Genomic DNA, 56,550 nt, shown 5'->3' with positions numbered 1-56,550 from the left:
CTCGGCAACGCTGTCGGTTAACGAGCAGATGGGCCACTTTACCGAGCGTCTGGGGTTGAATAAGGCCAAAACGCTGCTGCTGGCCAGCCCATTCGATTACGCCAAACAGGCCTTGCTGTGCGTACCGCGCTTTTTACCCTCACCAAACCAGCCTGGCGGCGCGCGGCAATTGGCACGCATGCTTCGGCCGCTGATTGAAGCCAATAACGGCCGCTGCTTCTTCCTTTGTACTTCGCACCAGATGATGCGGGAATTGGCGGAAGAGTTCCGTGCCACCATGACCTTGCCGGTGTTGTTGCAGGGGGAAACCAGCAAGGGGCAGTTGCTGGCTCAGTTTGTCGAGGCCGGCAATGCCCTGTTGGTGGCGACCAGCAGCTTCTGGGAGGGGGTAGATGTACGCGGCGATGCATTGTCGTGCGTGATTATCGACAAACTGCCGTTTACCTCACCCGATGATCCGTTGTTGAAAGCACGGATTGAGGACTGCCGATTACGTGGTGGCGATCCGTTTAACGATGTGCAGCTTCCGGACGCGGTCATTACCCTGAAACAGGGGGTTGGACGCCTGATCCGCGATACCGACGATCGCGGCGTGCTGGTGATTTGCGACAATCGGTTGGTGATGCGCCCCTATGGTGAAGTTTTCCTCAATAGCCTGCCGCCGACGCCGCGTACCCGCGATATCGCCCAGGCGATTGCCTTCCTGCAGGCAGATCGCTAGCGGATAGGCGTGACCCCAGGGCTGTGCTACAATGCGCGCCCTGTATGAAAAACCCTGTTTTTTTCCCGCCTGAGGTTGGCATGTCCACGCGAATTTTAGCGATCGATACAGCGACGGAAGCCTGTTCCGTTGCTATCTGGAATCAAGGCGAAATCCACGCCCTGTTTGAGCTGTGCCCACGTGAGCATACGCAACGTATTTTACCTATGGTGCAGCAGGTGCTGGCGGAATCCGGGGTCACCCTTGGCCAGCTCGATGCGCTGGCTTTTGGCCGCGGGCCGGGCAGCTTTACCGGCGTGCGTATCGGCATTGGTATTGCTCAGGGCTTGGCGCTGGGCGCCGACTTGCCCTTGCTGGGCGTTTCCACGCTGCAAACCATGGCGCAGGGCGCCTGGCGACTCACCGGGGCTGACCGTGTGCTGTCGGCGATAGATGCGCGTATGGGCGAAGTCTACTGGGGTCAGTTTGAACGTCAGCAGGACGGTAACTGGCTTGAAAGTGAAGGTGAAGCGGTACTTACCCCGGCGCAGGCGCTGGTGCGCGCGCAAGGTCTGCAAGGCCACTGGGCGCATGTCGGCACCGGCTGGCAAACCTATCCGGATTTGGTTGCCGGTTCCACGTTAACCCTGAGCGATGGGCAAATGTTGTTACCGCAGGCGGAAGATATGCTGCCGTTGGCGCTGCATGCCTGGCAACAGGGTTTGGCGGTCGCGGTAGAAAATGCCGAGCCGACCTATTTGCGTAATGAAGTCACCTGGAAAAAATTGCCGGGGCGCGAATAGCCGCAACCTATTGTGCTTTGGCGGCAATAGGGATAGGAATGATCTGCAACTTGCTCCGTGAATTGATGTCAAAGTTACAGCCATTTCAGGAGATTGCGACGATGTTAACCCGCACTGTTTGTAAAAAAATGTCGCTGCTGGCTATTGCCGGCAGCGTGCTGGCGCTGTCAGGTTGCGTAACCGTGCCTGATGCGATTAAAGGCAGCACGGCAACGCCGGTGCAGCAGCTGTCTTCGGTACAGAATGCGCCGAACCTGTTTGTCGGCGCTGAAGCTCGCTTTGGCGGTACCGTTGTGAACGTTGCCAATGAGCAGGGGCGCACGTTACTGGAAATTGCGGCCGTGCCGCTCGATTCCGGCGCCCGGCCGATATTGGGTGAGCCGTCACGGGGTCGTCTGATAGCCTCGGTTAATGGCTTCCTGGAACCGGTTGATTTTAAGGGCCAGTTAGTGACGGTAGTTGGGCCAATCACCGGCGTGAAAGACGGCAAGATCGGCATGACACCGTACAAGTTTGTTACCATGAATGCCACTGGCTACAAACGCTGGCATCTGTCTCAGCAGGTGATGATGCCACCGGCGCCGATGGGCCCCTGGGGCTGGCGTAGCGGTACCTGGGGCCCCGGTTGGGGCGTGGGGTATGGCTGGTACAACCCTGGCCCAGTGCAGGTGCAAACCATCGTTACCGAGTAATGCTTGCTTGTTGTTAAATTTTAATAGGGCGGCTCCGGCCGCCTTATTCTTTTGGCGTAGGGAATGACCGCCAATTAGTGACGTACATCGCAACCTGAATATTGTTTAAAACTCAAACTGGTCTGCTGAGTTAAAATATTGTTATGGTTTGGCTGCATATTTGAGGGCTGCGATGATGATAATGAATAATAATTTCAGGAGTAATACCTTGGATAAGGTCTGGTTAAAACGTTACCCGGCGGATGTTCCGGCAGAGATCGACGCCGATCGTTATTCATCTTTGGTCGAAATGTTTGAAAATGCGGTTCAGCGCTACGCAGATCAACCGGCTTTCATTAACATGGGTGAGGTGATGACCTACCGCAAGCTGGAAGAACGTAGTCGGGCTTTCGCGGCTTACCTGCAAAATGAGCTGGGGCTGCAGAAAGGCGACCGCGTTGCTCTGATGATGCCGAACCTGTTGCAGTATCCCATCGCGCTGTTTGGTATCTTACGTGCGGGTATGGTGGTGGTGAACGTTAACCCGCTGTATACGCCACGTGAATTGGAACATCAACTGAACGACAGTGGCGCAAGTGCCATCGTGATCGTCTCCAACTTTGCTCACACGCTGGAAAAAGTGGTGTTCAACACCCAGGTCAAGCATGTGATCCTGACGCGTATGGGCGATCAGCTCTCCGCCGCCAAAGGCACGCTGGTTAACTTCGTCGTCAAATACATCAAGCGGCTGGTGCCGAAATATCATCTACCGGCTGCCGTTTCTTTTCGCAGTGCGCTCCAGCGCGGGCGTCGCCAACAGTATGTTAAACCCGATATTATCAACACCGATCTGGCGTTCCTGCAGTATACCGGTGGGACTACCGGCGTGGCCAAAGGCGCGATGCTGACACACCGTAATATGCAGGCCAACCTGGAGCAGGCCAAAGCTGCCTATTTGCCGCTGTTTCGTGAAGGGCAGGAGTTGGTGGTAACGGCGCTGCCGCTGTATCACATTTTCGCGCTGACGGTGAACTGCCTGCTGTTTATCGATTTGGGTGGGCGCAATTTGCTGATCACCAACCCACGCGACATTCCAGGGCTGGTGAAAGAGCTGGGCAAATATCCGTTCACCGCCATGAGTGGGGTGAACACCCTGTTCAATGCGCTATTGAACAACGAGGACTTCCACAAGCTGGATTTCTCCACCCTGCGTTTTTCCGTCGGCGGCGGCATGTCAGTACAGAAATCGGTGGCGGACAAGTGGGAGAAAACCACCGGTAAGCACTTGCTGGAAGGATACGGCCTGACGGAGTGCGCGCCGCTGGTCTCCGGTAACCCTTACGATCTGAAACACTACAGCGGCAGTATCGGTTTGCCTGTACCCTCGACGGATATTCGACTGGTGGACGATAACGGTCAGGACGTGCCGGTTGGTGAGCCGGGTGAACTGTGGGTCAAAGGACCGCAAGTTATGTTAGGCTACTGGCAGCGGCCGGATGCCACCGATGAAGTATTGAAAGATGGCTGGCTCGCGACCGGTGATATCGTTACAGTGGACGATATGGGCTTTGTCCGCGTCGTCGACCGGAAGAAGGACATGATCCTGGTTTCCGGGTTTAACGTATACCCGAACGAGATTGAAGACGTGGTCAGTCAGCATCCGAAAGTATTGGAGTGCGCGGCGATTGGCGTGCCGAATGAGGTAACCGGTGAGACGGTTAAAATTTGCGTGGTGAAGAAAGACGCTTCGCTGACCAAAGAAGAACTGTTGACCCATTGTCGTCGGCAGCTTACCGGGTATAAAGTGCCTAAAATTGTTGAGTTCCGTGACGAGTTGCCGAAGTCTAACGTCGGTAAAATTTTGCGGCGAGAACTGCGTGATGAGCAGAAAAAACCTGCAGCGGCCGATGCCGCCTAGGTTATCATCCACGCCTTACAGATCAACAACGCCGGTGAATGCCGGCGTTGTTGTGTTTGAATCATGAAAGCGACCAAGAGAATGACGTTTTGAACTATCAGTTGATCACTACCGATGCCGGATTGCAGCAGGTCTGCGAGCAGGCGAAAAAGCATGCCCAGATAGCGCTGGACACCGAATTTGTCAGAACGCGCACCTATTATCCGCAGTTAGGCCTGATTCAGTTATACGACGGTGAACAACTCTCCCTGATTGACCCCCTGCCAATCAAGCAATGGCAGCCGTTTATCGAGCTGCTGAGTAATACTCAGATTGTGAAGTTCCTGCACGCCGGCAGTGAGGATCTGGAAGTGTTCCTCAACGCGTTCAAAACGCTGCCGACTCCGATGGTGGACACCCAAATTCTGGCGGCCTTCACCGGTCGACCGCTGTCTTGCGGTTTTGCGACCCTGGTGGCGGAGTATATGCAGGTGGAGTTGGATAAAAGCGAAGCCCGCACCGACTGGCTGGCGCGTCCGCTGACGGAAAAACAGTGCGTCTATGCGGCGGCTGACGTGTTCTATCTGCTGCCGATGGCCAAACGCCTGGTTCAGGAAACTGAAGAGGCCGGTTGGACGGCTGCCGCTAATAATGAATGCCTGTTGCTATGCCAACGCCGTAGCGAGACGCTGGCGCCAGAATTGGCCTACCGTGAAATCACCAATGCCTGGCAACTGCGTCCGCGTCAGTTGGGCTGCTTGCAGAAGCTGGCTGAATGGCGCCTGCGTCAGGCGCGTGAGCGCGATCTGGCGGTAAACTTCGTGGTACGTGAGGAAAACCTTTGGCAGGTGGCGCGACATATGCCGACATCGCTGGGGGAATTGGACTCTCTGGGCCTGAGCGGTCCGGAAATTCGTTATCACGGTAAAACGCTGTTGGCGCTGGTGGCAGAGGCTAATGAGCTGGATGAGGCTGCACTGCCGGCACCGCTGTCGAACCTGATCGATCAGCCGGGCTACAAGAAAGTGTTCAAGGATATCAAGGCGGCGATCGTCATTGTCAGTGAGCAAAGCGGGTTGAGCAGTGAATTACTGGCATCGCGCCGACAGATTAACCAACTGCTGAATTGGCATTGGAAATTGAAGGGTGCTGACAGCCTGCCAGAATTAATCAGCGGTTGGCGCGGTGATTTATTGGCGGCGCCGCTGCAGGCTATTTTGAAGGATTATTAATCGAGTGGTAAAACTTGGGGCAGGGTAAGGAAACGCTGCTCCGATTATTTATTAGAAATAACCATAACAACACTTACCGACAGCATTTACTTTAAACAACAGTGACGCAAGATTAATTGAGATTAATCCCAAAGGCTAAAAACGATTATTAGGCGATTTTTATCTCAATAACTGGTTATGCATACAGTTACCCCCTGCAAGAAAATATACAGGGGGTAATTAGTGCGTCACACTCATTTAGTTACTTCTTCCGATTCCGGTAATGTCACGTTGAGTTCAAGTACCGAAATATCATCCCCTTTCTGCTCAAACTGCACGTGCAGCATTTCAGGGTCGATTTGAATATATTTGCAAATTACCGCCAGAATATCGCGTTTCAAATCAGGCAGATACGGGGGCTCACTGTCCCCGCGACGACGCTCTGCGACGATAATCTGCAGCCGTTCCTTGGCTATATTGGCTGTCTGCTTTTTGCGGGACAGAAAGAAGTCTAGTAATGCCATGGTTTATCCCCCAAAAAGGCGTTTCAGGAAACCCTTCTTCTCTTCTTCAATGAAGCGGAAGGGGCGTTCTTCCCCTAACAGGCGGCTAACGGTATCGTCATAGGCTTTGCCGGCATCCGACTCGGCGTCGAGGATCACCGGTTCACCCTGGTTGGATGCACGCAGTACGGATTGGTCTTCCGGGATAACGCCGACCAATGGAATGCGCAGAATTTCGAGCACGTCTTCCATGCTCAGCATGTCGCCACGGCTGACGCGTCCTGGGTTGTAGCGGGTCAGCAGCAGGTGTTCCTTGATTGGCGATTCGCCTCTCTCGGCACGGCGAGATTTGGAAGACAAAATGCCCAGAATACGGTCAGAGTCACGTACCGAGGAGACTTCCGGGTTGGTGGTGATGATGGCTTCATCAGCAAAATACAGTGCCATCAGTGCGCCGGTTTCGATGCCCGCCGGAGAGTCACAAACCACAAAATCAAAATCCATTTCGCCCAGGTCGTTGAGGATCTTCTCAACGCCTTCGCGGGTTAACGCGTCTTTGTCACGCGTTTGCGAAGCTGGCAGGATAAACAGATTTTCGGTGCGCTTGTCTTTGATCAACGCCTGATTCAGTGTGGCATCACCCTGAATCACGTTAACGAAATCGTAAACAACCCGGCGTTCGCAGCCCATGATCAGGTCAAGATTACGCAGGCCGATATCGAAATCGATCACTACGGTTTTCTTTCCTTTTTGGGCTAAACCGGTAGCGATGGCCGCGCTTGAAGTGGTCTTGCCAACGCCCCCTTTACCCGATGTAACAACAATAATGCGTGCCATGAAATGGATTCCTTGTCAAAAGGGCTTAATTTAAAGGTTGTATGGTTAAAGCGTTATCCAACAGGCTGAGTCGTACTGCCTGGCCGACATAGTCGGACGGGATTTGGTCGCTCAACCAGTACTGCCCTGCGATAGAGACTAGCTCAGCACCCAGGTGCGTGCAAAAAATCTGGCACTGTGTATCACCTGATGCACCGGCCAGCGCACGACCGCGCATCATGCCGTAGACGTGAATGTTGCCATCGGCAATTAATTCAGCGCCGGCGCTAACGCTGCTGGTCACTATCAGATCGCTGTTGCGGGCATAAATTTGTTGGCCGGAACGGACAGGGGTACTGATGATGCGCGTCTTGGCGGGGGCGTTGGGATCCACCACCGGGGCTGGCGCAGGCGCCGGTTCCGGTGTGGCCATCTTTTGGCCTTTGCCTTCGTTCAGCAACGGCAGCCCGGCACGGGTTATTGCGCGTTTCTGCCGCTCATCTCTGCAACCGCTGATACCCACAACGCGCAGACCTGCTGCCGTGACAGCCTGTTGAAGTTCTTTCCAGTTTGCGTCGCCGTTCAGCGTTGCAACGTTGATAACAACAGGGGCGTTTTTCAAAAAAGCGGGCGCTTGCTCTACTTTTTCCAGTAACGCCTGACGTATTACCTCGGGTTCCGAATTATGCAAATGAACAACCGATAGGGTAAAACTGCTGCCTTTTAGCTCAATTGGCGATTGTGACATCTATCCTGACTCAGTCTCAGCAACTTTAAATCCCCGGAATACCAATCGGGGTGCGATATTCCGAAGTACTATAAGCATGTTATAGTCAGAGTTATATCCAGGCAAGACGCTGCCCCAATTAAATAGAGTTAAAAACATGCTTTGTGTGATCTATAGAAGTTCTAAACGCGATCAAACTTATCTTTATGTCGAAAAAAAAGACGATTTCTCCCGTGTGCCGGAAGATCTGATGAAAAGTTTCGGTACGCCGCAATTGGCAATGGTGCTTTCCCTTGAAGGGCGGGAAAAGTTAGCCTCGGCGGATATTGAGAAAGTGAAAGAAGCCCTGAAAGAAGAAGGGTTTTATCTTCAGGTCCCCCCGCCGTTGGAAAATTTATTAAACCAGCATTTGTCTGGCGACAAAAAATAACCTGCGAAGATGTAGGAGAGGCTGGAAGCGCTCAAAACTGATAAAGGAGCCGCGTGATGAGATTTTCGGCAATAACCCTGCTATCGACGCTGTTGACGTTAGGATGCACAGTCGGCCAACAGGCGATGGCGCAAGGGGCCACATCGGCGTCGGAAGCTTCGTCGGGCACAGCTACTCCTGCGGCTCAGAGCCGACTCTCTGAAACGGGTCGCGATCCTGCGCAGTTCCCGGCCTACGTTGAACAGTTAAAGCGCCAGGCGCTGGCGCAGGGCATCAGCCCGGCGATTGTCGACAGTGCTTTCACCGACGTGCATTTTGTCGATCGGGTGATCAAGGCTGACCGTAATCAGCCGGAAAAGAAAATCACGCTGGACGACTACCTCAAACGCGTATTGCCACCCGCCAAGATCGCACAAGGCCGTGCGCTATATCAGCAGTATCATCCTAAGCTTTCGCGGCTCACCGCGCACTACGGCGTGCCGGGACGTTATGTTGTGGCACTGTGGGGCATGGAAAGCGCCTTCGGTAAAATCCAGGGGCGTGAAGATGTGATATCTGCGCTCGCCACCTTGGCTTTTGAAGGGCGACGCGAGGCGTTCTTCAGTCAACAGCTGATGGCGGCGCTGCAAATCCTCGAGCAGGGTCATGTCAGCCGCGAGCAGTTGAAAGGCTCCTGGGCCGGTGCCATGGGGCAATGCCAATTTATGCCGACGTCGTTCCTTAACTATGCTGCGGACGGCGACGGTGATGGCCGCATTGATATCTGGAACAACGTTGACGATGTCTTTGCCTCTACGGCCCGCTATCTGTCGAGCGAAGGCTGGCAGCGTGGTGTGGGTTGGGGCAGAGAGGTCAGGTTGCCTGCCGGGTTCAGCACCGAGGCTGTGGGGCTAAAGGATAGCCAGGCGCACAGCGTCAATGAATGGCAAAAACGCGGGGTGCGGCGTCCGGATGGTTCAGCGCTGCCGCATTCCAGCCTGCGAAGTTGGCTGATCACACCGGATGACATGCAGGGCCGGGCATTCCTGGTTTATGATAATTTCCGCACGATTATGCACTGGAATCGCTCTTACTATTTTGCGATCGGTGTGGGTATGATGGCTGACGGTATCGGGCAATAGAAAAAGGCTGCGGTGCCTCCACCAGCGCGTGGAATAACGGGCTTAGCATGCTAAGCCCCTACATGATTGTAGGGAGAGGCGGTATGTATCAACATAGAGACTGGCAGGGTTCATTACTTGATTTTCCGGTAAATAAAGTGGTTTGCGTCGGCAGTAATTACGCCGATCACATCAAGGAAATGGGCAGTGCAACCTCGGCAGAGCCGGTAGTGTTTATCAAGCCTGAAACGGCGCTGTGCGATATTCGCCAGCCGGTGGCGATCCCCAAAGAGTTTGGTTCGGTACATCATGAAGTGGAGCTGGCTGTGCTGATCGGTACGCCGCTAAAGCAGGCTAATGAAGATCGCGTGGCGCGTGCCATCGCCGGATACGGTGTTGCGCTTGATCTGACGCTGCGGGAACTGCAGGCGGGCTTCAAGAAGGCGGGGCAGCCTTGGGAAAAAGCCAAGGGTTTCGACGGTTCTTGCCCGATATCCGGGTTTATACCGGTAGCGGAGTTTGGCGATCCGCAAAATGCGGAGCTGTCCCTGACGGTCAATGACCAGGTGCGACAACAAGGCAATACTCGCGACATGATCACGCCGATCCTGCCGCTGATCAGCTATATGAGCCGCTTTTTCACGTTGCGCGCAGGCGACATTATCCTTACAGGCACGCCGCAGGGCGTCGGCCCGATGAGCTCTGGCGACATGCTGAAAGTCACCCTCAACGGTAAATCACTGACCACACGCGTGATTTGAAACCTGGATAAAACGCAATAAAAAAGGCCCCGCAGGGCCTTTTTTTTCGGTGACGATAGGTCAAAACGCTTATTTACGGCCCAGCAAGAAACCGAAAACAATCCCGACGGCGGCGGCGATAGCTACGCCGGCCAGTGGGTTAGATTCAACCTGAGTCCGCACCGTATCGGCAGCATCTCGAGCCGCGTAACTGGCCTGAGAGGCATATTTGCGGGCTGCGCCTTTGACTTGATGATCCGGTGAGTCCGTTGCTTTACCAAAAGCTTCTTCAACGGCGCCGGCAGCTTCATTTACTTTGTCTTCTGCTTTCCCAAACATACTTGGTTCCTTATCTTCATTCAAAAGGCGAACATTAAACATAGCAGGGATATGCGCTTCTTGGCGGCAAAATGTGCTTTATGAGATGAATCTTACCCGTGAATAATGATGAACAGGGATATGGATGAGGGGGAAACGAAAGGATGATAGACCTGAGTTTTGTACGTATAATTAGACGATATGCTTGGTGTGTTTTATCCCTTTAAGTATCAAGGGTAACGGCCTGATAATACTGGCCGAAAATGTTGAATACCGTTGTTTTAAATAGCGTTTTTTTTAAGCGAACATATTGTTATCGCTATGATTATATTGTGTTTTCAGCCTTTCCATTTGGCTGGGATATCTATATAGTGCACCCTCAAAACCTGCTTGCAGGTTATCTATTCATTTACCTATACCGGACGCGAACATGTCACAAACCCCTTTTTGGCAACAAAAAACGCTGGCGGAAATGTCAGAACAAGAGTGGGAATCGCTGTGCGACGGTTGTGGGCAATGCTGTCTGAATAAGCTGATCGACGAAGATACCGACGAGATTTATTTCACCAACGTAGCCTGTAACCAGCTGAATATTAAGTCGTGCCAGTGCCGCAACTATGAGCGCCGCTTTGAGCTGGAAGAGGACTGCATCAAACTGACGCGTGAAAACCTTACCACCTTCGATTGGCTACCACCGACCTGCGCATACCGTTTGATTGGTGAAGGCAAGCCGCTGTTTGCGTGGCACCCGCTGGTCAGCGGTTCTAAAGCTGCGATGCACGGTGAGCGTATTACGGTACGACATATTGCGGTGCGGGAAAGTGAAGTGGTGGACTGGCAGGATCACATCTTGAACAAACCGAGCTGGGCGAGATAAGGAAAAAAGCCCCTGCAAAGATGAGGGGCAAGACACACAACAACACCAGGGAAATCGTTAAATATTAACTTGCGGATATTATAGGGATTCTCTGATAAAACTTCATCAAAATATCGATGCAATAATGCATCGCTATGATGAATTTTTTTGTATGAAGTGAGTGGCGAGGAAAATCGTTGCGCCAGTATTTTTGTGAGGTAAGACCGAAAAAGTGAAGCGAGGCTTTCGTAGATAAGACATTTTACTCTTCTAACTTAATGTTATGTAAATTACGCGTCAAATCCTGCCCAGATGCTTCTTTTTAAACCTGATGTTAGGTAGTTTGAGCGCTCTCACGCTAAGTTTCGAGAGTAAAATAATGAAAATGATACGCCTGTTTGCCATAGCTGGAGCACTAATAGTGCTCGTTTATTACCTTACACATACCTAATCTCGCATTACCTCTGAAGATCATCAGTCACTCGATGACAAACGGCGCCCTGAGGCGCCGTTTGTCATGCTGTCATGCTCAGCGGCCAAACAGATCGCGGCGGCGTGGGCGGACAAATTGTGCCAGCAGCACAACGATAGCAATCAACAAATAAGCTGCAAAGATGCCAACCAGCCACTGCGGCATTTCCAGCGTCAAAAATTCCCATTGGCGTACCGAACAGTCGCCTGATGCGTGGAACACCGCAGGCAGCCATTTGTCCAGCGGCAGCCAGGACGGGAAGCTGACGAAGAAATCGCAGGTATTAAACGGCGAAGGGTGTAGTTGGATCATGGTGTGTTTCCATGCCAGCTGCAGGCCTTCCCAGGCACTGTAAATCCACAGCAGAATAGCGGCATAACGCAGCGGCGTTTTCGGCGCGATGGCACCCAGCAGCGAGGCACCGAGAATGCCAAACAGCGCGCAACGTTCGTAAATGCACATGACACAGGGTTGCAGCAGCATTACGTGCTGAAAGTAGAGTGCGACTAATTCCAGCGCCAGCGCAGTCAGGGCCATCAACAGCCAAGCACCGCGCCCCTGTGAGCAGCGGTTAAAGAATTGCAACATATATTTATTCTTCCATGCAGTAAGCAATTGAACTGGCAGTGTAAACCAATTCAACCCCGCTGCCAGCCACCTGAGCCGGATTCAGCACAAAAATAGTCGCTGACAGCGGAGTGGGTTTACAGGGTTAGTGTGCAGCGGCTTCGAGCGACGGCAGCGTCAGCCAATGCCACTGGGTCAGCAGGTCGGTCACGGGCGCCAGGGTAAATTGTACGCACAACAGACCAACCAGGGTTAATACCACAGTGTAAGGCAATGCCATCCATACCATTCGCCCATAGGATAAACGTACCAGGGGGGCCAGTGCGGAGGTCAGCAAGAACAGGAAGGCGGCCTGGCCATTCGGCGTGGCGACCGACGGCAAATTGGTCCCGGTATTAATGGCGACCGCTAACATTTCAAACTGCTTCAGGGAAATGGCGCCATTTTCAAATGCGGCGCGCGCTTCATTAATGTAAACCGTACCGACGAACACATTGTCAGATACTGAAGACAGCAAGCCATTGAACAGATAAAACAGCGAAAGTTGGGAAGAGGGTTCCGCCTGCAAAACGAATTGAATCACCGGGGTAAACAGGTGTTGCTCAATGATCACCGCCACCACGGTGAAAAATACCGTCAGCAGGGCGGTGAAGGGCAAGGCCTCCTGGAAGGCTTTGCCGATGGCGTGCTCATCGGTTACGCCACACAGGGAAGTGGCGAGGATAATCACCGACAGGCCAATCAGGCCAACCTCCGCCAGATGGAAGGCCAGGGCGACAATCAGCCAAACGCCGATAAGTGCCTGAACCACTAATTTGACCTGCTCTTGCTTACTGCGCCCGGCAGTCGCCTGGCGGTCAAACTCTGTCAGCACTTCGCGCACGCGCTCCGGGAGTTTTGCTCCGTAGCCGAAGACGCCAAAGCGCTCAAGCAGCAGGCAGACCAGCAGACCACAGATCAATACCGGTAAAGTGACGGGCGCCATGCGCAGGAAGAAGTCGACAAAGCCCCAGTCGGCGCTTTTGGCGATAATCAGGTTCTGCGGTTCGCCCACCATGGTCATCACGCCGCCCAAGGCTGTACCGACACCAGCATGCATCAGCAGACTGCGCAAAAAGGCGCGGAACTGCTCCAGCGTCTGTTTGTTATCGTCGCTTACCAGGTTGCTGTCGTCGTTGACGTCGGCAGCGCCGCCGGAAGGGTTCGACACCACGTTGTGGTAAATCGAATAAAACCCGGTTGCGACGCTGATGACTACCGCAACCACCGTCAGCGCATCGAGGAAGGCGGACAAAAATGCTGCCGCAAAACAGAAGGCTAAAGACAGCAGTATTTTAGAGCGAATATTGAGCAGCAGCTTGGTGAAGACGAACAGCAGTAACTGCTTCATAAAGTAGATGCCGGCCACCATAAAGATCAGCAACAGCAGGACTTCCAGATTATGGGCAATTTCTTCGCCCACCCGATCGGGGCTGGTCATGCCGATCAACACCGCCTCAATGGCCAGCAGGCCGCCCGGCAGCAGGGGATAGCACTTCAGTGCCATCGCCAGCGTGAAGATAAATTCGATGACCAGTAGCCAACCCGCGATGAAGGGATCGACCAGGAAGAAAACCAGCGGATTGACCAACAAGAAGATGAGGATGGCCAGTTTGTACCAGTCAGGTGATTGCCCGAGGAAGTTTTTCACCAGGGCACTGCGTAAAGTCGTTTCCATTATGCGTTACACGTCCTGAAAATAAGTTGTCACATATTACCCTAACAATGCCGCAGGGGCAGAAGCAATACGGGCTTGCTTTACGACGTGAAATTTCTCTGACGCGGTGTTTTTGCACGTTTTTTGCCACTTTATGCACACTTTCGTTTAATGTTTTTCGCTCACGCTATGTCATGCCAAGGCGATCTGGTATGATCAGCCGACTACTATTACTGATTATCGTTGCTACGGAACGTCAAACACATGGTCATAAAGGCGCAGAGTCCTGCCGGTTTCGCGGAAGAATACATTATCGAGAGTATCTGGAATAATCGCTTCCCTCCTGGCTCTATTTTGCCCGCGGAGCGTGAGCTTTCAGAATTGATTGGTGTTACGCGCACCACGTTACGCGAAGTTTTACAACGCCTGGCCCGTGATGGCTGGCTGACCATTCAGCATGGCAAACCGACCAAAGTAAATAATTTCTGGGAAACATCCGGCCTCAATATTCTTGAGACGGTGGCACGCCTCGATCACAAAAGTGTTCCACAGTTGATCGACAACTTGCTGTCGGTTCGTACCAATATTGCCGCAATCTTTATTCGCGCAGCGGTGCGTAATCATCCTGAGGCTGCTCAGGAAGTCTTGGCGAAAGCGACTCAAGTGGAAGATCAGGCGGACGCTTTCAACCTGTTGGACTACGAAATTTTCCGCGGTCTCGCATTCGCTTCCGGCAACCCGATTTACGGTCTGATCTTCAACGGCCTCAAAGGCCTGTACACCCGTGTCGGTCGTTACTACTTCTCAAATCCGGAGTCCCGCAAGCTGGCGCTGACTTTCTACAGCAAGCTGTCGACGCTGTGCCATGAAAAGTCGTACGATCAGGTGATGGATTGCGTGCGTAACTACGGTAAAGACAGCGGGGCCATCTGGCAGAGCATGCAAGGCACCATGCCGAGCGATCTGACCGAAGCCCGCCGTTAGTTTCACCTCTCGCATTACGCAAAAGGGGCGCCAGTGGCGCCGCTTTGTCATGGTCACTAAATCCTACAGCGGAGTCGGCCGCGGCGGACAACGTTCCAGCAGCTCGACGCTGCCATCCTCGTTGAGCTGTTCCAGAATAATGTCGAAGCCCCACAGGCGATGCAGGTGTTTCATCACCTCACGCCGGCTTTTGTCCAGCGGCGCCCGGTCTTGTGGAATATAACGCAACGTCAATGAGCGATCGCCGCGCAAATCCACATTCCAGATCTGAATGTTCGGCTCGTGGTCGCTCAGGTTATATTGCGCCGACAGCTCCTGACGGATCGCCCGATAGCCCGCCTCATTATGGATCGCCGCAATCTCCAGGTAGTTATTGCGGTCGTCATCGAGCACGGTGAACAGCCGGAAGTCACGCATGATTTTCGGGGACAGGAACTGGCTGATAAAACTTTCGTCCTTAAAATCACGCATGGCGAAGTGTAGCGTTTCCAGCCAGTCTTTACCGGCAATGTCCGGGAACCAGTAGCGATCTTCTTCGGTCGGCGACTGACAGATGCGCTTTATGTCCTGGAACATGGCAAAGCCCAGCGCGTAAGGGTTAATCCCGTTGTAATAAGGACTATTGTAAGGCGGCTGGTACACCACGTTGGTGTGGCTGTGCAAAAACTCCAGCATAAAGCGTTCGGTCACCCGGCCTTCATCGTAAAGATGGTTGAGGATGGTGTAGTGCCAGAATGTCGCCCAGCCTTCGTTCATCACCTGCGTTTGTTTTTGCGGATAAAAATACTGGCTCACTTTGCGCACGATGCGCAGCACCTCACGCTGCCAGGGTTCCAGCAGCGGCGCATTTTTCTCCATAAAGTAGAGGATGTTCTCCTGCGGCTCGCTTGGATAGCGACGCGCTTGTTCAGGCGCCTCTTCGCGTTCTACCCGCGGCAGGGTCTTCCACAGCGTATTGACCTGACTTTGCAGGTACTCTTCGCGGCTCTTCTGGCGGGCTTTTTCTTCGACCAGGGAGATCTTCTGCGGGCGTTTATAGCGGTCCACGCCGTAGTTCATCAGCGCGTGGCAGGAATCGAGCAGCTTCTCCACTTCTTCAACGCCGTAGCGTTCTTCGCACTGACTGATGTAGTGGCGGGCGAACAACAGATAATCGACGATCGAACTGGCGTCGGTCCAACTGCGGAACAGGTAATTATTTTTGAAAAACGAGTTGTGGCCGTAGCAGGCGTGCGCCATGACCAGCGCTTGCATGGTGATGGTATTTTCTTCCATCAGGTAGGCGATGCAAGGGTTGGAGTTGATGACGATTTCATAGGCCAGCCCCTGCTGCCCATGTTTGTAGCGCTGCTCGGTCTCAATGAATTTTTTACCGAATGACCAATGGGTATAGTTAATCGGCATGCCGACGCTCGAATAGGCGTCCATCATCTGTTCTGAGGTAATCACCTCGATCTGATGCGGGTAGGTATCGAGCTTGTAATGTTTGGCTACGCGATCGATGTGCTCCAGATACACCTGCAGCAGCTCGAACGTCCAGTCCGGTCCATCGCTCAGACGTTTATCTTCCTTGACCTTTTCATGTGTTGAAGTAGTCATCAGCGCACCCTCGTTATTACGGACCTTGCTCGAACGGCAGACCCTAGATCAATCGTAGCTCAATCTGGGCAGAGGTAATAATGATATAAAGCTTAAAAATTCAACGATCTGACGTCGCCTTCCCGCTTCAGGAGACGACAGGGGCATTTTACGGCGAGTTTTTTCTGCTGAAGCGGCTGCGGATATGTATGAAATGTTATCTCGATGAAATGGCTTTTTAGTGGTTTTTTATTCTGTTTCTGTGGGCCTGTTTCATTTTTATGTTCTGTTAAAACCTTGTTGCGCGTCGTAGCTTTTCTTAGTGCTATCAATGCTGTCAATGACAGCATAATAGGGGCCATTTCGCTCATTAATCTGCCTTTGACAACATCTTATCGCTATTTATAGGTAGCTATTGCAAAAGAACCGGCCATGAACGATAAATTAATTGTGAATGTTGTCACGTTTGATGATGAAGATGTTGGACGGATTTTTCCACTGAGTTAATTTCCTGTGAGCAGAAGATTATGCTTTGTGAAGCCTTGAGCTGGAGTCAGCGATGCGAGTGGTAATTTTAGGTAGTGGGGTGGTGGGCGTTGCCAGTGCCTGGTATTTGGCGAAGGCGGGGCATGAGGTGACGGTAATCGATCGTCAGCCTGGTCCGGCCATGGAAACCAGCGCGGCAAACGCCGGGCAAATCTCACCGGGCTATGCGGCGCCGTGGGCTGCGCCTGGCGTACCGTTGAAGGCGATCAAATGGATGTTCCAGCGCCATGCGCCGCTGGCGGTTCGTTTGGACGGCAGCCGTTTCCAGCTGAGCTGGATGTGGCAGATGCTGAAAAACTGCAACACCGAACACTACATGACCAACAAAGGTCGCATGGTGCGGTTGGCGGAATACAGCCGCGATTGCATCAAAGCGTTGCGCCAGGAGACCGGCATTCAGTACGAAGGCCGTCAGGGCGGCACGCTGCAGCTGTTTCGCACTCAGCAACAGTTTGAAAGCGCCTCCAAGGACATCGCGGTGCTGGAAGACGCCGGCGTGCCTTACAAACTGTTGGAAGCCAGTCAACTGGCCACCGTCGAACCTGCGCTGGCGCAGGTGGCGCATAAGCTGACCGGCGGTCTGCAGCTGCCAAATGATGAAACCGGCGATTGCCAACTCTTCACCCAGCAGTTGGCCAAGCTGGCCCAGCAAGCGGGCGTGACTTTCCTGTATAACCGCAGCGTCGATCGCCTGCTGGTGGAAGGGGATAAAATCAGCGGCGTGCAATGTGGTGGGGAGATCTTCAAGGCCGACAGCTACGTGGTGGCCTTTGGTTCGTATTCCACCGCGCTGCTGCGCGATCTGGTCTCGATCCCTGTGTATCCGTTGAAAGGCTACTCACTGACCATTCCCATTACGGATGAGGCCGCGGCACCATTCTCGACCGTTTTGGATGAAACTTACAAAATCGCCATCACCCGTTTCGACCAGCGTATTCGCGTCGGTGGCATGGCGGAAATTGTCGGTTTTAATACCCAGCTCGAACAAAAACGCCGCGAGACGCTAGAGATGGTGGTACGCGATCTTTACCCTAACGGTGGGCGGGTGGAGGAGGCAACTTTCTGGACCGGTTTGCGTCCGATGACGCCGGACGGTACGCCGATTGTCGGCAAGACTTCGTTGAAAAACCTGTTCCTGAATACCGGGCATGGCACGCTGGGTTGGACAATGGCCTGTGGTTCTGGCCAGCTGCTTTCCGATTTGATTTCCGGCATCACGCCGGCTATTCCGTCAGATGACCTGGCGGTAGCGCGCTACAGCGCCGGATTTCGCAGCGCTTACACTGCGCCCTTGAATGATGTGCATCACGCGCGTTAAAAACCTTAATTAGACAATGTTGCGGTCGCGGACGTAGGTCCGTGACCGCATTCGCAGGTCCGTAGGAGTTCCCATGCCTCGCCCGATTACCGCCACGCTGCACCTTGGCGCCTTTGAAAATAACCTGCAAGTGGTCCGTCGCTGTGCTCCAAGTGCCAAAGTCTGGTCAGTGGTCAAGGCCAATGCTTATGGTCATGGCATTAAACATGTTTGGCGTAGCATGGCGCAAACGGATGGTTTTGCCCTGTTGGATCTCGCCGAAGCGATTATGCTGCGCGAGTCAGGTTGGCAAGGACCGATCTTGCTGTTGGAAGGTTTTTTCAAAGCGCAGGATTTAGCCCTGTTGGATCGCTACCGTTTAACGACCTCGGTGCACAGCGATTGGCAACTGGCGGCGATAGCCGAAGCCAAATTATCGGCACCGCTGGATGTTTACCTGAAAGTGAACAGCGGCATGAACCGTCTGGGGTTTGCCCCTGAGCGGTTGCACGCCGTTTGGCTGAAAGCTCAGCAGATAAGCAATATTGCCAGCCTGACGCTAATGAGCCATTTCGCCACCGCCGACGGTCCACAGGGCGTCGAAGCGCAGATGGCGACCATTAAGACAGCGGCGGCGGGCATTACTGCGCCGCGCTGTCTGGCCAACTCTGCCGCCACCTTGTGGCATCCGGAAACCCATTGCAGTTGGGTGCGGCCGGGCATAGTTCTCTATGGCGCTTCGCCGAGCGGCCAATCGCAGGATATTGCCGACAGCGGGCTGCAGCCTACGATGACCTTGAGCAGCGAAATTATTGGTGTTCAAACGCTAAAACAGAACGATCAGGTTGGCTATGGCTGGCGTTATCGCGCCGAAGGTGCACAACGCATCGGGGTGGTAGCCTGCGGCTATGCAGACGGCTACCCGCGCCATGCGCAAACGGGCACGCCGGTCTGGGTGGATGGCATGCTGACGCGAACGCTGGGTACGGTGTCGATGGACATGCTGGCGGTCGATCTGACGCCTTGCCCGCATGCCAATATTGGTGCTGAAGTGGAGTTGTGGGGGCGGCGCCTGCCGGTTGACGATGTCGCTGCCGCGGCAGGCACGCTGGGCTATGAATTGCTGACGGCGTTGGCCGCCAGAGTGCCTATCGTTACCGAGGCCTGAGCCTCAGGCAATTTTCTTCAGTTGCCCCTTGATTTGCTTGCTGCGCTGCCGTGCGTGCAGCGCCAGCAGGCAACCTACCAGCATCACCAGCGCCAGCGACAGCTTGGGCTGCAACGGCAGCGCCATCGCCAACAGACCCAGGCCTGCGCCGCCGGCCATCTGCACAAAACCTACCAGCGCAGAAGCGACACCGGCCTCGTTGGAGTAGGGCTCAAGCGCATAACTGGTCGCCGGGCCCATCACGAAGGCTAAGCCCGCGCAGGCGCTGGCGACGGGCAGCATATAGGCCAGCCAGTGAGTTTGCGCCGAGCCGGAAAGCCAGGTAACCCCGAGCAGCAGGCCTACACACCCGATACCCATCAGAATTCCCCCGGTTGCCAGACACACCGGGCGTCCCACCTTGTGAATGATGCGGTTGGCAAAGAAACTCACCAGCATGATCCAAAAACCGTTGGCACCAAACACCAGAGAGAATTGCAATGGCGTGAGGCCAGCGGTGCCCATCAGCACGTTTGGCGCCAGCGAGACGTAGGTCAATGCCATACCCATCGCGCCGGAGTTGACCACGGCGAAGGACAGAAAACGGCGATCTTTGAGGATGCGAGCATATTGGCGTACCGGTAAACCTTTAACACGCACCGTGTCTGCCGGGCGGGTTTCCGGCAGGCGCAGAGCGATCAACACCAGCACGGCCAGGGCATAACATACCAGGAACCAGAAAGGCGCGCGCCAGCCTAAGGCTTCCGCCAGTAACCCACCCAGCAGCGGGGCCAGTGCGGGAATAATGTTAAGCGTGCCGTTGAGGAAGCCGAAGGCGCGAGCCGCGTCGTCGCCGTTCATCCGATCGCGCACGCCGCTAAATGCCACAACGGCGGTACAGCAGACCGCTACGCCCTGCAGCAAACGTGAAGCGACGAACACCGTCGGGGTGGTGGCCAGCGCGGCCATGGCGGCACCAATCATGTAGATGATGATACCGGCCAGCGCCACGGGTTTGCGGCCGTAGTTGTCCACCAGTGGCCCGGCGATAATCTGCCCAAGACCCAGCACCAAAATGAACAGTGAAATGGTGGACTGGATCAGCGCTTCACTGCTGTTAAGGCCAAGAGCGATGGCCGGGATAGTTGGCAGATAAAGATCGATACCCAGCGGGCCGAGCAGCACCAGGCTAAGGAGCAGAAACAGAAATTTTTGCATAACAAAAACAGCACATCCGAGTGACAAAGAGGGCTAGAGTAGAGACTCTGGCGATAAATGGAAAGGGGCAAAACGTCGGCCGACCTTCGGCATGCCTAACTTACTGGAATCATAGCGACGCGGCTTTGCGATAGTAAAGTGCGGAGATGGTATCCGCCACGTAGCGGGCCTGATGTTTGGCGTCGTCCAGCGCACGATGCGGTGTGCCTTCGAATGCCCGTTCTTTTTTCGGATTAAAGCCCAGCAATTCGGCCAGAGTGATCACCGTACGCACGTCCTGTGTGTCCCAAAACTTCCACGGGCAGGGCATGTCCAGTTGCTGAAAGGCATGCTCGAGGATAGTACAGTCGAACTCCTTGCCATTGCCCCAGACTTTAACCTGGTCAGTGCTGTTCATATGGATAAAGCGACTCAGGTTGGTCAGCGTGCGCTTGAGGCTCTCCGTGCCGCCGAACGCCAGCTTGCGCGCTTCGTCCGACTGCTTGGCCCACCAGGCGACGGTATCCAGGCTGATGGTTCGGCCTGGCTGATCTTTTTGGCTGCTGACGGCATTTTCAAATTCGGCACCGAGCTGGCCGGTTTGGGGATCGAAAAACACGGCGGCCACCACCAGGATCACCGCGCTCGGTTTTATGTCCAGCGTTTCTATGTCTAACATCAGATGGTGCATGGGGGACTCCCGGCTGGTAGAGATACAAATAATGTTACTACAAACCGGATCAGGATGCGCCGTCAGCGTCGGCGATTGCCGGCGGTATTTGCCAGCGTGACAGCCAGCACGGCCAACAGCACCAGCGCTACCGCTGGCGCCAAAACGCCCCACGGCGCCCGTTCGATATAGGGCATGCCCTCGGCCAGTACCAGCCCCCATTCCGCGCTGGGTGGCTGTGGCCCCAGGCCAAGAAAACCCAGCGCCGCCAGCGCCAGCGCAATACCCGGCAGGCGCAGCATGGCGTGGCGCAGCAGGGGAACCCACAGCGCCGGCAAGAGGTAGTGCGTCAGGGTACGCCAGCGGCCAATCCCCAACACCGGCAACATGCGGATATAGGGCTGAGTGCGGGCCTCAGCCAACAGCGAGGCGCAGTGAGCGGACAGCGGCGCCCAACTGACCAGCATTACCGCGCAGGCAGCACCGAAGGGGGAAGGCCCGGTGACAGCGGTGACCAACAGCCCTGCGACTATCGGCGGCGTAGCGTTTGCCAACTCAATAATCCCGCACATCAGGCGAGGCATCAACCCGAACACTATCCCCAGGAACAGCGAGGCGAAGCTGACTGCCAGCGCCAACAGGCTGGTATTCAGTGCACCGTAGGCGACACGTGCCAGAATGTCCCGGCCGGTGGCGTCTGCGCCAAAGGGCAGATCCAGGCTGGGTGGCTGCAGACGGATATGCAGTGACGAAAAGGGATCGCGGATGATCCCGCTCAGCACTAACAGGCACAGCAACAGCGCCGCGACGGCGGCAAAAATATAACTCGCCCGGCTGCTGTGCTGTGGCGGCGTTGAATTGGGTAATGCAGCGGCTATTCGGCCCAGCAACAGGTAATGGGCTCCCTGCATCAGAAAACCTGTGCCGAAGGCCAGCAGCAACAGGATCAGGATCCCGCATTGCAAGGCGGGCAGATCCTGAGCGATGGCGGCCCCCAATGTTGCCCGGCCCAGTCCCGGTATGGCGAACACTTTCTCGACGGCGATCGCGCCGCCGGTCAGTCCAATCAGCACTAAACCGACCTGCGGCAGCAGTGCAGGCAGCGTGCGGCGCAGAACGGCCAACAGGCAATGCCGCCGGGCGATGCCGGCAAGGTTCCAGGTCAGCAACCAGCGTTCGGAGAAGGTTGCGGCCAGGCCGTCATTGAGCAACAGCGCCAGCAGGCCGCCGGCCGGTAAGCCCAGGGCTAGTGCTGGCAGAATGGCATGTTGCAGGCTTTGCCAGCCGTAGGGAGGAAACCACTGCAGCCAGACGGCGCCAAGGATCAACAGCAGCGCCGCCAGCAAAAATTCGGGCAGTGCAGTCAGGGACACCGCCAACACGCCTGCGGGACGGTAGTTCTCGCCATGCAGGCCGCGCCACAGGGTTGGCAACGCCAGCAGTATCGCCACCACTACTGCGATTGCCAGCGCGTAGCCCATCAGCGTCAGAGAAACCCCTGTGGCCTGCAACATGCCTTCCAGCACCGGGCGACCGGAAATCCACGAGTTGCCGGCATCACCCTGCAGCACGCCGTGAAACCAGCGGCCAAGCAGCAGCAAGGGCCCGTCGTCCAGGCCATATTGCTGACGAATGGCATTCAGGGCTTCCGGGGTAGCCTCTTGTTCACCCGAACGCGCCCGCAGCAAGCTGAGCGCCGGATCGCGCCCGGACAGCCAAGGCATTAGGCCAATCAATACGATCATCCCCAGCAGCGAGAACAGGCGTGAGGCGAGTGGCAATAGTCGTTGCGCTTTTTCCATCAAGGTTGCTCTGGGGCGATGAAGCTGCGAGGCGTCACCAACAAGCGTTCACGCGGATCGCGCTCTGCGCTCCTCATTACGGCAGCTTCCCCCTGGATCACGCGTTCATGCAGCAAGGGTATCGCCGCATGGGTTGCCAGAATGCGGCTTTCTGCCGCAATGATAGCCTGGCGTCGTTGTGGCCCGGCAGGAATGGCTGCGGCCTGAGTCAAGGCTTCGTCCACCTGCGGATCGCACAGTTGAGCAATATTGAAGGAACCCCGGCAGGCGAAGTCACTGTACATGTAGGCCAGTGGATCGCCAGAGTCGAGCACCGTGGCTCGCGACAAGATAAAAGCATCAAATTTACCCGCCAGCGCATCGGCTTCAATGTGCGCATATTCCCGCACTTCCTGCTTTACCACAAAACCGGCGGCGCTGAGTTGCTGCGCCAGATATACCGCCACTTCGGGTAGCTCGGCGCGATCGCTGAAAGTGGCCAGGGTGATGGTTTTGCCTTCAACCGTGGTTGGCGGCAGAGTCGGTTGCGGCTGGCGCAACGGCGCGGCCCAACGCAGGGCGGGCCCCAGCAGCCCGGAGGCAATATCGGCGCGGCCTTCGTAAACGTTGTCCACCAACGGGCGACGCTGGATCGCCGCGGCGGCGGCGGCGCGCATGGCCGGATCGCGGAAAGCACCGACCCGGGTGTTCAGATACAGCGTATTGGTGCGTGGCATGGGTACTTCGTGGATCAATTCTGCCGCAATTAACGGTAACTGCGAGACTGGCAGCGCCTCTACCAAATCGGCGCTGCCGGTGCGCAGGGCGGCAGCACGGGCGGCGCTATCCGGGACAAAGTTGACGTCGATTCCTGGGGCGGCCGCTTTCTCGCCCCAATAGCCGTCGAAGCGGTTTAAACGTGCGCTACTGGTGCCGTTGATCTCGGTTAGCACAAAGGCGCCGGTTCCGGCCTGCAAGGGATTAACCACTCCGTTGGCGCCATAGGCCCGTTCCGCGAGGATCGCCAATTGTGGGCTGGACAACCGCTGCGGGAGGAGCGGATCGGGCACGGCGGTTGTGATCACGACAGCATGATCACCTTCTGGGACGATAGCCAATTCGACGCCGTCAAGAATGCGCGGTTTGGGGGCGGCGTTCATCGCCGCTGAAAGCGAACGCACCACGCTGTCCGGGGTCATCGCGCTACCATCATGGAAATTGACTCCCGATCGTAGTACGAAGCGCCAGCGGTGTTGATCCAGCTGTTGCCATTCGGTTGCCAGCGCCGGTTCAGCGTCGCCGTCGGCGTTCAGCACCACCAGCGTTTCGGCGGTGCTCCAGCGCGAAAGTTTAAACGCGTCATCGCTCAACGGCGTGAGCCCGGAGCGTGGGGGCTGAAGCATCGCCAGTCGGATGCGCCGTTCGTCGCCGGTACTTTCTTTGGGGTCAACAGGGTCAAAGCAGCCGACGAGCAGCAAACTGCCGGCGAGCAGGCAGCCGGTTGGGCCAATAAAGCGCGGGTTGAACATGCAAAACTCCTCAAAATTTTAGTGCTGGAAAAAGGACGGCAACAGCGGAATGGCGTCGATCAAACGGCGGGTAGCGGAATGCCTCGGGGCGTGAAGCAGTTCATGGGTGGGGCGGTCTTCCACAATGACGCCCGACGCCATCACCAGCGTGCGCTGACATAAGGCGGCAACCAGTGAAATATCGTGGGAAACAAGCAACATGCCCATATTTTGCTGACGGGCAATCTGGTCGAGCAGGGCGATGATCTGCTGACGCAGCGGCAAATCCAGGCCGCTGACCGGTTCATCGGCCAGTAAAAAACGGGGTTTCAGCGCAATAGCACGCGCCAGGGCTACCCGTTGCGCCTGCCCGCCGGAAAGTTGCCCGGCTCGCACATACAGCAGGCTTTCATCCAATTCGACCTGTCGTAAAGCCCGTTCGGCCGCGATACCCCAATCCTGACGTGGACCAAGTTGGCGCAAGGGAGCGGTAATTAGTTCGACTACCCTGTGGCGAGGGTTGAGCGAAGCATGGGCGTCCTGAGGTACGTACTGCACTAACCGTCGGTACCAGCGCAATCTATGAACCGGGGCGGGGCGAATTTCCTCGCCCTGACACATGATATGACCGGCGTCCGCCGTTTCGAGCGCCAGCAACAGCTTAAGCAGCGTTGATTTCCCGGCCCCCGAGCAGCCCACTAATCCAACGCGTTGGGCGGAGTACAGGTTCAGATCGGTAGGTTGTAGCCCACCGGCTCCCGATGAATATTGTCGGCAGACCTGCTGCAGGCTGATAAAGGGCATTTCCCCGCTCATGGGCACCGTTACCCTGCCAGGCTCAGTGATGGGGGCCGGTTAAATGCCGGGCGTTGAGCACTGGCGACCAGTTGTTGGGTGTATGGATGCTGGGGGTGCTGTAACAATCGGCCGAAGGAACCCTGTTCGGCTATTTCCCCGTTCACCAGCACGATGGCACGTTGACACAGACCGGCGGCAACGGCGAGATCGTGAGTAATAAACAGTAACGCCGGCGCGCTGGGGCGTTCGGTGTAGCTTTTCAGGATATTAATCAGCTGATGCTGGCTGACCATGTCCAGAGCGGTGGTGGGTTCATCGGCAATAAGCAGGCTTTTCTCACCGAGCAAGGCCAGTGCTGCGCATATTCGCTGACATTGGCCCCCGGACAGTTGACAGGGGTAGCGCGGCATGACGTTGTCCGGCGACATTCCCAACGCTATCAGTAATTCCACAGCGCAGTGCTGGGCCTGGCATTTCGTCAGGGGATTTTGGCTGCGTAGCGCCAGGGTCAATTGCTGGCCCACGGTGGCCAGAGGATTGAGGCTGGTAAAAGGATCCTGAAAAATGGCTGCCAATTCAGTGTTTTTACGCCGTTGCAAACGCAGACCATTAACTTCTCGCCCTTGCAGTCGAATCGAACCGCTAACCGTTGCTCCGACCGGCAGCGTGCCCAGAATGGCGGCGGCGGTCAGTGATTTGCCGGAACCCGATGCGCCCAGCAGGCATAAACGTTCACCTGCATGCAAAGTGAAGCTCAGATCGTGGATCTTGACCTCTGCGTTCAGTGAGAGCGTCAGGTGTTCTACGGTAAGTAACGGCGGGGTTTGGCTTTCCATTAATGCATCTGTGTTGGCTTGTTGTGATATGTAATAACATAACATTTAAGCCTCTGAAATGACCAGCGGATTAATGAAATACTTTGAAATAGTCTAAACAGGGATAAGCAAGGTATGATAGTCAGGGTTTTGTTGTCAGGTTGGTCCTATCGGTGAGAACGCTTATTTTCATTTTATGCATGGCCGGTTATTTGCTGGTGCTGAGCTACCTTGGCGTATTTGTCACTGATAAAATATGTGAAAAATCAAATAACTACACCAAGGTCTGCCGTCTGGTTGATATCTCGGAACCCCATATCCCCCGTTAGATGCTGGCCGTCAGCCTAAATAATCGGTGGTAATTAACGGCGTCAGCACCCCCGACAGAACGGCTAACGTAGCCCATTGTCTCCACCCCAGGTTAGCCAGCCAATCTTGGCGCAGCGGCGGTGTCGCGAGCTGGCCGACAGAGACTGTGCCCGCCAGCAGCAGCGTCAGCAGAATGAACACCAGCCCACGGCTCCAGAGAGTAAACTCGATGTGCAGCAGGTTGGCGTAATACAAGCGCATCAGGATATAGTAAGCCAGCATGACCCAAGCGAAATAGGTGCGTTTTTTCAACACGTGGTAAAGCATAAACGCGATGAACAAGCTGTGGCACGCTGAGATCAGTGGCGCTTCAATCGGGTGCCTGACACAGCCGTTATATACTGCCAGATAAATATTAAAGATCAGCAACGCATAAACGGTATATATATACCAGCCAAAGATGATTTTAAGTTTTTTGCGGTTTGGCGGGATAGGGCGATCGTCCGGTATCATTGGAGCCTCCTGAGCTGACTAGCGTTATAACACCAAAAAACTAAATGAAATTTAAACGCCAGACAGGCTTTATTTTACCTTAAAGTGGGAACTATTCGGGGTCTATCGGGTCTGTTCAAAACGTCATGCTCAAGCTTGCTGTAGCCGAATTATAATGGTAATTCATTGATATGAAAGAGTATAAAAACGAGCGCTTCGCTCTGTGCTTGCTGATAGCTACGCTGGGATTTTATTTTTTTCTGCCGCCGCTGTTGGTCGCTATATTTTGCCAATGGTTTAACCTAAATCCCTTCTTTATTATTCGGATTTGGCACATTAATCCCTTTTCCGCCGCACGGGGAATTCCACTCTACCAGACTTTTATATACATATTAACGCTGTGGGTAATGGCGAATGTTCTACTTGGTGGTATTTTGCTGGTGGCTGGCCGTTTGCATGCCTGGTTCATTAAACGTTCTCGTTGAACGCCAATCGAGACGTAACGGCAGAAAGTTGTAGATAGAAATTCGTTCGTAAAGGATAATGATAGTCGTTATCATTATTGATTGCCAGTTGAGAGGTGAAGGGTTGTCTCCTTATGCGCTCCGCTCGTCTGGCCTGACAGGGTTCATATGACATCCCGTTTTCTTGCCAGCCTGGAGCTGGCTTTTTTTTGTCTTTTTTTCATATGCATAAACGCTTTCTGGTTTATGTGCTTGCGGGCTGAACAGAACGCTTTGTTTGCTTATTAAAAGTTGCCTGATGCTTGAAATTTACTATCGATAAAGATAATAATTATCATTAATATTTCACTTTGTTTACATTCACCACACCGATTGAACATCTGAGCAAGTTGTCAGCCAGCGCTGCTGACAGGGGGGCCTTTGGGTGTCATTTAATGTTTTTTACTGGGGATTACAGGTATGCCGATGATTTTTCCTGTCAAACAGTCACGGGTTTTGTGTGCGTTTGCGATGTTCCTGCCGCTGGTGTCTTTCGCTGAGGATACTCTGGTTGTCACTGCTAAACCCGCTGATACGGCGGAAGCTGCGACGCACGGCTATCAAGCCACGACCAGCCAGGGGGCGACCAAAACCGATAAACCCTTGATCCTGACTGCACAGTCCGTTTCGGTGGTGACGCGCCAACAAATGACCGACCAGAATACTCAAACGGTTAATGATGCCCTGAAATATACACCTGGTGTTTTCACTAACTTCGCCGGTGGTGCAACGCGCTATGACACCATTGCGTTACGTGGTTTTCACGGTGGCGACGTTAATAACACCTTCCTTGATGGTCTGCGGTTATTGAGTGACGGCGGCACCTATAATGCCTTGCAGGTTGACCCCTGGTTCCTGGAACGCATCGACGTTATCAAAGGGCCTTCATCGGTCATGTACGGGCAAAGCATTCCGGGCGGATTGGTCGCTTTGACCTCCAAGCGCCCCCAGTTTGCCACGGAAGGGCACGTTAACCTGATGGCAGGCAATAACAACACCCAGGGTGGCGCTTTCGATGTGACCGGCGCGCTGTCGGAACAGTGGGCTTATCGGTTGACCGGGATGACGCGCAGTAGCGAAACCATGTATGACCATCAACGTGAGGAACGCTATGCCATTTCACCGTCATTACTGTGGCAGCCGGATGAAAATACCTCGCTGCTGCTGAAAGCTTACCTGCAAAAAGATCCCTCAGGCGGTTATCACAGTGCGGTACCTGCAGATGGCAGCCTCTATTCCAGTTCCGGTGACAAGCTGGGGCGTGGCTTCTTTGATGGCGAGAGCAGCCGCAATGTGTTCAAACGTTGGGAACAGATTTACAGCTACGCTTTCTCGCACAGCTTTAACGACGTTTGGTCATTCCGCCAGAATGCCAGTTACACCCACTCCAATGTTGAATTACAGCAGGTGTACCAGATTGGCTGGAATGACGATCACAGCCTATTGAATCGCTATTACAGCGGTTCAGCCACTTCGCTGGATGCCTTCGCCGTTGATAACCAGTTGGAAGCCGATTTTGCGACCGGGCTGCTGGATCATAAGGTGATGCTGGGTTTGGATTACCAGCGCCTGCGTAATAATCTGTGGGATGAGTCTGCGGGAGCTTCGCAGCTTAATCCTTACACCGGCGTGTCCGGCGGTGACGCATTAACCAACCTGACACATACCGATTCCCGACGTCGTTATGAGCAGACTGGCGTTTATCTGCAGGATGAAATTAGCTTACAGAATTGGTATCTGAATCTGTCAGGGCGCTTCGACCGTATCGAATCTAAAAATACGGTGCTCAACACCGGCACCAGCGATGCCCGCACCGACGACAATTTCAGCGGCCGTGGCTCACTGTTGTACCGCTTTGATAACGGTTTCTCGCCTTACGTCAGTTACAGCACCGCAGTGACCCCGGAGGCATTGCCCGATCAAAACGGCCATATGCTGAAACCCAGTACCAGCGAGCAGTATGAGGTGGGCCTGAAGTACCAGCCACCAGGCAGTTCCTCGATATACAGCGTGGCGCTGTATGACCTGACGCAGAAAGACGTGGCTAACCGCGTGGTTCAGCAAAGCTATTACCTGCGGGCCGGCAAGGTGCATTCTCAGGGGATTGAGCTGGAGGCCCGAAGCAAGATCACCGAACGCTTCGATCTGATCGCAGGCTATACCTACAATAAAGTGAAATTCAAAGATGCCATTGATGGCAACGACGGCAACACACCGTATCTCGCACCGGACCAAATGGCTTCACTGTGGGGCAAATATGCCACCTCATACGGTGTGGATCTTGGTGCTGGGGCGCGTTACATCGGCAAGCAATGGGCCGATAACGAAAATACGTTGAGGATCCCTTCCGTTACGCTGTTGGATGCCTCGGTGCGGATGAATTTGGACAGGGTGAATCCGTCGTTGAAAGGTGCCTATGTGCAACTGAATGTGAATAACCTGACCGACCGGAAATATGTCGCGGCCTGCTATGGGACCGGCTATTGCTACTGGGGCGCAGAACGCTCCGTGGTGGCGACGGTTGGGTACGATTTTTGATGTAAGAGGCGGTGCTATCGCCCCGTCAGCGTTTGACGGGGTGGTTTCTGCAGCGTCAGAACAAGGAGAACATCAACACTACCGGTAGGCTCAGGGGCCAGGTTAAACCAATCGTTAAGGCACTGAGAAAACGAATTTTTATGGTATCCCGGCTGACCAGGTAGGTGAAAATCATAGAAACTACCAAGCCAATCAAATAAAAGTATTGTGTTGCAACCCACAGCGACGACATGAAACCTTACCCAGTTGTATTGTTAAGTTACAAATTTTAAGGGCTTAACCCCACATAATCAATGCTTATTAATTGTTTCTTCAATTTAGGCAGGTATCAACACAATTGCTGTGGCTATACGCATTTTTCATGCCACGTTGAAGACCGATTTGCTGGGTGAGATTTGAAAATGTTAAGCAGATATAATATGTTGGTGGCTTATGGAACAAAATGAGGCGCTATTATGAGTTTTTGGAGAATCGTATTTACCATCATCCTGCCACCGCTGGGCGTACTGCTGGATAAAGGTATAGGCGGCGCGTTTATCCTCAATATTATCCTCACCTTGTTTGGCTACTTCCCGGGGCTGATCCACGCATTCTGGATCCAGACGAAACAGTAGTCACCGTGGTTGTAAAACCTGGACGGCTATAGTGTGGCTTTGATAACCCTGGCATCAGCGCATGCCGGGGTTTTTTTATTCTCGCACGGCGTTAATGAATATTGAGGCTATAAACAAATAACCACGAAAAAAGCGTCGCCAGCAGGCTTACGATAAAAAGAATGGAGATCATTTCCTTCACGTAAAAATTCCCTATTGATATTGTTGAAAATACTTCTCTTTGTTTTTTCATGGGATTTTAGATCGTTATAGGTATAAATCCTAGTTTTAATCTTGTCAGAGGCGTGTAAGCCATCAAGGCTTTGGGCGTGCATAGGAGGTTTATTCCTTGGAAATTCCTGTTTTAGTCAGTCGGAGGCTGGTATTGCGCCCACTGACGCCTGGCGATGCCGAAGATATTCAGCTGTTGTTTCCACAGTGGGAAATTGTGCGTCATATGACAGATCAAATTCCTTGGCCATACCCTGAAGGCGCTGCGTTGGAGTTTATCAATAATATCGCGCTACCCGCGATGGAGGCGGGCACAGGTTGGTTTTGGTCTATCCGGCGACGAGAGGATGAGCAGCATTTGATTGGTGTAATTAACCTGAATTTGATTGGCAACAGTAATCGTGGATTTTGGCTATCACTGGCATGGCAACGTCAGGGATTGATGAGTGAAGCCAGCGAAACAGTGACTGATTACTGGTTCAATCAACTGGGGCAGCCGGTGCTACGGGTTTCCAAGGCAAAAGACAACCTGGCGTCTCGACGTATTTCCGAGCATAACGGCATGCGAGTGGTTGCGACCCAAGAAAGCGCTTATGTAGCAGGCCGCATAACTACGGAAATTTGGGAGATAACCCGGGCAGAATGGTTCGCCAGGAAGGATGTTGCAACAGATTAACTATTCGTAGCTATTGCTGGAAACTCTTGATGTGAACTATATACAAGGGGGTATATAAAGACGTTTGGGCTTGAGCCAGAGGGTGCTGGAAGTGAACAGTGCGGACGCTCAAGTTTGGTGTAGCGTCTCCACGCGAAAGAAGGAATCTTGTAATGAAGGCAAAACCTACCGTAGTCCTGGTCCATGGATTTTGGGGCGGTGCAGCGCACTGGAGCAAAGTCATTACCGAATTATCGCACAAGGGATACCACTCGATTCACGCGGTTGAAATGCCGCTGACATCGCTGGCAGACGATGCTGAACGTACGCGCAAGATGGTGGCGCAGCAGCAGGGGCCGGTGCTGTTGGTCGGCCATTCTTATGGTGGCGCGGTGCTCAGTGAAATGGGCAATCAACCCAACGTGGTGGGATTGGTGTATATCGCCGCCTTCGCACCGGACGCCGGCGAAAGCCCCGGAGGCATTACCCAGCAACATCCGCCAATTGCGGCGGCGAACCTGGCGCCGGACAGCGACGGCTATTTATGGATTAAGACAGACAAGTTCCACGAAAGCTTCTGTCAGGATCTGCCTGCTGATGAGGCATTGGTGATGGCGGTAACGCAAAAGGCGCCGTTGGCCAGCACCTTCGGCAATACGATCGCTGAGCCGGCGTGGAAACACAAACCTTCCTGGTACCAAATCTCCAGCAATGACCGGATGATAGCCCCCGAAAACCAGCAGCGAATGTCTGCGCGTTTGAAGGCCAAAAAGGTGATTACGCTGGACGCCAGCCACGCTTCTCTTGCTTCGCATCCGAAAGAAATCGCCGCTTTGATAGATGAAGCTGCCAACGGCTTATAAGGCATTTCTATTAGATGGAGCCCCGTCCAACTTGCGGGGCTTTTTTATGCTGAAAAGTGGGGGCGGGGGCCGTGTTTGACTCGGCTGCAGCCAACGGGACTAAATTGGTTTGCTGTGTTCAGCGGCGTGCATGGCCAGGTAGGCTTTAAGGTTGTTATCGCTAACCCCTAACATATCCAGGATCTCCGCCATAAAACTGACCGGTGCGCTACCGGGGGCGGTTACCACGCGCTGGTCGCCTACGGCATAGGGCACATCCTGATAATATTCAGCTCCGCCGTAGTTAAGCTGCGATAAATTCTCAGCGGAATTGGAGGTGTGGCGAAGATGATCAAGTATGCCCGCCTGTGCCAAAACGCGGGTTCCATCGCAAATGGCGGCGACGACGATGTTTTTGCTGTGGGCCTCCGCTACCATCCCAGCGATATCTGGGGCCTGATCGGTTCGCCATGCCGTGCCTCCGCATAAAATCAACAGATCTAGCTCGCTCAGTTGGATAGCCTCGAGCGCCATATTGGGGGTCACGTGCATGCCACCGGAGGAAATGACAGGGGCACCATTGGGGGAGGCAAAACGAGTATCGAAACCGTAATAGCCGCGGCAAGTAGAGTTGATCAGGGCAGTTTCCCAATCAGAGAAATTATCGGTAAGAATGGTCACAATGCGCGTCATTGGCGGCGATTTCCCTCTGTGTTGAACAAGGGCAAGAGGTGTCTCTTGCAGGAAGGCAAAGTGTAAGGGCTGCCGCTGTCAATTTCTGGCAGTAGGTCGCAGGGCTTGATACTTTTGGCTTTTTGGACGCATAAAAAAAATCCCGCGCAGCGGCGGGATCAAGGGATGATAGCGACAAACTGGATGTTGTTCTGGTTATGTGATGGTGTGTGTCTCCAGATGGCGACAGTAGCGCACCTGAATTTCAGCGACAAGCAGAAAATCTGTAATGATGCAGGTATCAGAATATCCTCAGAAAAAACGCTGGGTATCGGTTCGATGATAAAGCCTGCCGGGTGGTGAGGATAGGGCGTGAGTGAGGCTTTGGCTAATAGGCGATTGTTGAACCACTTCCTTGTGTGAGGGCGTCCTAACGTCGTTTCCGCTTGGCGTTGAAAGTACTTATTCGTCTTTGTCGCAAATACATGACAAAGGAAAATACGACAACTGCGATCAAAACGACGATGATTGCGAAGGGAAGTAATTCCATAGCATTCACCTGAGATGGCAATTTGGCTATTCATTAAATAGGAATATTCCTAATTAGCGCAATGGGTAAAAACGTAATTAGGAATTACCTCAGCGGATGATGCTCACTAACCACAAAAATAACGGGGAGCCGAAATTGATTTTTCGCCTGGCAACAGTAACGGATGCTAACCTATTGATTGACATTGATACCTTGGCATCACAGGACCCACGTCGCTATGCTCAGATCGGCGAGTGGTGCGAGGCTGGTGTCTGCCACGTAGCCGAAATTGAGGGCATGGTCGTGGCTTACGGCGTATTGCACTATCACTTTTACGACAGTGGATTTATAGAAATTCTTATGGTTGGTAACCTGATGAGGCGTAAAAAGGTGGGGTTAAAATTTATCGAATATTTTAAATCGATCTGTGCGCGTCCAAAACTTTTTACCTCAACCAATAGCTCGAATTTACCGATGATAAAGCTACTGTCGAAGGCCGGATTTATTGAGAGTGGCCGTATTGATAATCTTGATGAGCAGGATCCTGAAGTGGTTTTCTTTTTACCGGTTAAAAAAACAGCCGGAAAACAGAGTTAACCGGCTGATTTAAAATGAATTTATGTGTAATTATACGGTCTGCTTGTGGAAAAGTTCGCGGAATACCGGGTAAATATCGTCCGGTTCGCGGATATGCTGCATGGCAAAGTTTTCGAATTTTGCCTGCAGGTCCTCGTATTCGCGCCACAGCGTCTGGTGGGCGCGGCGGGTGATTTCAATGTAGCTGTAGTAGCGAACCATCGGCAGCAGCTTTTTCGCCAGCAGTTCGTGGCACAGCGGCGAGTCATCGGCCCAGTTGTCGCCATCCGACGCCTGCGCGGCGTAGATGTTCCATTGCGCCGGATCGTAACGTTCCTCAACCACTTCATTCATCAGTTTCAGCGCGCTAGATACAATGGTGCCGCCAGTCTCCTGCGAGTAGAAGAACTCCTGCTCATCCACTTCCTTCGCTTGGGTATGGTGGCGTATATACACCACCTCGACGTTTTTATAGGTTCGGCTCAGGAACAGATAGAGCAGAATATAGAAACGCTTGGCCATGTCCTTGGTGGCCTGGTCCATGGAGCCGGACACGTCCATCAGGCAGAACATTACCGCCTGGCTGGAAGGTTCCGGTCGGCGCTCATAGTTCTTATAGCGTAAATCAAAGGTGTCGATAAATGGCACGCTTTCGATTTTTTTTCTCAGCTCGGCAATTTCCTTGCGCAGCCGTTCCTCTTCCAGCAGTTGCACCGGCTCGGTGTTTTCCATCTGGGTGAGTTCGTCTTCCAACTCATGCAACGCGCGACGTTTTCCTGCGGTCATGGCAGTGCGGCGCGCCAGCGAGTTTTGCAACGAACGCACCACGCTGATATTGGCCGGTACGCCGTTGGCGGTGTAACCGGCCCGATGGGTTTTGTACTCGGTGAGCTGCTTATACTGATTCTTTTTCAGGTTCGGCAGCGCCAGATCTTCAAACAGCAGGTCGAGATACTCGTCCTTGGATATCTGGAAAACAAACTCGTCTTCGCCTTCACCATCCTGGCTGGCATTGCCCTGACCGCCGCCGCCACCGCCGCCACCCTGAGGGCGTTCGACGCGGTCATTCTGCACAAAGTGGTCATTGCCCGGATGAACGCGGTGGCGTGTGCCACCGCGACCCTGATGAAACATAGGTTCGTTGATGTCGCCAGCGGGGATCGAGACGGACTCCCCACTGTCTACGTCGGTGACCGAACGCTTGTTGATGGCTTCGGCAATCGACTGTTTGATTTGCGACTTGTAGCGGCGCAAGAAGCGTTGGCGGTTAACCATGCTCTTGTTTTTGCCGTTAAGCCGTCGGTCAATGAAATAGGCCATACTTCCCCCAAACGACGTTGCCAACTTTCTATACTCGTTATACTTGCCGTTGCCTCTGTGTTGGTTGCGGTCACTTACCCGAATCACTTACCAGAGTAAGCTCATCGGGATAAGCGCTCTTACCGCCTTGATGCAACGCCAATTATTTTGGGTATACGCCATCTCCATGACGCTAATTCTCATTAGACGTTACGAAGACTTTCTGACCCGCAGATACCATTCACACAGCAGACGAACCTGTTTGCGGGTGTAGCCTTTCTCCATCATACGGTCGACGAAGTCGTCGTGTTTTTTCTGCTCATCCGTTGAGGTTTTTGCGTTAAAGGAAATCACCGGCAGTAACTCTTCGGTGTTCGAGAACATTTTCTTCTCGATCACGGTACGCAGCTTCTCATAGCTGGTCCAGTTAGGGTTACGGCCACTATTGTTAGCACGGGCGCGCAGCACGAAGTTGACTATTTCGTTGCGGAAATCTTTCGGGTTGCTGATGCCGGCCGGTTTCTCGATTTTCTCCAGTTCAGCGTTCAGGGACTCGCGATCGAACAGCTGGCCGGTGTCCGGATCACGGTACTCTTGATCCTGGATCCAGAAGTCTGCATAGGTCACGTAGCGGTCAAAAATGTTCTGACCGTATTCCGAGTAAGATTCCAGATAGGCCGTCTGAATCTCTTTGCCGATAAATTCGGCGTATTTCGGGATCAGATAGCCTTTCAGGTGCTCCAGGTATTTCTCTGCCAGATCTTGCGGGAATTGCTCACGTTCGATCTGCTGTTCCAACACATAGAACAGGTGAACCGGGTTAGCGGCGACCTCTGCGTGATCAAAGTTGAACACCCGCGACAGAATTTTAAATGCGAAGCGGGTGGACAGGCCGTTCATGCCTTCATCGACCCCGGCGTAGTCGCGGTATTCCTGGTACGACTTGGCTTTCGGATCGGTATCCTTCAGGCTTTCGCCGTCATAGACGCGCATCTTCGAGTAGATGCTGGAGTTTTCCGGCTCTTTCATGCGTGAGAGCACGGTAAAGCGCGCCAGGGTTTCCAGCGTGCCAGGGGCGCACGGCGCATGGGTCAGTTCGCTGTGATCCAGCAGTTTGTCGTAGATTTTGATCTCTTCCGAGACTCGGAGGCAATAAGGCACCTTGACGATGTAAACGCGGTCGAGGAAGGCCTCGTTGTTTTTGTTGTTACGGAAGGTCACCCATTCGGATTCGTTGGAGTGCGCCAGAATAATGCCGCTGAACGGCAGGGCAGAGATCCCTTCGGTACCGTTGTAGTTACCTTCCTGGGTGGCGGTCAGCAGAGGATGCAGCACCTTGATCGGCGCTTTGAACATCTCCACGAACTCCATAATCCCCTGGTTGGCACGGCACAGGGCGCCGGAATAACCATAGGCATCCGGATCGTTTTGCGCGTGGTTTTCCAGCTTGCGAATATCGACCTTGCCGACCAGCGCGGAGATATCCTGGTTGTTCTCGTCACCCGGTTCCGTTTTGGCGATGGCGATCTGTTCCAGGATGGACGGACGCACCTTGACCACTTTGAATTTGGTGATGTCGCCGCCAAATTCATGCAGGCGTTTTGCCGCCCAAGGGGACATGATGGTGCCGAGGTAACGATTCGGGATGTTATATTCTTTTTCCAGAATAGTGGCATCTTCCTGCGGATTGAACAGGCACAGCGGGTGGTCGTTTACCGGGCTGCGTTCGCCGTTGGCGCTCAGGGTATAAATGGGCACGCGTTGCATCAGCGCTTTCAGGCGTTCTGCCAGCGATGATTTACCGCCGCCGACGGGGCCCAACAGATAAAGAATTTGTTTCTTCTCTTCGAGGCCCTGAGCGGCATGTTTCAGGTAAGAGACTATCTGTTCGATAGCTTCTTCCATACCGTAGAACTCTTCGAATGCAGGATAGCGTGCGATCACGCGGTTGGAGAACAGGCGAGACATACGCGACTCAAGCGCGGTATCCACCATAACTGGTTCACCGATAGCCATGAGTAGACGTTCTGCCGCATTGGCATATGCACTGCGATCTTGCCGGCAGATGGTAAGAAATTCCTGCAGTGTGAACTCTTCGTCCTTGGCAGCTTCGTAGCGCTGGCGATAGTGGTCAAATATGTTCATGGCGATGCCCGTCCTTTCGTTATTAGCACAGGTTAAAGGGAGCTGATGATTGTGTTTTGGCCCCCGAAAGAAGAAGTTATCCTTGAGTACAGCAACCCGTATGCCAACTTGGTGCGCTTATTATCGCGAGTTGCGCTGTATTGCCACTGGGCTCAGGATTCATTCACCTTCTGATTTAAGCTTAGTTTGCATACCAGAAAATTTCCTGCGTGGTAAAAAGCTTTTTTTAAGTCATATCAATGACTCAGTTATGACAGGGATAGCCAAATGCCTTGTCTGGCGCGGCCTGCGGCAAAAAACGTCACTGTTCCGCCATGATTAATTCATATTTCTATTCTAAGTTATTCGATCTTGGTTGTTTTCTATTGTAAAGATTAGGCGCGTAACGACAATTTCACATAAACTAAGCCAGCTATTAACTCTGTTATTTATGGAAAAAGAACCAGTGAAGATTTTTCAACTCAAAACGCTAGCAATTATCGCTTCCGCAATGGTTTGTGCGCAAAGTGCTCAGGCTGGGACCTGGTCACTCGGTGCTTCCGCGCTGGTTAGCCCGGATCCGTATCGTGGCTATCAGGACCGCGTGTATCCGGTACCCGTCATCAACTATGAAGGGGATGACTTCTACTTCCGTACCCTGACCGCAGGTTATTACCTGTGGAAAGATCAGGAAAACCAACTGAGTCTGATGGGTTACTACTCACCGTTGGGCTACCGTCCGGGTGACAGTGACGACGATCGCATGAAGAAGTTGAACAAGCGTCGCGGCACGTTAATGGCCGGTCTGGCTTATACGCATAATGCTGATTGGGGCACCCTGCGTACCACTTTTACCGGTGATACCCTGGATTACAGCAACGGCATGATTGGTGACTTCGCCTATCTGTACAAGTTTGAGCTGGACGCCTTCACCTTGGTGCCGGGTGTGGGTGTGACGTGGAGCAGCAAAAACCAGAACAAATACTACTACGGCGTTAGCGATAACGAATCTCGCCGCAGCGGTCTGGACAGCTACACGCCAAGCGACAGCTGGGCACCTTACGTTGAGCTGAGCGCCAACTACAAGATCAACAAAGACTGGAATGCCTTCTTTATGGGGCGTTACATCAAACTGTCTGATGAAGTGAAAGACAGCCCGATGGTGGATAAATCTTACACCGGGGTGTTAATGACGGGTGTGAGCTACAGCTTCTAAAAAGCGAATGCACAAAAAAAGTGCAATGTAGGCATCATAAAGGGGCGCCAGCGCCCCTTTTGCACATCTGTAGTGCAATGATGCAGGGCAGGCGTTTTCACCGCCCCGCTGCGATCACGCGTTCTTGCGGGTGCGGAAGGTCACTGCCAGCCGTGCCGGTTGTTCCCCTGCTGCGATCAGCGGTTTGCTGACGCGGCCGGTTTCCACGCAAACCATGGTTTTATACCCGTCGTTAGGCATGTCCGCCATGCTGCAAGAAAGCTCTACGCCAGGGTTCCAGGCAATCACATCACTCATGTGATGGTGATGAACCTCAATGGTGCGTTGGAGCGCCGCATCTTTTATCAGGCTAAAGGCCTCCGGCTGGGTATAAACCCGATCGGTCTGGCCAACGAAGGTCACGTCACCGGTCTGTTTGGCTTCGGCGCCCCCAGCGACTTTATCGATATAAGGCACGCCGAGCCCGGCTACCTTAACCTGTTCAATGTCCCCGATCTGGAAGTAGCTATGCAGCGCCGCAGTGGCCTGATAATCACCGTGGGACTCCAGCTCTATCTCACACTCTTCGCCTAGCTTGAAGCGGGCAATCAGCGTAAAGGCGTGTGGCCACAGGCTACGGGTTTGCTCATTGTCTTTCAGCGTGAAGGTCAGAATGACGCCGTTATCATCTTCATCATGCGCCGTCAGACTCCAGGGCTGATTGCGGGCGAAACCGTGCGAAGGTTTTGCCACCGGACCAAACCAGGGCCAGCAAATGGGGACGCCGCCGCGGATAGCATTGCCTTTTTTAAATGGCGTGTTGTTGCTCAGCCAAATGACCGGCTTTTCACCGCTGGGTTGCCAGGCCAACAGATGCGCGCCTTGCAGCGTGATAGCCGCACGCACTTTCGGGTGGGAAACCACCACCACGGGCAGTTCGTCGAGTTGCCGTTGGCTGATATAAGGAGAAATTTGCTGAGTAACGGGTAGGGTGAAAATTTTTTCGTTCATCGGTTGGCCTTTTGTTCGCCGTAGAAACAAAAAAAGGGCGACAAAAATGTCGCCCTCATCATCAGCTTGGCATCAATCCATTATTTGGAGATGTGAGCGATCAGATCCAGAACCTTGTTGGAGTAACCAGTTTCGTTATCGTACCAAGAAACCAGTTTCACGAAGGTGTCGCTCAGAGCGATACCGGCTTTGGCATCGAATACGGAAGTCAGAGTTTCGCCGTTGAAATCGGTAGAAACCACTTCGTCTTCGGTGTAGCCCAGCACGCCTTTCAGCTCGCCTTCAGATGCAGCTTTGATAGCAGCACAGATTTCTTTGTAAGAAGCTGGTTTTGCCAGACGAGCAGTCAGGTCAACCACAGAAACGTTCGGGGTAGGAACGCGGAACGCCATACCGGTCAGTTTGCCGTTCAGTTCTGGGATAACTTTACCTACTGCTTTAGCAGCACCGGTAGAAGAAGGGATGATGTTCTGAGATGCGCCGCGGCCGCCGCGCCAGTCTTTGTGAGACGGGCCATCAACGGTTTTCTGAGTTGCGGTAGTTGCATGCACGGTGGTCATCAGCGCTTCAACGATGCCGAACTTGTCGTTGATAACTTTAGCCAGTGGTGCCAGGCAGTTGGTGGTACAAGAAGCGTTAGAAACGATTTCCTGACCAGCGTAAGATTTGTGGTTCACACCCATAACGAACATTGGGGTGTCGTCTTTGGATGGGCCAGTCAGAACAACTTTCTTAGCGCCTGCAGCGATGTGTTTACGTGCAGTTTCGTCAGTCAGGAACAGGCCAGTTGCTTCTGCAACGACGTCAACATTGACTTCGTTCCACTTCAGGTTAGCCGGATCTCTTTCTGAGGTACAACGGATGGTTTTGCCGTTAACAACCAGGTGGCCGTCTTTAACTTCTACAGTGCCGTTGAAGCGGCCGTGAGTAGAGTCATATTTCAGCATGTAAGCCATGTACTCTGCGTCTAACAGGTCGTTGATTGCAACGATTTCGATGTCAGAACGTTCTTGAGCAGCACGAAAAACAATGCGACCGATACGGCCAAAACCGTTGATACCTACTTTGATAGTCATATATTCCACCAGCTATTTGTTAGTGAATAAAAGGTTGCCTGTAAAATTACAAAAACCTTACCAAGCGTCAAGCGGAATCGTGTCAATACTTGCTGCAAATCAAACCTCGCAGCCTGGTTTGAGCGCTTATTGCACGTTCCGTTTGCGTTCGGCCTCATCCGTAATATGGGGTCAAACCGCCAAGTATAAAGTCAGTCCATATAAGATATGTGATCGGTATCACATATTGCCGCGACGTGACCTTTATGGGCTACAGTTTAGGCCAAAAAGCGCTGCAGTGTTGTTAATTTTTTGTTATTATTACTCATTGTTTTCGTTGACATTATCCACATTCAGAGAAACGCACAAATGGCTAAAGAGACAACCCCTGACCATCCGGCCACGGAACTGAATGAAATCCAACGTTATGTGACTCAGGAACGTGGTACCGAGGCGCCGTATTCCGGCAAATTGCTGCACAACAAACGCGAGGGCGTGTACCATTGCCTGTGCTGCAACCACCCGCTGTTCTACTCAGACAGCAAGTACGACTCCGGCTGCGGTTGGCCGAGCTTCTATCAGCCGGTATCTGACGATGCGATTCGTTATCTTGATGATAATTCACATAATATGCATCGCGTTGAGATCCGCTGTGGTCACTGTGACGCGCATTTGGGCCACGTATTCCCCGACGGCCCGCAGCCGACCGGCGAGCGTTTTTGCGTTAACTCGGCGTCGCTCAGTTTTACCGACGGTGAGAACGGTGAGAAAACGGCTGGCTAGAGCTAGTACGTTGTTAGAAAAATCGATTCAGCTAATTATTCTTGCATGAGTAAGGAAAGGCCCTGATGGATGTGAAAGACCTGATTGCCGCCATGACGCCGGAAATCTATCAACGGCTGGTATTGGCCGTTGAGCTGGGCAAGTGGCCGGATGGCGTAGCCCTGACTCCGGAACAGAAAGAAAACAGCCTGCAGGCGGTCATGCTGTGGCAGTCGTTGCACAATGCCGATCCGCAACACATGAGTATCGGCACCGACGGCCAGATTGTGATGAAGAGCAAGCAAGAGCTGAAACAGCAGTTTATCGCTGAACCCTTGGCTAAGCTGAAACCGCAGTAAATCGAATAACGGGGCGATAGTGACATCGCCCCGTGGGTTTAGCCTTTCCCGCCGTTGATCCCCAGCGATTCCGCCAGTTGATGCGCGAGCCGGTTATTGTCGTCTGCGCCATATTCCCAGAACATCGCGCCCCCCAATCCCTTGCTTTTGATGTAGTCAGCCTTCAGCTCAACCGAGCGTGGGTTCTCGTACGAAATGGCGAATAAAGGTTTGCCCTCTGCGGATTTCATCGTCAGATAGGGAACCTGGGCATCGCTGTCCCAATGGGCGCTGAAGCGCCGCTGTGGATCGTTTAACAGCTTGCTGACGATATCGTTATATTTGAAGTAGCTGTCTTTGGTCAGGTCCAACCCCAGTGATTTGAAGACGGCGGTTTCACGCGCGGTGAAATAGGGTTGGGTGGCAGGGTTTTTCTCTGCGTCGGCTTTGTCCCAGTCGATGCCGGGCTCAGTGGCGCGTTTGGGTACCCGACCATAAAAACCAATGCCCAGATTTAACTGCGCCGGTTTAAGTCCAGCGGCCAAATAGTTATCCACGACAAAATTGGCGCTGTAGCGATCGGCCGCCGCGACGGTCGGCCACTGTTTGGAATCATACAGATTGGAGTTGAAATACTGAGTGCCGTACGCCATGTCGTAGGTCATCAGGTTGATGTAATCGAGGTAGGGCGCAATACCTTTGACGTCCACCCATTCCTGCGGACTTTTGACGTTGGCACCCACGGCGATGGTCAGCAATTTATTTTTATTCAGGGCGCTATGCAGTTCTTTCAGCAGCACTGTGAAGTTGGCCCGGTCCGCCGGTTGGCTTTCGACCAGCCCCCAGGCGCCGTTAACCGGGTACTCCCAGTCGAGATCGATGCCGTCCAGTTGGTACTGCTTGATGACGTCCAGCACCGAACGGATAAATACGGTCCGGCTCTCCGGCGTTGCCGCCGCACCAGAAAAACCGCGAGCACCCCAACCGCCGACGGACAGCAGCACTTTCAACTCCGGATTCTGTTTACGCAATACCGGCAGCAGCTTCAGATCGGCCATCACTTTAGGTGACAGATAAATCTGGTGCAGGCGAGCCGGGTCTTTTAGCGCCGGATTGGATTCGTCTTTCTCATCGTTGTAGATCAGGCCGAAGGAGTAATTGAGGTGGGTAATTTGCGTGACGTCCAGCTTGTTGATGTCACCGCCTGGACCGGCGGTAACGTCACCCCCGCCGTTGAAATAACCGACGGAAAGGTAAGAGGCGGCATGCGCCATGCCGGCACCAGCCATACCAAACTGCACCGCCACCAGCAAAGGCAGCAGTTTACGGATGAAAACCATGTTATCTCCTTTGGTCGGCAAGGCCGACCCGAAACCGCCTCAGGCGGTAACATAAAGCCGGGCTCAATGGGCCCCGGATGCGTATAACTGATTGATGCCAAGGCATCAGCGGTCATAACAGCAAATGTGCTGCACGCGAACAAGATGTCATCACAGGAGAATGGTCGGAATGTGAGCGATGTCGAGATTTGTCGGTGGGGGAATGGGCGGGTGCCATCAGCACCCGACGCATTATCGTTCGATGAATTGTGACAGGGTAACGAGTTTTGCACCAGCCTGCTGCATGGCCTGAAGGGCTTCCTGACTGTCACCAGCTTGCAAATTAACGCCGCGACAGCCGTCGGTAATTACCGAGGTCTGGTACCCCAGCGCGAGAGCATCCAGGACGCTGAATTTGACGCAGTAGTCGGTTGCCAGCCCCATCACGGCCAAATGACTCACGTCATGAGCTTTCAACCAGCGGTCCAACTCGGTGCGTGAGCGATGCCCGTTGTCGAAGAAGGCGCTGTAGCTGTCGATATCCGTATTTTGACCTTTACGGAATACGGCGACGATATCCCGTTGGTTTAATTGCGGATGAAGCTCGGCACCTGGGCTTTCCTGTACGCAGTGCACCGGCCACCACACCTGCGGCAACCCCTCCAGTTCACCCAGCGTACCCACCTGTGCGTTGGCGTTTACCGCAAAGCTACGGTGATTGGCAGGATGCCAGTCCTGGCTGGCGACCACAGGTTCGCCCCGCGCGTTGCAGGCCTCTATTGCCCGATTGGCTACGGCGATCACGGCATCGCCGTCTGTCACCGCCAGTGCGCCGCCGGGGCAAAAATCGTTTTGCAAATCGATTAGCAGCAGGGCTGTTTTCATCGCGACTCCGTCTTGGGGTTAGGGTTAACCACTGATGCTTAGTTCACCGCGCAAGTCTTGCTGCATCTGGCTGCGGATTTGCTCCGGCGTCAGCGGTTGGCTCAGCAAATAATGCAGCTTGGTCAAGGCGGCTTCCACCGTCATGTCGAAACCGCTGATGACCCCGGCATGGGCCAGCGCGTTACCGGTGGCGTAGCCTTCCATATTCACCCGACCGGAGATGCACTGGGTCAGGTTCACGACCACAATGCCGCGTTCGGAAGCGTCGCGCAATTCATCAACCAGCTCCGCTTTTTGCGGTGCGTTGCCCACGCCGTAAGAGCGCAGGATCAAGGCTTTCACCGGTTGCAGCAAAAAGTTGCGGACTACCGCGCCGGAGATCCCTGGGTAAATCGTCACCACACCGATCGGCTGCGGGGTAATGTCATGCACTTTCAGCTCACCGTTGCAGACCGGGCTGTCGATACCGTTCTGGCGACGGATATGGATCCCCGCTTCCAGCAGTGGCGGCAGGTTAGGCGAGGCAAAGGCGTCGAATCCGTCAGCGTGCGCCTTGGTGGTGCGGTTGCCGCGGAACAGTTTGTTGTTGAAGAACAGACTGACTTCATTCACCGGATGGTTGGCGGCCAGGTACAGCGCGTTCAGCAGGTTGGTTTGACCGTCGGAACGCAGTTCAGCCAGAGGAATTTGCGAACCGGTGACGATCACCGGCTTGGCCAGGTTTTCCAGCATGAACGACAGGGCCGAAGCGGTGAAGGCCATGGTGTCGGTACCGTGCAGGATCACGAAGCCATCATAGAGGTGGTAATTCTTTTTGATGTCGTCGGCGATATGCTGCCAGTCTTCCGGCGTCATATCGGAGGAATCGATCAGCGGCGCATATTCATGAATGGTGAAGTCCGGCATCTCCGGCCGGTGAAACTCAGGCATCAAGGCCAGTTGGCGCTGCAGGTGACCGGACACCGGGATGTAGCCGTGATCGGAGCGTTGCATGCCGATGGTACCGCCGGTATAAGCGACGTAAATCGATTTCTTTTGCATGGTCATTGTTTTAACAGAAATATGATGGGCTGAATTATAGGGGGATAAGCGCAGAAAAAAAGCCCGGCGGGTGCCGGGCTGAGGATTAATTTGTTAGCGGACTTCTCCGCAGGTCAAACAGATGGCATAGCGGTTTTGCGGATCGTTCAGGTTGTTGAACAAACCCGGCTGTTCTTTCACCGCCATGGCTACCGACGCCAGCGGCGCAGGCAGCATTGACTGAATGGCTGCCGGCAGCATGGCGTGAATAGACACGCCAAACTGGCTGAGTACCATGTCGGTCAGGCTTGGCGTATCGACAAACCAGTTAAGCTGCCATTGTTTCAACTGCGCCAGTTCGGCCGCTTTTTTCACCGCGTCGTCAAAATCGCCCAACTGATCGACCAGACCGTTGGTTTTGGCATCGCTGCCCAACCACACGTGCCCCTGAGCAATTTGGTCAACCTGCTGGGGCGTCATTTTGCGGGCCTTGGCGACCAGATCGATAAAGTTTTGATAACCTTTCTCGATGTTCAACTGCATCATCTGCGAGAACTCTGGTGGCAGCGCCTTGGTCACCGCCAGATCCGCCAGCGGCGAGGTGGCCACACCGTCGGTATGCACGCCAATGCTGTCCAGCGTCTGCTCATAGGTGTTGATCACCCCGAAGATGCCGATAGAGCCGGTGAGGGTGCTCGGGCTGGCGATGATGTAGTCCGCCGGCGTAGAGACCCAATAACCGCCCGATGCCGCCATACCGCCCATGGAGACCACCACTGGTTTTCCGGCGGCGCGTACTGCGGCCAGTTCGGAGCGGATCACTTCAGAAGCGCTGACGCTGCCCCCTGGGCTGTTAACCCGGAAGATAACCGCTTTGATCGCCGGATCCAGTCGTGCCTGACGCAGTTCCGCGGCGGTGGTGTCACCCCCAACGGTGCCTGGCGTCTGCGGGCCGTCCATGATCGCGCCGTTGGCGAAGATCACGGCAATTTTGCCTCCCTGATCTGGCGCCGCTTTTGGCTGATAGTCATAGATGCTGGTGGCGTTGAAATCGTTCGCCTGCTTGTCCCAACCGAAAGTCTTGATCAGTTGGTTCTCAATGACGGTGCGGGAAGCCAGCTCATCCACCAGTTTATTGTCCAGCGCGTACTTGGCGGTATCGCCACCGGCGGCCTGCAAGCCGGTCAACACGCCCGCCGCACCGGGGAACAGTTGCTGCGCGGTGATCTGACGGTTGGCGGCTACCGTATCCAGGTAGTTCTGCCACAGCCCGCCAATCCAGCGGCTGTCGGCCTCACGGGCGGCCGGTGACATATCGTCACGGATCAGCGGTTCTACCGCAGATTTATAGGTGCCCACGCGGAAGATATTGGTGGTGACCTTGAGTTTCTCCAACAGGGATTTGTAGTAAAGATTGTTGGTGGCGAAACCGTGCAGATCGACGGCGCCCTGTGGCGACAGATAAACTTTGTTGGCGTAGCTGGCCAGATAGTATTGCGTCTGGTTATAGCTGTCGCCAATGGCGAAAATCGGTTTCCCGCTGTCGCGGAATTCCCGCAGCGCCTTGCCGATGTATTGCAGCGAAGGTTGATCGGCACCGGCAAAATCATTTAACTGCAATACCATGCCGGTAATGTTTTTGTCGTCCTTGGCTTTGCGGATGCTGTCAACCACGTCAAACAGGGAATTTTCCTGCAGACGGTTACTGGACGCACCCAGCAGTTCACGGCCCCATTGGCGCACTTTGTTGTTCATCGAGGGTTGGTCAACGACCACGCCGCTCAAGTCCACCAGTAACGCACCGCGAGTAGGCACGGCAGGGGTGGTTGCGCTCTGGAATGAAAGATAGATGCCAACCCCAACCAGGATCAGCAACACCAGGAACAGATTAAGGATCAGTTCCCTGATAAAGTTCAGCAGACGCCATGTCCACCTGAAAACGCCGGCAATGATTTGCCACAATGTGCGCATGTGCTCTCCAGCAAGAGTCGAGAATGTTCCGCTATCCTAATGAGCGGCCGAGGAAATGTCAGCTTTAAATCGTGTGTCACAGAGGGTATTACCGACGCTGTCACTCGCCGTTTAGCTATGTTAACGTGATCGTAATGAAAATTGTTATCAGGAGTTTACGATGGATGCACTGGATCTTTTACTGAACCGCCGTTCGGCCTCACGTCTCGCCGAGCCTGCGCCCACTAATGAGGCTCGTCAAAATATCATCAACGCGGGCCTGCGGGCGCCTGACCACGGCGCATTGCAGCCATGGCGTTTCGTGATGATTGAAAACCAGGGCCTGGAGCGCTTCAGCCAATTGTTACAAGCTGCTGCAAAGCAGGACGAAATGGACGAAGCGGCTATTGAGAAGGCGACAAAAGCGCCGTTCCGTGCACCGCTGATCATCACCGTAGTGGCGCATTGCACCGAAGAAACCAAGGTGCCGCGCTGGGAGCAGGTAGTTTCTGCCGGTTGTGCGGTGCAGGCGATGCAGATGGCCGCGCTGGCGCAAGGCTTCAACGGCATCTGGCGTACGGGGGCCTGGACCGAACATCCTCTGGTTCGCGAAGCCTTTGGCTGCCGTGAGCAGGACGAAATTGTTGGCTTCCTGTATTTGGGGACTCCTCAGTTGAAAGCCGCAACCAAAGTTGTCGCACCGGACAGCACGCCATTCGTCAGCTACTTCTAATAAACTCCGGCGCAGGGTTGCCGCAAAAATGCGTTAAATCCCGCCATTCTGTGTTGTTTCTGAGCAGGCTGTTCGGTTATCGACAGCCCGCTCTTACCATTCCCCTCGGCAAGCGCTACCCTATGATATCTTGAATGCCGTTAACCGAAGGGAGTGGTATATGACATCGCCAGCGATCCGTTTAACCCAGTACAGCCATGGCGCAGGCTGCGGTTGTAAAATCTCACCGAAAGTTCTCGAAACTATTCTGCACAGCGAGCGGGAGAAGTTTGTCGATCCGCGTTTGCTGGTGGGCAATGAAACCCGTGACGATGCTGCGGTGTATGACATCGGTAACGGCGTTGGCATTATCAGCACTACCGATTTCTTTATGCCTATCGTTGATAACCCGTTCGACTTCGGCCGCATCGCGGCAACCAATGCCATCAGCGACGTTTATGCCATGGGCGGTAAACCGATCATGGCGATTGCCATTCTGGGTTGGCCGATAGCCAAGCTGCCGCCGGAAGTCGCGCAACAGGTGATCGACGGTGGGCGCTATGCCTGCCAACAGGCGGGGATCGCGTTGGCAGGCGGCCATTCTATCGATGCGCCTGAGCCTATTTTTGGCCTGGCGGTTACCGGTATCGTCAGCACCGAGCGGGTGAAGAAAAACAGCGCGGCCCAGGCCGGAGCGCGGTTATTCCTGACCAAACCTCTGGGCATTGGCGTGCTGACCACCGCCGAGAAGAAAAGTAAGCTGCGGCCTGAACATGAAGGTCTGGCGACCGAGGTCATGTGCCAACTGAACAAACCGGGCGCGGATTTTGCCGATGTCGAAGGCGTAACGGCGATGACTGACGTGACCGGTTTCGGTCTGCTGGGCCACCTGAGTGAGGTTTGCCAGGGGTCAGGATTACAGGCGACGGTCTGGTTTGAGCAAGTGCCAAAACTGCCGGACATCGAGCGCTATATTGACGAAGGCTGCGTGCCGGGCGGCACCGGGCGCAACTTTGAAAGTTACGGCCATCTGGTGGGTGAAATGACCAGCCTGCAGCGGCAATTGTTATGCGATCCGCAAACCTCTGGTGGCTTGCTGCTGGCTGTGTTGCCGGAAGCGGAACAGCAGGTTCAGGCGATTGCCGAACGTCACGGCATTCAGCTACAGGCCATCGGTGAACTGCATACGGCCGTTGCGGGCAAGCCGCTGATCGAGGTTGTGTAGTGTCTACTACGCTGGAGCGGGTAGATACCCAGGATTATCGACGTATTTTTTTGCAGGACATCCCGCTGATTGACGTGCGCGCGCCGGTTGAGTTTCAGCAGGGCGCTTTTGCCAATGCGGTAAACCTGCCGTTGATGAACGACGATGAACGGCAGGCTGTTGGCACCTGTTACAAACAGCAGGGTCAGCAGGCGGCGATTGCCCTGGGCCACAGCCTGGTTAACGGCCGATTGCGCGAGCAGCGCACGGCGGCGTGGCTGGCGCAATGCGCGCAATGGCCAGAAGGTTACCTATACTGTTTTCGCGGTGGTTTGCGTTCGCAACTGGTACAGCAATGGCTACGTGAGGCTGGAGTGACTTATCCGCGCATTATTGGCGGCTACAAGGCGCTGCGTCAGTTCTTGCTGACCACGTTGGAACAAAGTGCCGAACTGCCGATGGTGCTGATCGGCGGCAATACCGGCAGCGGCAAAACGGTTTTGGTCAATGAGCTGGCCGAAGGTATCGATCTGGAGGGCGCGGCCCGGCATCGCGGTTCATCTTTTGGCCGAACGCTGGTGGCACAAAGCGGCCAGATTGATTTTGAGAATCGTCTGGCTGTGTTATTGCTGAAAAAACAGCATGGTGGCTGCCGCCGCTGGGTGTTGGAGGATGAAGGGCGCATTATCGGCAGCAACAATCTGCCGTTACCCATCTTCAACCGCATGCAGCAAGCGCCGGTGGCCGTTATCGACGATCCGTTCGAGGTGCGTCTGGCACGGCTGCAGCATGAATATATCGATCGCATGCGCCTGGAGTTTGAACAGGCTCTGGGGGCGGAGCCGGGTTGGCAAAAATACGATGAGTATCTGCACCATGGGCTGTTCGCCATTCGCCGTCGTTTGGGTCTGGAGCGTTTTCAGCAGCTGACGAAGAGCCTGGAATCGGCGTTACAGCGCCACTATGTCAGCGGTAATAGTGACGCGCATCAGGAGTGGCTGGTGCCGTTGTTGCAGCACTACTATGATCCGATGTATCACTATCAATTGGAAAAGAAATCCCAGCGGATCGTATTCCGCGGGAATTATGCTGAAGTAAGAGAATTCCTGATGACGTATAGCCAGAATAACGGTGAATAATGCGACTGTTTATTGCCGAGAAACCGAGTTTGGCGCGCGCCATTGCCGACGTACTTCCCAAACCGCATCGCCGCGGCGACGGATTTATCGCCTGCGGTAACAATGATGTGGTGACCTGGTGTGTGGGCCACTTATTAGAGCAGGCGCAGCCTGATGCCTACGACAGCCGCTATGCGCGCTGGTCGCTGGCGGACTTGCCAATCATCCCAGAGAAGTGGCAGTTGCAGCCGCGCCCGTCGGTGAGCAAGCAGCTTAATGCAATCAAAAAACTGCTGCATGAAGCCGATGAGGTGGTGCATGCAGGTGACCCGGATCGCGAAGGCCAACTGCTGGTGGACGAAGTGCTCGACTATCTGGCGCTGACGCCGGAAAAACGGCACAGCGTACGCCGTTGCCTGATCAACGATCTCAACCCGCAGGCGGTGGAACGTGCCATAGAGCGGCTGCGTGATAACCGCGATTTTATCCCTTTGTGTGTATCTGCCCTGGCGCGTTCCCGCGCTGATTGGTTGTATGGCATCAACATGACCCGTGCCTACACCATTTTGGGGCGCAATGCCGGTTATGACGGCGTGTTGTCCGTTGGACGGGTGCAAACGCCAGTATTGGGGCTGGTGGTACGGCGGGACGAAGATATCGAAAACTTCGTGTCGAAAGACTTTTTCGAAGTGAAAGCGCACATCGTGACGCCGAAAGAGGAGCGATTCGTCGCCCTGTGGCAACCCAGCGACTCCTGCGAACCCTATCAGGATGAGGAAGGGCGTCTGCTGCATCGACCTTTGGCGGAGCACGTGCTTAAGCGCATCGAGGGCCAACCGGCGCTAGTCACCTCCTATAATGATAAACGGGAATCAGATACCGCTCCGCTGCCGTTTTCATTGTCGACCTTGCAAATCGAAGCTTCCAAACGTTTTAACTTGAGTGCCCAGCAGGTGCTGGATGTCTGTCAGCGCCTGTACGAAACCCATAAGTTAATCACTTACCCGCGTTCTGATTGCCGCTACCTTCCGGAAGAGCATTTCGCCGGGCGTCATTCGGTGTTGAACGCCATCAGTGTTCATCAACCGGATCTTTATCCGCAGCCGGTGATCGACAGCGATCGTCGTAACCGTTGCTGGGATGACAAGAAGGTGGATGCCCACCACGCTATTATTCCGACAGCCCGTGCCAGCAAAGTCAGCCTGAGTCAGGACGAACTGAACGTTTATGGGCTGGTTGCCCGACAGTACCTGATGCAGTTTTGCCCGGATGCGATGTTCCGCAAATGCGTCATTGAGCTGGATATCGCCGGAGGCAAGTTTATCGCCAAGGCGCGCTTCCTGGCTGAAGCAGGGTGGCGCACGCTCTTGGGCAGCAAAGAGCGCGATGAAGAAAACGAAGGCGCACCATTACCGGTTGTGGCGAAGGATGACGAACTGCTGTGCGAACGCGGTGAAGTGGTTGAGCGTCAGACGCAGCCGCCGCGTCCGTTCACCGATGCCAGTCTGCTTTCCGCCATGACCGGTATTGCACGTTTTGTTCAGGATAAAGCGCTAAAGAAAATCCTGCGAGCGACCGATGGTTTAGGGACCGAGGCCACGCGCGCAGGCATTATTGAGTTGCTGTTCAAGCGGGCGTTTTTGTATAAGAAAGGGCGTTATATTCATTCCAGCGAAACCGGTCGGGCGTTGATCCATTCGCTGCCGGATATTGCAGCCCGTCCGGATATGACGGCGAACTGGGAGGCTACGCTGACGCAAATCAGTGAGAAATCCTGTCGCTATCAGGACTTTATGCAACCTCTGGTGGGGACTTTGCAGGAGCTGATTTATCAGGCCAAGCAGAGCCGGGCGAGTATGGCGTTTCGCGGGTTGCCGCCGCCACCTTCCTCCGGGGCAAAAAAACGCAAGAAAAGCGCCGGCAAGGCGCGGGAGAAGAGCGAATGAATTACGCCTTACTGATGCTGACCACTGGCGCACTGCTATTTTCGTCGGCAGTCATGGCCAACCGTGGCGATGTGGACGTGGTGGTGCCGGTGTCACCGGAAATTTGGGGTGCGGCGAAAAGCGCGGCGGCTCAACCTGTCGTGCAACCTTGCAGCCGCTGCTGTATTTATCAGGACCAAAACTATTCTGAAGGGGCGGTACTGAAGGTGGAAGGGGAAGTGCTGCAGTGCGTGCGCGATCCCAACGTGGTGGGAACCAATCCGCTGATCTGGATCCGTCTGAAGAAGTGACGCGGTAACGTCAGCGACTCAGGCTTCTGAAGTTAAACTGGCAATATACGCCGTCAGCAGCGGTACGTCGGCCGGAGCCAGCGGATAGTCAAACGCCTGCTCCGGCGTGATCCAAACAAAGTCGGCATGGCAGCGGTTCTGTAATTCGCCACTGAATGCCTCGACACGCCACGCATGTAACCTAATCACCCGCTCAGTTTGCTGCCACGTATTACTGGCGACGTAATTGCCGACGCTGGCCACAATCCCCAACTCTTCGTCCAGTTCACGCGCCAGGGCTTGAGGCTGACTTTCGCCCACTTCAACTTTTCCGCCGGGGAACTCCCACAGGCCGGCTTGATCGCTGTCGGCATCGCGTTGCGCCAGTAAAATTTTGCCATTCTTTTCGATAATGGCGGCGACGACATCGATAATTTTCATCTTTACCACAGAGAGAAACCCCGGCCGGGGCCGGGGTTGGGTTAATTACAGCGAGAACTCCGCCCAAACCGGCGCGTGATCCGAAGGTTTTTCCATCCCGCGGATATCATAATCGATGCCGGTGGCGATACAACGCGCGGCCAGTGGCGTGCTGGCTAACAGCAGATCAATGCGCAGGCCGCGGTTTTCATCAAAGCCGCGCGAACGGTAGTCGAACCAAGAGAACTGATCGTTGCGTTCTGGGTTGGCGTGGCGATAGGTATCCACCAGGCCCCAGTTCAGCAGGCGATCCATCCATTCACGTTCTTCCGGCAGGAAAGAGCATTTACCGGTGCGCAACCAGCGCTTGCGGTTCTCTTCACCGATACCGATATCATAATCGCTTGGGCTGATATTGACGTCACCCATCACCAGTACCGGTGAGTCTACCGACATCTGCTGCTCCAGGTAGTTTTGCAGATCCTGATAGAAGCGCGTTTTGGCAGGGAATTTGATCGGGTGGTCACGGCTTTCACCCTGTGGGAAGTAGCCGTTGATCACTGTCAAAGTGCCCTGCGGCGTAGCCAGGTCGGCCATGATGATGCGGCGCTGTGCGTCTTCCTCATCGGTAGGGAAACCGCGACGCACGGCCAGCGGCTTTTCTTTGGTCAGCAGCGCTACGCCGTAATGGCCTTTTTGCCCGTGATAGAACACGTGATAGCCGTACTGGCTGACGTCTTCCAATGGAAACATATCATCGTGAACTTTGGTTTCTTGCAGACCGATCACGTCGGGTTGGTGCTGCTCGATAATTGCGGCCAGTTGGTGCGGACGCGCGCGCAGTCCATTGATATTAAAAGAGACAAACTTCATGAGCGGTGCCGTTTATGCGAGAAAAATGTGTTGAGATAGTAGCAGAGTTTGGCCGGAAATGTAACGCGGGCCAGCGGCAATGGCCGCCGCTGGCAAGCCGGATTATTTCGCCCAGCGGTCGTAATTTTTGGGCTGATAGTCGTCGAATTGTTGCAGCAAGGTTTGTGCGGATTCGCTGATGTGCATGGTGCCGAGGTAGTCATGGCGCATAAAGCCCTGATCGGCCACGTGCTGCAGGAAATTGTTTAGCGGGCGGTAGAAACCGTTCACGTCGAGCAGGCCCACCGGTTTGCTGTGATAGCCAATCTGGCCCCAGGTCCAGATTTCAAACAGTTCTTCCAGCGTTCCTATGCCGCCGGGCAGGGCGATAAAACCGTCTGCCAGCGCCGCCATACGCGCCTTGCGGGTATGCATGTCAGGGACCACTTCCAGCTCGGTCAGGCCACGATGCGCGGTTTCTGCTTCGACCAATCGCTCAGGAATGATGCCAACGGCTTCGCCACCGGCGGCTAACACGGCATCCGCGACAATGCCCATTAGCCCTTTTTTACCGCCACCGTAGATTAAACGTCGACCCTGGGCCGCGAGAGTTTGGCCCAGTTGCCGTGCATTTTCGGCATATGCAGGGTTAACACCTTCGCTTGCTCCGCAAAAAACGCAGATATTGTTACGCATGCACTTTTTTCCTTACTGCATTAAAGAAGCCAGTGGTATAGCGAATTGTTGGCCGGAGTTCAAGTTGAGGATGTGCTGAAGGGTTAAGGGAATTGATAAATGAGATATCGGATTGCCAAGGATTGATTTGATTCAGGGGAGCATACAAGGATGGTTGTGGGGGAAGGATTATTCGTCTCTTCGTTCCTCACCCTGCGGGCCGCGCTAAAGCGCGTTGTCTCACTGCGTGAGACTCGAACCTTGTCGAAGCTTCTCATCCTTCCCGCAAAGGAGTGATATTGGGATTTACAGGTTTGATTTTATTCAGGGGAGCATATAAGGATGGTGGTGGGGGAAGGATTATTCGTCGCTGGGCGACTCACCCTGCGGGCCGCGCTAAAGCGCGTTGTCTCACTGCGTGAGACTCGAACCTTGTCGAAGCTTCTCATCCTTCCCGTAAAGGAATGATATTGGGATTTACAGGTTTGATTTTATTATGGGGAGTATACAAGGATGGTGGTGGGGGAAGGATTATTCGTCGCTGGGCGACTCACCCTGCGGGCCGCGCTAAAGCGCGTTGTCTCACTGCGTGAGACTCGAACCTTGTCGAAGCTTCTCATCCTTCCCGTAAAGGAATGATATTGGGATTTACAGGTTTGATTTTATTATGGGGAGTATACAAGGATGGTGGTGGGGGAAGGATTCGAACCTTCGAAGTCTGTGACGGCAGATTTACAGTCTGCTCCCTTTGGCCGCTCGGGAACCCCACCATGGTATTCATGGCTTTACAAATTGTAGTTCCGGTTTTATCCGGAAGAAACCTGGCCGGTTTCCTTACTGCGTCTTCGCTCTTGGCAGAGAGAAGATGGTGGTGGGGGAAGGATTCGAACCTTCGAAGTCTGTGACGGCAGATTTACAGTCTGCTCCCTTTGGCCGCTCGGGAACCCCACCACTGGCCTTGCTTGCGAAACGTCTGTCTCGGTAAGCGGGGCGCATCATATCAAATGAAGCGCGCGTGTAAAGTATTGAAATGCAGAAAATGAATCGTTTGCCGATTTTTTACCCTTGGCGGTGCATCCCTGAACGAAAGGCACCGCTTTATTGAGCAATTACAGAATAACCGTCCGGTTGCCGTATACAAATACGCGCTGCGCCAACACGTGATAAAGCGCACGGCTAAGCGCGTTTTTCTCAACGTCACGTCCGGCGCGCATCATATCTTCGGCAGAGTAGGTGTGATCGACGTGGATCACGTCCTGCATGATGATCGGGCCTTCATCCAGATTATCGTTAACGTAGTGCGCCGTGGCGCCGATGATTTTTACGCCGCGCTCGTAAGCCTGATGATAAGGCCTTGCGCCGATAAAGGCCGGCAGGAAGGAGTGGTGAATATTGATCACCTGGTTCGGGTAGTGCTGTACGAATGCTGGCGTCAATACGCGCATATATTTGGCCAGTACCACGTAGTCCGGTTGGTATTGGTCGATCTGGGCCATCATTTTCTGATCGTGCTGATCGCGAGTCAGGCCTTCATGGCTGACCAGATGGAATGGGATGTCGAAACGTTCTACCAGCGTTTGCAGCGTATCGTGGTTGCCGATAACCGCCGCGATCTCCACGTCCAGGCCACCGTAGGCGCTTTTCATCAGCAGGTCGCCCAGGCAATGTGCTTCTTTGGTCACCAGCACGACAATGCGGCGGCGGCCGGAGTTATGCAGTTCACGAACCGAGCCTGCCGGCAGCGCGCTGTCGAGATCCGCCAGCAACGTGGTGTCGTTGAAAATGCCTTCCAACTCGGTACGCATAAAGAAGCGACCGGTACGGTGATCGACGAACTCGTTGTTCTGAACAATGTTGAGCTCATGCTTATAGCAAATATTGGTGATCTTGGCGATCAGGCCTTTGGCATCCGGGCAAATGGTGCGCAAAACTTTTCTTTGTACATTTTGGTGTGGCATGGGGATGAGGATCCTGTCTGATACGGTGTGTCCTGTCTGCGCAGGCGAGAATTTTATCGCTTTCATTTTCAGGACATCGCCTGAAATCTCTTGAGCACGGTGACTGCCGGCTAACGCCCGCAGCACTTTTTATATTTTTTTCCTGAGCCGCATGGGCAAATGGCATTTCTGCCAGGCTGAGGTTTGGTTCCGTCAATATAATACCAGCGTTGGCCAAGCTGAAGGAAGCGCGAGCGTTCGTGCATCGCCCTTTGCTCACCGGTGCTGCCGTCGATGAAGCGGGCAATGAACTCGACAAAACCTTCACTGGCCTCATGGCCGGGTTTTTCTTCCACCACCGTCAGGCCGAGCCATTCGGTGTCTTTGAAACTGTCGACGATGCCATTGCGCCATTCTGCCGCGTGGCAGTCGGGGTGCCAGGTAGCAATCAGATAATCCACGTTGTGTTTTACGTAAGCGCTAAAGCGCGAACGCATTAACTGTCCGGGGGTCGATGGCGTTTGGCTACCGTTGATGTAGGGCTCGCAGCATGCGCTATACTCCACTCCGCCGCCGCAGGGGCATAATTCGGACAAGGTGACTCCTAAAATGGCCGGAACCTGAGGAACGGGCCGATGCCGAAAGAAATTTAGCGCATATGTTACCTAACATTATTCGATCGTGACAATCT

Annotated in this window: 56 protein-coding genes, 2 tRNA genes and 3 other RNA genes (1 of these 61 cut by a window edge); 27 read left to right on the top strand and 34 right to left on the bottom strand. The window is 54.1% G+C overall.

Annotated features, from left to right (window positions below; translation table 11 throughout):
• The 5 genes from H0S68_RS13735 to rnd form a co-directional block, all read left to right on the top strand.
• Positions 1-721: the end of an ATP-dependent DNA helicase gene (locus H0S68_RS13735; RefSeq protein WP_046373351.1), read on the top strand. Its footprint begins 1,184 nt before the window's first position; only the last 721 of its 1,905 coding nucleotides appear in the window; the start codon falls outside the window, past its left edge; its stop codon occupies positions 719-721.
• A gap of 80 nt (positions 722-801) precedes the next feature.
• On the top strand, positions 802-1,503 hold the full coding sequence (gene tsaB, locus H0S68_RS13730) for a tRNA (adenosine(37)-N6)-threonylcarbamoyltransferase complex dimerization subunit type 1 TsaB (RefSeq protein ID WP_041415440.1): 702 nt from the start codon (positions 802-804) through the stop codon (positions 1,501-1,503).
• A 101-nt stretch (positions 1,504-1,604) separates the two neighbouring features.
• Entirely contained in the window at positions 1,605-2,195 is a 591-nt protein-coding gene (locus H0S68_RS13725; protein ID WP_041415437.1) for a Slp family lipoprotein, read from the top strand.
• 208 nt (positions 2,196-2,403) lie between these two features.
• Complete coding sequence (gene fadD / locus H0S68_RS13720) at positions 2,404-4,092, top strand: long-chain-fatty-acid--CoA ligase FadD (RefSeq protein WP_046373352.1); 1,689 nt, start codon at positions 2,404-2,406, stop codon at positions 4,090-4,092.
• Between the two features lie 89 nt (positions 4,093-4,181).
• Positions 4,182-5,303, top strand: coding sequence for a ribonuclease D (rnd, locus tag H0S68_RS13715; protein WP_041415435.1), 1,122 nt, complete (start codon positions 4,182-4,184; stop codon positions 5,301-5,303).
• 233 nt (positions 5,304-5,536) lie between these two features.
• Here rnd and minE read toward each other — a convergent pair whose 3' ends face one another.
• The 3 genes from minE to minC are packed head-to-tail and all read right to left on the bottom strand — an operon-like array spanning position 5,537 to position 7,349.
• The gene (gene minE, locus H0S68_RS13710) at positions 5,537-5,806 is read right to left on the bottom strand and encodes a cell division topological specificity factor MinE (protein ID WP_012145482.1); all 270 of its coding nucleotides are present in this window, start codon (positions 5,804-5,806) and stop codon (positions 5,537-5,539) included.
• Between the two features lie 3 nt (positions 5,807-5,809).
• Complete coding sequence (minD, locus tag H0S68_RS13705; protein WP_020827242.1) at positions 5,810-6,622, bottom strand: septum site-determining protein MinD; 813 nt, start codon at positions 6,620-6,622, stop codon at positions 5,810-5,812.
• 25 nt (positions 6,623-6,647) lie between these two features.
• Positions 6,648-7,349, bottom strand: a complete 702-nt coding sequence (gene minC / locus H0S68_RS13700; RefSeq protein ID WP_020827241.1) for a septum site-determining protein MinC — start codon at positions 7,347-7,349, stop codon at positions 6,648-6,650.
• A gap of 136 nt (positions 7,350-7,485) precedes the next feature.
• Here minC and H0S68_RS13695 point away from each other — a divergent pair, with 136 nt between their 5' ends.
• The 3 genes from H0S68_RS13695 to H0S68_RS13685 all read left to right on the top strand — a co-directional run bounded on the left by H0S68_RS13695 (position 7,486) and on the right by H0S68_RS13685 (position 9,619).
• Entirely contained in the window at positions 7,486-7,758 is a 273-nt protein-coding gene (locus H0S68_RS13695) for a YcgL domain-containing protein (protein WP_020827240.1), read from the top strand.
• 56 nt (positions 7,759-7,814) lie between these two features.
• Positions 7,815-8,879, top strand: a complete 1,065-nt coding sequence (locus H0S68_RS13690; protein WP_410528772.1) for a lytic transglycosylase domain-containing protein — start codon at positions 7,815-7,817, stop codon at positions 8,877-8,879.
• Between the two features lie 83 nt (positions 8,880-8,962).
• The gene (locus H0S68_RS13685; protein WP_044551811.1) at positions 8,963-9,619 is read left to right on the top strand and encodes a fumarylacetoacetate hydrolase family protein; all 657 of its coding nucleotides are present in this window, start codon (positions 8,963-8,965) and stop codon (positions 9,617-9,619) included.
• A gap of 69 nt (positions 9,620-9,688) precedes the next feature.
• Here the strand turns inward: H0S68_RS13685 and H0S68_RS13680 are convergent, their stop codons facing one another.
• Positions 9,689-9,937 carry a CsbD family protein gene (locus H0S68_RS13680; protein WP_012145476.1) on the bottom strand — a complete coding sequence of 83 codons (249 nt, stop codon included), beginning with the start codon at positions 9,935-9,937 and terminating at the stop codon, positions 9,689-9,691.
• Positions 9,938-10,346: 409 nt separating this feature from the next.
• On the opposite strand from H0S68_RS13680, the gene H0S68_RS13675 reads away from it, so the two are divergent.
• Positions 10,347-10,793: a YcgN family cysteine cluster protein gene (locus H0S68_RS13675; protein WP_020827237.1), complete on the top strand. Its 447-nt coding sequence runs from the start codon at positions 10,347-10,349 to the stop codon at positions 10,791-10,793.
• A 508-nt stretch (positions 10,794-11,301) separates the two neighbouring features.
• Here the strand turns inward: H0S68_RS13675 and dsbB are convergent.
• Both dsbB and nhaB read right to left on the bottom strand, forming a co-directional pair.
• On the bottom strand, positions 11,302-11,832 hold the full coding sequence (gene dsbB, locus H0S68_RS13670) for a disulfide bond formation protein DsbB (protein ID WP_020827236.1): 531 nt from the start codon (positions 11,830-11,832) through the stop codon (positions 11,302-11,304).
• A gap of 124 nt (positions 11,833-11,956) precedes the next feature.
• On the bottom strand, positions 11,957-13,528 hold the full coding sequence (gene nhaB, locus H0S68_RS13665) for a sodium/proton antiporter NhaB (protein ID WP_020827235.1): 1,572 nt from the start codon (positions 13,526-13,528) through the stop codon (positions 11,957-11,959).
• A gap of 243 nt (positions 13,529-13,771) precedes the next feature.
• Between nhaB and fadR the strand changes: the two genes are divergently transcribed.
• Positions 13,772-14,491 (top strand): fatty acid metabolism transcriptional regulator FadR, encoded by a 720-nt coding sequence (fadR, locus tag H0S68_RS13660; RefSeq protein WP_020827234.1) that lies wholly within the window; start codon positions 13,772-13,774, stop codon positions 14,489-14,491.
• Between the two features lie 63 nt (positions 14,492-14,554).
• Here the strand turns inward: fadR and H0S68_RS13655 are convergent, their stop codons facing one another.
• Positions 14,555-16,090 (bottom strand): SpoVR family protein, encoded by a 1,536-nt coding sequence (locus tag H0S68_RS13655; protein ID WP_020827233.1) that lies wholly within the window; start codon positions 16,088-16,090, stop codon positions 14,555-14,557.
• 538 nt (positions 16,091-16,628) lie between these two features.
• Here H0S68_RS13655 and H0S68_RS13650 point away from each other — a divergent pair.
• Both H0S68_RS13650 and dadX read left to right on the top strand, forming a co-directional pair.
• Positions 16,629-17,933 (top strand): D-amino acid dehydrogenase, encoded by a 1,305-nt coding sequence (locus H0S68_RS13650; protein WP_046373355.1) that lies wholly within the window; start codon positions 16,629-16,631, stop codon positions 17,931-17,933.
• Positions 17,934-18,006: 73 nt separating this feature from the next.
• Positions 18,007-19,080 (top strand): catabolic alanine racemase DadX, encoded by a 1,074-nt coding sequence (dadX, locus tag H0S68_RS13645; protein ID WP_410528771.1) that lies wholly within the window; start codon positions 18,007-18,009, stop codon positions 19,078-19,080.
• 3 nt (positions 19,081-19,083) lie between these two features.
• On the opposite strand, the gene H0S68_RS13640 is transcribed toward dadX, so the two are convergent.
• The 7 genes from H0S68_RS13640 to H0S68_RS13610 all read right to left on the bottom strand — a co-directional run bounded on the left by H0S68_RS13640 (position 19,084) and on the right by H0S68_RS13610 (position 26,650).
• Positions 19,084-20,277 (bottom strand): multidrug effflux MFS transporter, encoded by a 1,194-nt coding sequence (locus H0S68_RS13640; protein ID WP_048760101.1) that lies wholly within the window; start codon positions 20,275-20,277, stop codon positions 19,084-19,086.
• A 109-nt stretch (positions 20,278-20,386) separates the two neighbouring features.
• Positions 20,387-20,947, bottom strand: coding sequence for a 3'-5' exonuclease (locus H0S68_RS13635; protein ID WP_046373357.1), 561 nt, complete (start codon positions 20,945-20,947; stop codon positions 20,387-20,389).
• Positions 20,948-21,009: 62 nt separating this feature from the next.
• Positions 21,010-22,728: an ABC transporter permease subunit gene (locus H0S68_RS13630; RefSeq protein ID WP_410528770.1), complete on the bottom strand. Its 1,719-nt coding sequence runs from the start codon at positions 22,726-22,728 to the stop codon at positions 21,010-21,012.
• The gene (locus tag H0S68_RS13625) at positions 22,728-24,236 is read right to left on the bottom strand and encodes an ABC transporter substrate-binding protein (RefSeq protein WP_410528769.1); all 1,509 of its coding nucleotides are present in this window, start codon (positions 24,234-24,236) and stop codon (positions 22,728-22,730) included. Before H0S68_RS13625 ends, H0S68_RS13630 begins: the two co-directional genes overlap by 1 nt.
• Before the next feature lie 18 nt (positions 24,237-24,254).
• A complete protein-coding gene (locus tag H0S68_RS13620; protein ID WP_130015434.1) occupies positions 24,255-25,031 on the bottom strand; it encodes an ABC transporter ATP-binding protein in 777 nt (258 codons plus the stop codon).
• An 8-nt stretch (positions 25,032-25,039) separates the two neighbouring features.
• On the bottom strand, positions 25,040-25,849 hold the full coding sequence (locus tag H0S68_RS13615; RefSeq protein ID WP_410528768.1) for an ATP-binding cassette domain-containing protein: 810 nt from the start codon (positions 25,847-25,849) through the stop codon (positions 25,040-25,042).
• Positions 25,850-26,167: 318 nt separating this feature from the next.
• On the bottom strand, positions 26,168-26,650 hold the full coding sequence (locus H0S68_RS13610) for a hypothetical protein (protein WP_122079535.1): 483 nt from the start codon (positions 26,648-26,650) through the stop codon (positions 26,168-26,170).
• Positions 26,651-26,820: 170 nt separating this feature from the next.
• On the opposite strand from H0S68_RS13610, the gene H0S68_RS13605 reads away from it, so the two are divergent.
• A complete protein-coding gene (locus H0S68_RS13605) occupies positions 26,821-27,114 on the top strand; it encodes a hypothetical protein (protein WP_122079534.1) in 294 nt (97 codons plus the stop codon).
• 438 nt (positions 27,115-27,552) lie between these two features.
• Positions 27,553-29,670, top strand: coding sequence for a TonB-dependent siderophore receptor (locus H0S68_RS13600; RefSeq protein WP_410528767.1), 2,118 nt, complete (start codon positions 27,553-27,555; stop codon positions 29,668-29,670).
• A 55-nt stretch (positions 29,671-29,725) separates the two neighbouring features.
• Here H0S68_RS13600 and H0S68_RS13595 read toward each other — a convergent pair whose 3' ends face one another.
• Positions 29,726-29,902 carry a GhoT/OrtT family toxin gene (locus H0S68_RS13595; RefSeq protein WP_020827221.1) on the bottom strand — a complete coding sequence of 59 codons (177 nt, stop codon included), beginning with the start codon at positions 29,900-29,902 and terminating at the stop codon, positions 29,726-29,728.
• Between the two features lie 223 nt (positions 29,903-30,125).
• Between H0S68_RS13595 and H0S68_RS13590 the strand changes: the two genes are divergently transcribed.
• The 3 genes from H0S68_RS13590 (at position 30,126) to H0S68_RS13580 (ending at position 32,012) form a co-directional block, all read left to right on the top strand.
• Positions 30,126-30,284: a YqaE/Pmp3 family membrane protein gene (locus H0S68_RS13590; protein WP_020827220.1), complete on the top strand. Its 159-nt coding sequence runs from the start codon at positions 30,126-30,128 to the stop codon at positions 30,282-30,284.
• A 328-nt stretch (positions 30,285-30,612) separates the two neighbouring features.
• Entirely contained in the window at positions 30,613-31,170 is a 558-nt protein-coding gene (locus H0S68_RS13585) for a GNAT family N-acetyltransferase (protein WP_129940716.1), read from the top strand.
• Positions 31,171-31,322: 152 nt separating this feature from the next.
• The gene (locus tag H0S68_RS13580; RefSeq protein WP_020827219.1) at positions 31,323-32,012 is read left to right on the top strand and encodes an alpha/beta hydrolase; all 690 of its coding nucleotides are present in this window, start codon (positions 31,323-31,325) and stop codon (positions 32,010-32,012) included.
• Between the two features lie 99 nt (positions 32,013-32,111).
• Here the strand turns inward: H0S68_RS13580 and H0S68_RS13575 are convergent, their stop codons facing one another.
• Complete coding sequence (locus tag H0S68_RS13575; RefSeq protein WP_410528766.1) at positions 32,112-32,684, bottom strand: type 1 glutamine amidotransferase family protein; 573 nt, start codon at positions 32,682-32,684, stop codon at positions 32,112-32,114.
• Positions 32,685-33,309: 625 nt separating this feature from the next.
• Here H0S68_RS13575 and H0S68_RS13570 point away from each other — a divergent pair.
• Complete coding sequence (locus H0S68_RS13570; RefSeq protein ID WP_410528765.1) at positions 33,310-33,789, top strand: GNAT family N-acetyltransferase; 480 nt, start codon at positions 33,310-33,312, stop codon at positions 33,787-33,789.
• 30 nt (positions 33,790-33,819) lie between these two features.
• Here the strand turns inward: H0S68_RS13570 and H0S68_RS13565 are convergent, their stop codons facing one another.
• Both H0S68_RS13565 and yeaG read right to left on the bottom strand, forming a co-directional pair.
• The gene (locus H0S68_RS13565; protein ID WP_020827215.1) at positions 33,820-35,088 is read right to left on the bottom strand and encodes a YeaH/YhbH family protein; all 1,269 of its coding nucleotides are present in this window, start codon (positions 35,086-35,088) and stop codon (positions 33,820-33,822) included.
• A gap of 189 nt (positions 35,089-35,277) precedes the next feature.
• Complete coding sequence (gene yeaG / locus H0S68_RS13560) at positions 35,278-37,212, bottom strand: protein kinase YeaG (protein WP_020827214.1); 1,935 nt, start codon at positions 37,210-37,212, stop codon at positions 35,278-35,280.
• An 82-nt stretch (positions 37,213-37,294) separates the two neighbouring features.
• On the opposite strand from yeaG, the gene H0S68_RS13555 reads away from it, so the two are divergent.
• Positions 37,295-37,534, top strand: a complete 240-nt coding sequence (locus tag H0S68_RS13555) for a hypothetical protein (protein ID WP_128864695.1) — start codon at positions 37,295-37,297, stop codon at positions 37,532-37,534.
• A 108-nt stretch (positions 37,535-37,642) separates the two neighbouring features.
• Positions 37,643-38,407: a MipA/OmpV family protein gene (locus H0S68_RS13550; RefSeq protein WP_410528764.1), complete on the top strand. Its 765-nt coding sequence runs from the start codon at positions 37,643-37,645 to the stop codon at positions 38,405-38,407.
• A 114-nt stretch (positions 38,408-38,521) separates the two neighbouring features.
• Here the strand turns inward: H0S68_RS13550 and H0S68_RS13545 are convergent, their stop codons facing one another.
• Positions 38,522-39,397 carry a D-hexose-6-phosphate mutarotase gene (locus tag H0S68_RS13545; RefSeq protein ID WP_020827212.1) on the bottom strand — a complete coding sequence of 292 codons (876 nt, stop codon included), beginning with the start codon at positions 39,395-39,397 and terminating at the stop codon, positions 38,522-38,524.
• Positions 39,398-39,477: 80 nt separating this feature from the next.
• Positions 39,478-40,473: a glyceraldehyde-3-phosphate dehydrogenase gene (gapA, locus tag H0S68_RS13540; protein WP_012145453.1), complete on the bottom strand. Its 996-nt coding sequence runs from the start codon at positions 40,471-40,473 to the stop codon at positions 39,478-39,480.
• Positions 40,474-40,821: 348 nt separating this feature from the next.
• Here gapA and msrB point away from each other — a divergent pair, with 348 nt between their 5' ends.
• On the top strand, positions 40,822-41,235 hold the full coding sequence (gene msrB, locus H0S68_RS13535) for a peptide-methionine (R)-S-oxide reductase MsrB (RefSeq protein WP_020827211.1): 414 nt from the start codon (positions 40,822-40,824) through the stop codon (positions 41,233-41,235).
• 65 nt (positions 41,236-41,300) lie between these two features.
• Positions 41,301-41,573 carry a YeaC family protein gene (locus tag H0S68_RS13530; RefSeq protein WP_020827210.1) on the top strand — a complete coding sequence of 91 codons (273 nt, stop codon included), beginning with the start codon at positions 41,301-41,303 and terminating at the stop codon, positions 41,571-41,573.
• A 38-nt stretch (positions 41,574-41,611) separates the two neighbouring features.
• On the opposite strand, the gene H0S68_RS13525 is transcribed toward H0S68_RS13530, so the two are convergent.
• The 4 genes from H0S68_RS13525 to sppA form a co-directional block, all read right to left on the bottom strand.
• Complete coding sequence (locus tag H0S68_RS13525) at positions 41,612-42,892, bottom strand: glycoside hydrolase family 18 protein (protein ID WP_122079528.1); 1,281 nt, start codon at positions 42,890-42,892, stop codon at positions 41,612-41,614.
• Positions 42,893-43,123: 231 nt separating this feature from the next.
• Positions 43,124-43,756 (bottom strand): bifunctional nicotinamidase/pyrazinamidase, encoded by a 633-nt coding sequence (gene pncA, locus H0S68_RS13520; protein ID WP_122079527.1) that lies wholly within the window; start codon positions 43,754-43,756, stop codon positions 43,124-43,126.
• A 24-nt stretch (positions 43,757-43,780) separates the two neighbouring features.
• Positions 43,781-44,797 (bottom strand): asparaginase, encoded by a 1,017-nt coding sequence (ansA, locus tag H0S68_RS13515; protein ID WP_041415430.1) that lies wholly within the window; start codon positions 44,795-44,797, stop codon positions 43,781-43,783.
• Between the two features lie 93 nt (positions 44,798-44,890).
• Positions 44,891-46,747: a signal peptide peptidase SppA gene (sppA, locus tag H0S68_RS13510; RefSeq protein WP_020827206.1), complete on the bottom strand. Its 1,857-nt coding sequence runs from the start codon at positions 46,745-46,747 to the stop codon at positions 44,891-44,893.
• A gap of 160 nt (positions 46,748-46,907) precedes the next feature.
• Here sppA and H0S68_RS13505 point away from each other — a divergent pair, with 160 nt between their 5' ends.
• The 5 genes from H0S68_RS13505 (at position 46,908) to H0S68_RS13485 (ending at position 51,996) form a co-directional block, all read left to right on the top strand.
• On the top strand, positions 46,908-47,459 hold the full coding sequence (locus tag H0S68_RS13505; protein ID WP_020827205.1) for an NAD(P)H nitroreductase: 552 nt from the start codon (positions 46,908-46,910) through the stop codon (positions 47,457-47,459).
• Between the two features lie 160 nt (positions 47,460-47,619).
• Complete coding sequence (gene selD, locus H0S68_RS13500) at positions 47,620-48,663, top strand: selenide, water dikinase SelD (protein WP_020827204.1); 1,044 nt, start codon at positions 47,620-47,622, stop codon at positions 48,661-48,663.
• Positions 48,663-49,781, top strand: a complete 1,119-nt coding sequence (gene mnmH / locus H0S68_RS13495; protein WP_046373371.1) for a tRNA 2-selenouridine(34) synthase MnmH — start codon at positions 48,663-48,665, stop codon at positions 49,779-49,781. The genes selD and mnmH overlap by 1 nt, the downstream gene beginning before the upstream one ends.
• A complete protein-coding gene (locus H0S68_RS13490; RefSeq protein ID WP_020827202.1) occupies positions 49,781-51,706 on the top strand; it encodes a DNA topoisomerase III in 1,926 nt (641 codons plus the stop codon). The genes mnmH and H0S68_RS13490 overlap by 1 nt, the downstream gene beginning before the upstream one ends.
• On the top strand, positions 51,703-51,996 hold the full coding sequence (locus H0S68_RS13485; RefSeq protein WP_020827201.1) for a DUF1496 domain-containing protein: 294 nt from the start codon (positions 51,703-51,705) through the stop codon (positions 51,994-51,996). Before H0S68_RS13490 ends, H0S68_RS13485 begins: the two co-directional genes overlap by 4 nt.
• 18 nt (positions 51,997-52,014) lie before the next feature.
• Here H0S68_RS13485 and H0S68_RS13480 read toward each other — a convergent pair whose 3' ends face one another.
• The 10 genes from H0S68_RS13480 to H0S68_RS13435 form a co-directional block, all read right to left on the bottom strand.
• The gene (locus H0S68_RS13480) at positions 52,015-52,416 is read right to left on the bottom strand and encodes a pyrimidine (deoxy)nucleoside triphosphate diphosphatase (RefSeq protein WP_130015427.1); all 402 of its coding nucleotides are present in this window, start codon (positions 52,414-52,416) and stop codon (positions 52,015-52,017) included.
• A gap of 45 nt (positions 52,417-52,461) precedes the next feature.
• Complete coding sequence (xthA, locus tag H0S68_RS13475) at positions 52,462-53,268, bottom strand: exodeoxyribonuclease III (protein WP_020827199.1); 807 nt, start codon at positions 53,266-53,268, stop codon at positions 52,462-52,464.
• Positions 53,269-53,370: 102 nt separating this feature from the next.
• Positions 53,371-53,943, bottom strand: coding sequence for a TIGR00730 family Rossman fold protein (locus tag H0S68_RS13470; protein ID WP_020827198.1), 573 nt, complete (start codon positions 53,941-53,943; stop codon positions 53,371-53,373).
• 151 nt (positions 53,944-54,094) lie between these two features.
• Positions 54,095-54,221, bottom strand: a non-coding RNA gene (locus H0S68_RS13465) — RtT sRNA.
• Between the two features lie 44 nt (positions 54,222-54,265).
• Positions 54,266-54,392: non-coding RNA, RtT sRNA (locus tag H0S68_RS13460), on the bottom strand.
• A 44-nt stretch (positions 54,393-54,436) separates the two neighbouring features.
• Positions 54,437-54,563: non-coding RNA, RtT sRNA (locus H0S68_RS13455), on the bottom strand.
• 44 nt (positions 54,564-54,607) lie between these two features.
• Positions 54,608-54,692: transfer RNA gene (locus H0S68_RS13450), tRNA-Tyr, on the bottom strand.
• Between the two features lie 96 nt (positions 54,693-54,788).
• Positions 54,789-54,873 (bottom strand) — tRNA-Tyr (locus H0S68_RS13445).
• A gap of 158 nt (positions 54,874-55,031) precedes the next feature.
• Complete coding sequence (gene purU / locus H0S68_RS13440) at positions 55,032-55,880, bottom strand: formyltetrahydrofolate deformylase (RefSeq protein ID WP_020827197.1); 849 nt, start codon at positions 55,878-55,880, stop codon at positions 55,032-55,034.
• Between the two features lie 110 nt (positions 55,881-55,990).
• Entirely contained in the window at positions 55,991-56,455 is a 465-nt protein-coding gene (locus tag H0S68_RS13435) for a YchJ family protein (RefSeq protein ID WP_046373374.1), read from the bottom strand.
• Between the last annotated feature and the right edge of the window lie 95 nt (positions 56,456-56,550).

The organism is Serratia sp. AXJ-M (assembly GCF_046531865.1).
Classification (GTDB): domain Bacteria; phylum Pseudomonadota; class Gammaproteobacteria; order Enterobacterales; family Enterobacteriaceae; genus Serratia; species Serratia liquefaciens.
Note: the sequence above shows the minus strand (reverse complement) of the source record. Positions and strands in the feature narration are given on the sequence as shown.

Coding starts and splice junctions, on each gene's coding strand:
- tsaB (WP_041415440.1), top strand. CDS start 802: ATGTCCACGCGAATTTTAGCGATCGATACAGCGACGGAAGCCTGTTCC.
- H0S68_RS13725 (WP_041415437.1), top strand. CDS start 1,605: ATGTTAACCCGCACTGTTTGTAAAAAAATGTCGCTGCTGGCTATTGCC.
- minE (WP_012145482.1), bottom strand. CDS start 5,806: ATGGCATTACTAGACTTCTTTCTGTCCCGCAAAAAGCAGACAGCCAAT.
- minD (WP_020827242.1), bottom strand. CDS start 6,622: ATGGCACGCATTATTGTTGTTACATCGGGTAAAGGGGGCGTTGGCAAG.
- minC (WP_020827241.1), bottom strand. CDS start 7,349: ATGTCACAATCGCCAATTGAGCTAAAAGGCAGCAGTTTTACCCTATCG.
- H0S68_RS13695 (WP_020827240.1), top strand. CDS start 7,486: ATGCTTTGTGTGATCTATAGAAGTTCTAAACGCGATCAAACTTATCTT.
- H0S68_RS13690 (WP_410528772.1), top strand. CDS start 7,815: ATGAGATTTTCGGCAATAACCCTGCTATCGACGCTGTTGACGTTAGGA.
- H0S68_RS13685 (WP_044551811.1), top strand. CDS start 8,963: ATGTATCAACATAGAGACTGGCAGGGTTCATTACTTGATTTTCCGGTA.
- H0S68_RS13680 (WP_012145476.1), bottom strand. CDS start 9,937: ATGTTTGGGAAAGCAGAAGACAAAGTAAATGAAGCTGCCGGCGCCGTT.
- H0S68_RS13675 (WP_020827237.1), top strand. CDS start 10,347: ATGTCACAAACCCCTTTTTGGCAACAAAAAACGCTGGCGGAAATGTCA.
- dsbB (WP_020827236.1), bottom strand. CDS start 11,832: ATGTTGCAATTCTTTAACCGCTGCTCACAGGGGCGCGGTGCTTGGCTG.
- nhaB (WP_020827235.1), bottom strand. CDS start 13,528: ATGGAAACGACTTTACGCAGTGCCCTGGTGAAAAACTTCCTCGGGCAA.
- fadR (WP_020827234.1), top strand. CDS start 13,772: ATGGTCATAAAGGCGCAGAGTCCTGCCGGTTTCGCGGAAGAATACATT.
- H0S68_RS13655 (WP_020827233.1), bottom strand. CDS start 16,090: ATGACTACTTCAACACATGAAAAGGTCAAGGAAGATAAACGTCTGAGC.
- H0S68_RS13650 (WP_046373355.1), top strand. CDS start 16,629: ATGCGAGTGGTAATTTTAGGTAGTGGGGTGGTGGGCGTTGCCAGTGCC.
- dadX (WP_410528771.1), top strand. CDS start 18,007: ATGCCTCGCCCGATTACCGCCACGCTGCACCTTGGCGCCTTTGAAAAT.
- H0S68_RS13640 (WP_048760101.1), bottom strand. CDS start 20,277: ATGCAAAAATTTCTGTTTCTGCTCCTTAGCCTGGTGCTGCTCGGCCCG.
- H0S68_RS13635 (WP_046373357.1), bottom strand. CDS start 20,947: ATGCACCATCTGATGTTAGACATAGAAACGCTGGACATAAAACCGAGC.
- H0S68_RS13630 (WP_410528770.1), bottom strand. CDS start 22,728: ATGGAAAAAGCGCAACGACTATTGCCACTCGCCTCACGCCTGTTCTCG.
- H0S68_RS13625 (WP_410528769.1), bottom strand. CDS start 24,236: ATGTTCAACCCGCGCTTTATTGGCCCAACCGGCTGCCTGCTCGCCGGC.
- H0S68_RS13620 (WP_130015434.1), bottom strand. CDS start 25,031: ATGAGCGGGGAAATGCCCTTTATCAGCCTGCAGCAGGTCTGCCGACAA.
- H0S68_RS13615 (WP_410528768.1), bottom strand. CDS start 25,849: ATGGAAAGCCAAACCCCGCCGTTACTTACCGTAGAACACCTGACGCTC.
- H0S68_RS13610 (WP_122079535.1), bottom strand. CDS start 26,650: ATGATACCGGACGATCGCCCTATCCCGCCAAACCGCAAAAAACTTAAA.
- H0S68_RS13605 (WP_122079534.1), top strand. CDS start 26,821: ATGAAAGAGTATAAAAACGAGCGCTTCGCTCTGTGCTTGCTGATAGCT.
- H0S68_RS13600 (WP_410528767.1), top strand. CDS start 27,553: ATGCCGATGATTTTTCCTGTCAAACAGTCACGGGTTTTGTGTGCGTTT.
- H0S68_RS13595 (WP_020827221.1), bottom strand. CDS start 29,902: ATGTCGTCGCTGTGGGTTGCAACACAATACTTTTATTTGATTGGCTTG.
- H0S68_RS13590 (WP_020827220.1), top strand. CDS start 30,126: ATGAGTTTTTGGAGAATCGTATTTACCATCATCCTGCCACCGCTGGGC.
- H0S68_RS13580 (WP_020827219.1), top strand. CDS start 31,323: ATGAAGGCAAAACCTACCGTAGTCCTGGTCCATGGATTTTGGGGCGGT.
- H0S68_RS13575 (WP_410528766.1), bottom strand. CDS start 32,684: ATGACGCGCATTGTGACCATTCTTACCGATAATTTCTCTGATTGGGAA.
- H0S68_RS13570 (WP_410528765.1), top strand. CDS start 33,310: ATGATGCTCACTAACCACAAAAATAACGGGGAGCCGAAATTGATTTTT.
- H0S68_RS13565 (WP_020827215.1), bottom strand. CDS start 35,088: ATGGCCTATTTCATTGACCGACGGCTTAACGGCAAAAACAAGAGCATG.
- yeaG (WP_020827214.1), bottom strand. CDS start 37,212: ATGAACATATTTGACCACTATCGCCAGCGCTACGAAGCTGCCAAGGAC.
- H0S68_RS13550 (WP_410528764.1), top strand. CDS start 37,643: ATGGAAAAAGAACCAGTGAAGATTTTTCAACTCAAAACGCTAGCAATT.
- H0S68_RS13545 (WP_020827212.1), bottom strand. CDS start 39,397: ATGAACGAAAAAATTTTCACCCTACCCGTTACTCAGCAAATTTCTCCT.
- gapA (WP_012145453.1), bottom strand. CDS start 40,473: ATGACTATCAAAGTAGGTATCAACGGTTTTGGCCGTATCGGTCGCATT.
- msrB (WP_020827211.1), top strand. CDS start 40,822: ATGGCTAAAGAGACAACCCCTGACCATCCGGCCACGGAACTGAATGAA.
- H0S68_RS13530 (WP_020827210.1), top strand. CDS start 41,301: ATGGATGTGAAAGACCTGATTGCCGCCATGACGCCGGAAATCTATCAA.
- H0S68_RS13525 (WP_122079528.1), bottom strand. CDS start 42,892: ATGGTTTTCATCCGTAAACTGCTGCCTTTGCTGGTGGCGGTGCAGTTT.
- pncA (WP_122079527.1), bottom strand. CDS start 43,756: ATGAAAACAGCCCTGCTGCTAATCGATTTGCAAAACGATTTTTGCCCC.
- ansA (WP_041415430.1), bottom strand. CDS start 44,797: ATGCAAAAGAAATCGATTTACGTCGCTTATACCGGCGGTACCATCGGC.
- sppA (WP_020827206.1), bottom strand. CDS start 46,747: ATGCGCACATTGTGGCAAATCATTGCCGGCGTTTTCAGGTGGACATGG.
- H0S68_RS13505 (WP_020827205.1), top strand. CDS start 46,908: ATGGATGCACTGGATCTTTTACTGAACCGCCGTTCGGCCTCACGTCTC.
- selD (WP_020827204.1), top strand. CDS start 47,620: ATGACATCGCCAGCGATCCGTTTAACCCAGTACAGCCATGGCGCAGGC.
- H0S68_RS13490 (WP_020827202.1), top strand. CDS start 49,781: ATGCGACTGTTTATTGCCGAGAAACCGAGTTTGGCGCGCGCCATTGCC.
- H0S68_RS13485 (WP_020827201.1), top strand. CDS start 51,703: ATGAATTACGCCTTACTGATGCTGACCACTGGCGCACTGCTATTTTCG.
- H0S68_RS13480 (WP_130015427.1), bottom strand. CDS start 52,416: ATGAAAATTATCGATGTCGTCGCCGCCATTATCGAAAAGAATGGCAAA.
- xthA (WP_020827199.1), bottom strand. CDS start 53,268: ATGAAGTTTGTCTCTTTTAATATCAATGGACTGCGCGCGCGTCCGCAC.
- H0S68_RS13470 (WP_020827198.1), bottom strand. CDS start 53,943: ATGCGTAACAATATCTGCGTTTTTTGCGGAGCAAGCGAAGGTGTTAAC.
- purU (WP_020827197.1), bottom strand. CDS start 55,880: ATGCCACACCAAAATGTACAAAGAAAAGTTTTGCGCACCATTTGCCCG.